Genomic DNA, 56,919 nt, shown 5'->3' with positions numbered 1-56,919 from the left:
GCGCTCGGCCAGCAGGTCGATCAGCGGCAGCTGGCGATTGTCGGCGATCATCTCCGAGAGCACCCGCCCGAGCGGCGGACCCCACAGCGGTTCGGCGATCCGCTTGACGATCGTGTTGTCGATGATCTGCTCGACGTCCTCGTCGCGCAGCACGCCGACCACCGCGGTCAGGATCGTCGCGCTTTCCTGGGCCACCCGCGCCGCGTGGCCCGGATCGGCCATCCAGCGCCCGACCCGCAGCGAGATCTGCGCGGAGTCCAGCCGGGCCGACACCACGTCCGGCGCGAGGAAGTTGGTCCCCACGAAGGCGCCCAGGCTCGACCCGAGCTGGTCCTTCTTCTTGCGGATGATCGCGGTGTGCGGGATCGGCAGGCCCAGCGGGTGCTTGAACAGCGCGGTCACCGCGAACCAGTCGGCCAGCGCGCCGACCATGCCCGCCTCGGAGGCGGCCCGCACGTAGCCGACCCACTCGCCGCCGGAGCCGCGCGATTCGAGCCAACGGCAGAACAGGTACACCGCGCTGGCCACCAGCAGGAATCCGGTGGCCAGCGCTTTCATCTTGAAGAGGTCACGTTTCTTGCCGGCCTCGTCGGTCATGACCGCGAAACCCGCTGGTTGCGCGGCGGGCTCGGTGCGCGGCGTGAGAACCGCCGTGTTGCCGGGAGCTTTCTCCATAGCCCCCATTCTGCTGTGCGCGCGGCGAGCGCGCCGCCGCCAACCCGCGTGGCGCCCGCCCCGACGCCGCAAAACCGCCCGGTTCGTCTTACGCGCGGGTAAGCACCGAGGTGTGGTAATTGCCGCAACGTCGACCAAACGAGCGCCACCCCACACCGGCGCGCCTAAGCTGTAGAACCAGAGACGCCACTATCGATCACAAGGGGGCTGTTCTGTCCACCGAAGACCTTGTCGAGATCGGCGAGCAGACGGGCCGCGCCGCCACCGTGCGCGGCGGCGGTCCTGTCGACGGCCGCAAACGGCGGTGGCGACAGCACAAGATCGACCGGCGTGAAGAGCTGGTCGACGGCACGCTCAACGCCATCCGCGCGCGCGGCAGCCAGGCGGGCATGGACGAGATCGCCACCGAGATCGGCGTGTCCAAGACCGTGCTGTACCGCTACTTCGCCGACAAGAACGACCTCGTGCACGCCACCATGCAGCGGTTCATCGAGACCACGCTGCTGCCGCGCGTGTACGGCGCGATCAACCTCGACGCCGACGAGTACCAGCTGGTGCGCGCCGCGATGACCGAGTACGTCGGCACCGTCGACGACGACCCCGAGGTCTACCGGTTCATCATGAGCAACTCCGCGGGCGACAAGTCCTCGCTGGCGGAGTTCGAACGGCTCTTCGCCGAGGTGGTCACGGCCGTGCTCGTCGACCGGGCCGGCGCCAAGGGCGTGCGCACCGACGGCGCGATGCTGTGGTCGTATGTGCTGGTCGGCGGCATCCAGCTGGCCACGCACTGGTGGACGACCACCGAGAAGGCGATGCCGCGCCAGGACGTCATCGACTACCTGACGATGATGGCGTGGTCGGCGATCGAGGGTGTCGCCAGGGCGGGCGGGTCGCCCGAGTACTTCACCTCGCAGAGCCACCAGCTGCCCGAGATTCCCGTCCAGCCCTCCTGACCGGGCGATCCTCGCGATCGCCGGTGCCGGGCTCGACATCGCCGCCCGGTTCGTTACGCTGAACCGAGCGGGGCGCTGTGGCTTGCGTCACCGCGGGTGGTCGCGTGCGCTTCGTGTCGTCGGCGGCCACCCTGCGCGTCGGCACCAATGGAGGTACCTCGATGGCGAAAAACGTGCCGACATCCCGGCTTGCCCGCGGGACGAAGCTGGGGGCGGTAGCGGCGAGCTCGGTGATCCGCTCGAAGAAGACCAGACTGTCCATGCGCGGCCGCTCGGAAGCCGTGCGCGCCAGAATGGCCGAGGAGTCGATGATCCGCACCACCGAGCAGGTGGTCATGGTGCTGGGCACCATGAAGGGCGTGGCCATGAAGCTCGGCCAGATGATGTCGGTGCTCGACCTGGATCTGGTGCCGCCGGACCATCGCGACCGGTTCCAGCAGCGGCTGGCCGTGCTGCGCAACGCCGCGCCGACCGTCTCGTTCGACGTGATGCGCGCGGTCGTCGAGGAGGACTTCGGCCGTCCGCTGACCGAGGTGTTCGCCGAATTCGACCCCGAGCCGATCGCGGCGGCCTCGATCGGCCAGGTCTACCGGGCCACCCTGCCAGACGGCAGGGCCGTCGCGGTGAAGGTCCAGTACCCCGGCGTCGACGCCGCGGTACGCGCCGACCTGAAGAACCTGACCATGTTCCGCCGGGTGCTGGCCTCGGCCATGCCGTGGATCACCCCGGCGGTGCTCGACGAGCTGAAACTGAACATGGAGGCCGAACTCGACTACGTGGCCGAGGCGGTCACCCAGTCCGAGATCGCGCACCTCTACCGCGACCACCCGTTCATCGTGGTGCCCGACGCGGTGCGGGAGCTCTCGACCACCCGCGTACTGGTCAGCGAGTTCATCGAGGGCACCGGCTTCGACGAGATCCGGAATCTGCCCGCCGCCGAACGCGACCGGGTCGGCGAGATCATCTACCGCTTCTACGTCGGCTCGCTGTTCACCTTCAACGAGTTCTGCGGCGACCCGCATCCGGGCAATGTGCTGCTGGCCCGCGACGGCCGGGTAGCCTTCCTCGACTTCGGCCTGTTCAATCGCATGGACCCCAAACTCGTGCACTTCGAGATCCTCTGCCTGCGCGCCGCCGCCGAGGACCGCGCGGAAGACCTGCGGCAGTTGATGATCGAGCGCGGCGTGATCGATTCGCCGGACGAGATCGGCGCCGAGGAATGTCTCGAGTACGTACTCGCCGCCTCCGAATGGTGTCTGGTCGACGAGGAACTGACCATCACCCCCGAACTCGCCAGCGGCGCGTTCCTGCTGGCCGTTGACCCCAGGGCCAGCGAGTTCACCGGCATGAAGCAGCAGAATCTGCCGCCGGAGCACCTGTTCTCCCGCCGGGCCGACTTCCTCACCTTCGGCATGCTCGGCCAGCTCGACAGCACCAACAACTGGCACCTGATCGCCCGGGAATGGCTCTACGACGAGCCCCCGGTCACCGAACTCGGTCTGGCCCACCGTGATTGGCTCACCACCCACCCGCCGAAACCGACGAAGAAGCCGCGCGCCCGCAAGGCGAGCACTCGATGAAAGGCGCCCCTGTGCCGCAGCACCGCGAGTTCGACCTGATCCTGTTCGGCGCGACGGGATTCGTCGGCAAACTCACCGCCGAATACCTGCTCACCGCCGCCCCCGCCGACGCGCGGATCGCGCTGGCGGGCCGCTCGGCCGACAAGCTCGCCGCCGTGCGCGCCGAACTCGGCCCCGCCGCGGCGAATTGGGAACTGGTCGTCGCCGATTCGACCGATCCGGCCTCGCTCGCCGCGATGGCCGAGCGAACCAAGGTCGTGGTGACCACGGTCGGCCCGTACCTGCGCTACGGCATGCCGCTGCTCGGCGCGTGCGCCGCCGCGGGCACCCACTACGCCGACCTCACCGGTGAGCCGCTGTTCATCCACGACGCCATCGAGCAGTTCGAGCGGGTCGCCGTCGACTCCGGTGCCAAGATCGTGAATTCCTGTGGCTACGACTCGATTCCGTCGGATCTGAGCGTCTACGAGATCTACCGCGCGAGCGTCGCCGACGACACCGGCGAGCTGGAGGACACCACGCTGGTCGCCTACCTCAAGGGCGGAATGAGCGGCGGCACCATCGATTCCGGCCGCGCCATGATGGAGGACATCGCCGCCGATTCCGGCCGCGGCAAGATCCTCGCGCACCCGTACTCGCTGAGCCCCGATCGCTCGATGGAGCCCGACGTCGGCCGCCAGTCCGACCAGGCGCTGGCCCGCGCCGACAGCATCGACCCGAGCCTCAACGGCTGGGTCACCACGTTCATCATGGCCTCGCACAACACCAAGGTCGTGCGCCGCACCAACGGCCTGCTCGGCTGGGCTTACGGCAAGCAGTTCCGCTACCGCGAGGTCATGAACGCGGGCAACTCGGCGGCTGCGCCGCTGGTGGCGGCCGGGATCGCGGGCGGCATCGTGGCGGGCATGGCCTCGGGCGCGGTGCTCTCGCGCGTCTCGTTCGGGCGCAAGCTGCTCGACCGGATCCTGCCCAAGCCGGGCACCGGGCCCAGCGAGAAGGCGCGCCTCAGCGGCTGGTTCACCATGAAGACCTTCGCCCGCACCAGCTCCGGCGCCAAGTACCAGGCCACCTTCTCCGGCACCGGCGACCCCGGCTACCAGGCCACCGCCGTCCTGCTCGGCCAGGCCGGTTTGAGCCTGGCCTTCGACGAACTCCCGCCGCGCGCGGGCATTCTCACCCCCGCCTCGGCCATGGGCGAGGCGCTCACCGAGCGGCTGCGCGGCGCGGGCATGACGATCGAGGTCGCACGGCAGTGAACCTGGCCCGCAGGACCATGAACGCGCCCGCGCTGGCCGCGGTCTACGAGCACGCGTGGCGGCCCACGCTGTTCTACCTGGCCAGCGGCCGCACCACCGGCAGCGATCGCCGCGAGGCCGTGGACACGCTGCGGCTCAGCGGTAGCAAGAAGGTGCTCGATCTGGCTTGCGGCCCCGGCAATTTCACCCGGTACCTGAGCGAGTTCCTCGCCGGTGACGGCTTCGTCACCGGGCTGGACTACTCCGAGCCGATGCTGGCCAAGGCCGCCGTCGACAACGCGGGCCCGCGGGTCGGCTACGTCCGCGGTGACGCGCGGATGCTGCCCTTCGCCGACGGAACCTTCGACGCCGTCTGCTGTTTCGGCGCGCTGTACCTGATCCCCGATCCGATCGCGGCCACCCGCGAGATGATCCGGGTGCTCGCGCCGGGCGGCCGGATCGCGATCACCACCAGCTTTCGCGAGGACAACCTGTTCGGTCGGGCCAGCACCGTGGCCGCGGGTCTGAGCGGGCTGCGGCTGTTCGGTCGCGACACCTTCCCGCGTCTGTTCGCCGAGGCCGGGCTGGTCGAAATCGACCAGCGCGTGCACCGTTTCATGCAGTACGTCGACGCCACCCGGCCCGCCTGACCGGTCAGGACGCGGATCGGGCGACATCGGGCGCGGCCTGACCGGTCGCGCGGTTGCCCGACGGTAGCCTCGCCGCATGGACACGCTGAACTCGGTCGTCGTCGATGGCAACGACGTGTTCTGGAACTGGCTGCTGATCCCCCTGGTGATCGCGGCCGGGCTGTACTTCACCGTGCGCAGCGGAGTGGTGCAGTTGCGGATGCTGCCGGAGATGCTGCGGGTGGTCGCCGAGAAGGGACAGCCCGCCGCCGACGGGAAGAAGTCGGTGTCGGCGTTCGGCGCGTTCAGCATCTCGGCGGCGGCGCGGGTGGGCACCGGCAATATCGCCGGCGTCGCCACCGCGATCAGCGTCGGCGGGCCGGGCGCGGTGTTCTGGATGTGGGCGATGGCGACCCTCGGCGCGGCCTCGGCCTTCGTCGAATCCACCCTCGCCCAGCTGTACAAGCGGCCCGAGCACGAGCCGGGCACCTTCCGCGGCGGCCCCGCCTACTACATGCAGTACGGGCTGCGGCGGCGCTGGCAGGGCATGATCTTCGCGGTCATCATCACGGTGACCTTCGGTTTCGTGTTCAACGCCGTGCAGTCCAACACCATCGTGGCCACCACCAGGGCCTCATTGCCGGACCTCGACGGCGACTGGTTCCCCGTGGCTGTCGGGCTCGTGCTGATCGCCCTGCTCGGGGTGGTGATCTTCGGCGGAGTGCGCCGGATCAGCCACATCACCGAGGTGCTCGTACCGGTCATGGCGATCGTGTATCTGTTGCTCGGCATCGCGGTGGTGGTGCTCAACATCGACGATCTGCCGCGGGTGATCGCCGATATCGTCGGCGGCGCGTTCGGCCTGCGCGAGGTGGTCGGCGGTGGCGTCGGCGTCGCGATCGCGCAGGGCATCCGGCGCGGCATGTTCTCCAACGAAGCCGGTCTCGGTTCCTCGCCGAACGCGGCGGCCGCGGCCGACGTCTCGCATCCGGTGAAGCAAGGGCTCGTGCAGTCGCTGGGCGTCTACTTCGACACCCTGCTGATCTGCTCGATCACCGCGTTCATCATCCTGACCAGCGACCCCGACCTGTCGGAGCGGCGCAGCGCCGACCTCACTCAGAGCGCGCTGCAGACCAGCCTCGGCGGCTGGGCCGGACACGTGCTGACCGCGGTGGTGTTCCTGCTCGCGTTCAGCTCGATGATCGGCAACTTCTACTACGGCCGGGCCAATATCGAGTTCATCACCGACCGGCCGGAGGTGCTCACGGCCTTCCGGGTGGCGGTGCTGGTGGCCGTGTTCGGCGGGGCGCTCGGCTCGGTGAGCCTGATCTGGAACCTGGCCGATGTGTTCATGGGCGTGATGGCGCTGGTCAACCTGGCCGCGATCATCCCGCTCGGCGTCGTCGCGTTCCGGCTGCTGGCCGACTACCGCGCGCAGCAGGCCGCGGGCGCCGATCCGGTATACGTGCACCGGCCCGAGATCGCCGACCCGGCCGGCGTCGCCTGCTGGCAGGCAACGATTGCGTCGAGCTTGCCGGTCGATCGCGCGCAGTAGTGGTAGGCATGGGAAATGGCGAAACACTGGGCCGAACCCGTCACCACCGCGTTGCGGGCCGACGGCCAGCGGATCATCGATCTCGACACCTCGGCGACGCCGGGGTTCATCGGTGACAAGCAGCGCGGCAAGACGCTGCTGACCGAGCGTGGCATCGTGCTGTCGGATCTGCAGGAGAAGCTGTTCGCGCACGGTCGCACGGGCGGTAAGCACAGTGTGTTGCTGGTATTGCAGGGCATGGACACCGCGGGCAAGGGCGGCATCGTGCGCCACGTGATCGGTTCGGTCGATCCGCAGGGGGTCGACCACGCGTCCTTCGGCGTCCCGACCGAGGAGGAGAAGCAGCACGATTTCCTCTGGCGCATCCGCAAGCGCCTGCCCGCGCACGGCCAGATCGGCGTGTTCGACCGCTCGCACTACGAGGACGTGCTGGTCGTGCGAGTGCACGAGCTCGTGCCGCAGTCGGAATGGGAACAGCGCTACGACCTGATCAACGCCTTCGAACGTGAGGTGGCCGACACCGGCACCACGATCGTGAAGGTCGCCATGTTCGTCTCCCTCGACGAACAGAAACGCCGACTGCGCGAGCGGCTCGAGCGCCCCGACAAGTACTGGAAGTTCAACCCCGCCGACATCACCGAGCGCGGCTTCTGGCCCGACTACCAGAAGGCCTATCAGACCATTCTGGAACGCACCAACACCGACTACGCGCCGTGGTACGTGCTGCCCGCGGACCACAAGTGGTACGCGCGCCTGGCGGTGACCGAGTTGTTGATCGACGCGCTGACCGGACTGGACCTGGACTGGCCGCCCGCCGATTTCGATGTCGCCGAGCAGCTGCGCAGGCTCGAGGAGTCCTGACCGGATCGTTGAAGAAACTCTCAGGTTCGGCCCGCATGATGTCCCCGGTGGGGAGACCACGAACGAAAGGCGTGTGACAACGGTGAGCACGGGCAAGCAGAATCCGCTGGCGGCGGCCGAAGCAGCCGACAGGAAGCGCAAGATCGCGATCCAGGTCGGCGTCGCCGCCGTCCTGGTGGCCCTGGTCGCGGCGATCGGCATCGGCATCGCCGTCAAGAAGTCGGGCTCCGATTCCGAGAACACCGCCACGTCCGCGGCCCAGCTGCCCGCGACCGGCGGCTCGGTGACCGAGTCCGGCGCGGTCCGCATCGGCAATCCGGACGCCAAGGTGAAGGTCCGCGTCGTCGCCGACCTGCAGTGCCCGGCCTGCAAGCAGTTCGAGGCCGCCAACGGTGAGGCGCTGGCCGAGGCCGCCGCCAACGGCACCGCCGTGATCGAGTACCAGATCATCTCCTTCCTCGATCGCGCGTCCTCGACCCAGTACTCCTCGCGCGCGGCCAACGCCTCGTTCTGCGTGGCGAAGTCGGACCCGAGCAAATACCAGGGCTGGCTGCAGACCATGTTTGCCAAGCAGCCCGCCGAGGGCACCGCGGGTCTGAGCAACGAGCAGCTGGTCCAGATCGCGACCGAGGCCGGCTACACCGATCCCGCGGTGGCCACCTGCATCAACGACAAGCCGTACAACGACTACATCACCCAGGTCACCCAGCAGACCCTGAGCAGTGGCGTGAAGTCGACGCCGTCGGTGTTCATCAACGGCGAGCTCAACCAGTCCGACGCCATCTTCACCGAGAACGGCCTGGCGTCCGTGATCGCCGACGCGGCCAAGTGATCACCGCCCCCGCCCGCTCGGCGTGGCTGCTGCTGATCGCCGGGCTGGCGGGGTGGCTGGCGTCGTTCACGCTGACCGTCGAACGCTTCAAACTGTTCGTCGACCCGAATTACGTCACCTCGTGCAGCATCAACTCGGTGCTCTCGTGCGGGTCGATCATGAAGACCGATCAGGCCGCGGTCTTCGGTTTCCCGAACCCGCTGTTCGGCATCGTCGGTTTCTCGGTGGTGGTGACCCTCGGCGTCCTCGCCGTCGTCGGCGTCGGCTTCCCCCGCTGGATCTGGGGCGGCCTGTGGCTCGGCACCGTCCTCGGCGTCGCCGCCATCTGCTGGCTCATCTTCCAGAGCCTCTACCGCATCAACGCCCTGTGCCCGTACTGCATGGTCGTCTGGGCGGTCACTCCCCTGCTGTTCGCCGTCACGACCCAGGAGACCTGGGGCCGTTCCCGCGGCATCATGGCCATCCTCGCCGAATGGCGCTGGACCCTGGTCGTTGTCTTCTACGCCGTCGTCCTGCTCCTCGTCTTCCTGAAGTTCCAGGACTACTGGCTGAGCCTGGTGTGAGCCCGACGTCCCGGCGAGATCCCGGAGAGCGGCGGTAACCGCTGGTCTAGTTCGGGGTGCCTTCGGCGAGGACCACGTCGATCGCGCGGGTGGTGCCGTCGGGGGCGGTGAGGTCGAGGCGGATGCGGTCGGCGGGTTTGCGGGTGTTGATGGCGGCGCTGAGGGCGCGGGCGGTGGTGATCGGGCGGCCGTCCACGGCGGTGATGATGTCGCCGGTGGTGATGCCCGCGGCGCGGGCGGGCTGGCCGTAGAAGGCCCAGTTGACCTGGGCGCCCGCCGGTTTCGCGTCGACGACCTGGACGCCGAGGGTGGCGGTGGGGCCGATGTGGACGGTCTCGGTCGGGGTGCCGGAGCGGATCTGGGCGACGACCCCCATGGCGGTATCGATGGGCACCGCGTAGCCGTTGGCCTGCTTGGGCCGATCGGAGCCGGGGCGCTCGCCGGAAGCCGCGGTGATCACCCCGACGATCGCGCCCGAGCTGTCGGCCAGCGCGCCGCCGGACTGCCCGCCCACGACGGGCGCGGCGATCTGCACCATCCCGCGCAGCGACTTGCGGGTCAGGTCGGCGGAGTTCATCGCGACGATGCTCGCGTCCAGGTCGGTGATCGGCCCGGCGACCGAGGTCGGTTCGCCGCCGTCACCGCCCGCATCGCCGATGGCCAGCACGTCCTGACGGATCCGTAGCTCGGCCGAGGACCCGAGCCGGGCCGTCGGCAAACCGGACGCCCCCGCCAGCGACAACAGCGCGATATCGGCGGTCGAGTCGTAACCGAGCACGGTGGCCTCGTAGACCAGCCCGTTGCCGATATCGGTCACCGAGACCGCCTCGGCCCCCTTGATCACGTGGTGGCTGGTCAGGATCTGTCCGTCCGGAGTGAGCACGATCCCCGAACCGGCGGCGCTGGTCCCGAACATCGCGGCGTCGACGGAGATATTCACCAGCACGGGCTGTACCCGGGCCGCGACCACCACCGGATCCAGCGGCGCCTGCGGCGGCGCTTGGGCGACCGCGACGTACTCCTGCGCGTGCGGCTTCCAGGGAAGTACCAGGTCACCGCGATATCCCAGGAAGGCGCACACGCCGATCAGCGCGACGACCACCGTCGCGAACACCCGTCCGACAGCGTGCACGAGCCTGTCCTCTCTCGCGAGCCGACTCCTCCATTGTGACCCGGATACGCGGATGTCCGGTATCGATCCGGCCGCGCCGGTTGGCAAACGACGCATGCGGCGGTAGGCATGTCCTCATGAGCACCGCAGCCGCCTACGCCATCCCCGCCCCCGACGGGTCCTTCGAGAAGGTCACGATCGAGCGCCGGGAACTCGGCCCCGACGACGTCCTGATCGACATCAAGTACGCGGGCATCTGCCACTCCGACATCCACACCGCCCGCGACGAGTGGGGCGGCAGCAAGTACCCGTGCGTGCCCGGCCACGAGATCGCCGGCATCGTCGCGGCCACCGGCTCCGCGGTGCGCAAGTACAAGGTGGGCGACCGGGTGGGCGTCGGCTGCCTGGTGAACTCCTGCGGCAAGTGCGTGCCGTGTCTGGCCGGTGAGGAGCAGTACTGCACCAACGGCGCCACCTGGACCTACAACACCCCCGTCCCGGAGTCCGTGCAGCCCGGCGGCTACACGATGGGCGGCTACGCGACCCAGATCGTGGTCGGCGAGAGCTTCGTGGTCGCCATTCCCGAGGGCATCGGCCTCGACGTCGCCGCGCCGCTGCTGTGCGCGGGCATCACCCTGTACTCGCCGCTGCGGCACTGGAACGCCGGGCCGGGCAAGAAAGTCGCGATCATCGGCATGGGCGGCCTCGGGCACGTCGGCGTGAAGATCGCCGCGGCGCTCGGCGCCGAGGTGACGGTGCTGAGCCAGTCGCTGCGCAAGCGCGACGACGGCCTGCGGATGGGCGCGGACCACTACTACGCCACCAGCGACCGGGAGACCTTCCGCCAGCTGCGCGGCACGTTCGACCTGATCATCAACACCGTCTCGGCGAACCTGCCGATCGACCACTACCTGCGCCTGCTCGCGCTCGACGGCACCCTGGTCATCCTGGGTCTGCCGGATCAGCCGATGAGCGTCACCGGCCGCAACCTGGCCGCGTTCCGCCGCTCGCTGGCGGGTTCGATGATCGGCGGCGTCGCCCAGACCCAGGAGATGCTGAACTTCTGCGCCGCGCACGGCATCGGCGCGGAGATCGAACTGATCTCCGCCGACGAGATCGATTCCGCCTACGAGCGGGTCATCGCCAGCGACGTGCAGTACCGCTTCGTCATCGATACCGCGACCATCTGAGCCCCGCGCGCCAGCGCGCGGAAATCGGCGCGTCCTCGGTACCGTGACCGGGTGGCTGCCGACGACGAATCGACCTCTGGCCCCGCCGCACCGGCGCAGGCGCCGGCGACCGGCCCGGCGCTGCCCGCGTTCTGGACGGTCCGCACGCCGCCGCGCTGGCTGCCCCGGTCCCTGCTGTATGCCATGCTGGCCGTCGCCGGGCTGATCGCGGCGTTCTGGATCCTCGGTAAGTTGCAGGGCCTGCTGACCGTGCTGCTGGTCTCGCTGTTCCTGGCGTTCGCGATCGAGCCCGCGGTGAATTGGCTTGCCGCCCGCGGTGTTCGGCGCGGCGCGGGCACCGGTGCGGTGTTCGGCGTGCTGCTGCTGGTGATCGTCGCGTTCGTGTGGACGCTGGGCGCGCTGCTGATCAGTCAGGTGACGATGCTGGTCGGCAACGCGCCCGACTATGTCCAGGACCTCGTCGACTGGTTCAATTCGACGTTCCACCAGGATCTTTCCGGCGACGACCTGACCAAGTACGCCTCGGAGTGGAGCTCGACGATCGAGGGCTATCTGGTCGGTCTGGCCGGAAACGTCTGGGGCATCGGCACGGTCGCGATCGGCGCGATCTTCCAACTGCTCGGGGTCTTGCTGTTCACCTTCTACTTCGCCGCCGACGGCCCGCGCTTCCGCACCTGGGTGTGCTCGCTGCTGCCGCCCAAGCAGCAGAAGCACGTGCTGCGGGCGTGGGACATCGCGGTCGAGAAGACCGGCGGCTACATCTATTCGCGCGCGCTGCTGGCGCTGTGCTCGGCGGTCGCCCACTACGTCGCGCTGCGGGTGCTCGACGTGCCGTCGGCGTTCGCGCTGGCACTGTGGGTCGGCGTGGTCTCGCAGTTCATCCCGACCGTCGGCACCTACCTGGCCGGCGCGCTGCCGGTGCTGGTCGCGCTGGTGCACGATCCGATCACCGCGCTGTGGATCCTGCTGTTCATCGTCGGCTACCAGCAGTTCGAGAACTACGTGCTGCAGCCGCGGATCACGGCGACCACCCTGGACATGCATCCGGCGGTGGCCTTCGGCGCGGTGATCGCGGGCGCGGCCCTGCTCGGCCCGACGGGCGCGCTGCTGGCCATCCCGGTGACGGCGACGCTACAGGGTTTCGCGGGGGCCTATGTGCGGCGCTACGAGGTCACCGAGGACGCCGACACCCCGCCACCGACGAAGAAGAAGCGCAAGTCCAAGCAGCCGGAACCCGCCGAGCAGAGCGAGGAGTAGGCCGTCATGGCGATACTGCTGTCCCTGGTGTCGATGCTGTCGACGCTGTTCGGTGGCTTCGTCGCCATGCGGATCGGCGACCGCAAGCATCTGGTGCTCGGGCTGGCCGCCGGCGTCATGCTCGGGCTGGTCGCCTTCGATCTGATCCCCGAGGCGCTCGAGCAGTCCTCGGGCGAGGTGTACGGCGTGCCGGTGGTGCTGATCGCGGCGGTGGTGGGGTTCCTCAGCATCCACATCCTCGAGCGCGCGGTCGCGATCCATACCGGTCACGAAGGCGAATTCGGTTCGCACCACCACGGATTCGAGTCGGTCGGGCTGCTCGCCGCGGCGGGCCTGATCTTCCACAGCACCCTGGACGGTTTCGGCATCGGCCTCGGCTACCAGGCGGGCGCCACCGTCGGCATGTCGGTGGCGATCGCGGTGATCTGCCACGACTTCGCCGACGGCTTCAACACTTTCACCATCCCCACGCTGTACGGCAACGCCCGCAAACGGGCGCTGACCCTACTCGGGCTCGACGCCGTCGCCCCCGTGATCGGCGCGATCCTCGGCACCCTCATCCATGTCCCCGAGCAGTGGATCGGCCTGTACCTCGGCTACTTCGCCGGTTTCCTGCTCTACCTGGCCACCGCCGACATCCTGCCCGAGGCGCACGCCGAGCACCCGTCCCGGCTGACCCTGCTGAGCACCGTCACCGGCGTGGCCGCGATGTTCGGCGTCGCCGCGATCAGTCACTGACCGGGCGCACCAGGCGCACGACCGCGTCCACCGACGCATCGACCAGCGCGTCGTCGAGGGGCAGGTGTCCGAAGAGCGCGCGAAAGTAGATCGGCGCGGCTACCGCGTCCAGCACGAAGTCCAGGTCCACGCCCGGATCGACCGCACCGCGCGCCATCGCCGTGCGCAGGGCGGTCGCGGTGCTCGCCCGGCGCGGTTCGAAGACCGTCGCCAGGAAGTGCGCGCGCAGGTCGGGATCGTTGGCGAGGTCGGCGACCAGCGCGGGCAGTACCCGGTCGAGGCAGGTGTCGCGCAGCGCGGCGACCAGCTCACGCAGCGCCACGGTGAGATCCGCGCGCAGGTCGCCGGTATCGGGTGTCGGCCGCACGCCCAGCATCTCGGCGACCACCGCGACGACCAGATGCCGCTTGGACGGCCAGCGCCGGTAGATCGCGGGCCGATGGACCCCCGACCTGGTCGCCACCTCGCCGATGGACATTTCGGCATAACCCCCGTCGGCGAGCACTTCCCGGGTCGCGGCGAGCACCGCGGCGTCGATGCGGTCCTCGCGCGCGCGTCCCGGCATCAGAACACCGGCCGCGGCACGAGCATGACGGTCCATCCGTCCGGATCGGGAAAGGCCATGCCGCCGTTGGCCGCCCAGTACGGGTTCTCGGCGGGGACCGGCTGCGCGCCGAACTCGCCGAGCCTGCGCACCGCGTCGAACATGGCGGACTCGCCGTCGAAGTAGAGCACCAGCAGGTTCTCGGCGCTCGGCGCCGTGCCGGGACTGCCGTCGACGTGGGTGGTGAATTCGAGGTGGTAGTCGGTGCCGGGCAGGCCGAGCATCACTCCGTCGTAGCCGGCGTGGTTGTCGAATCGGTACAGCTCACGCAGGCCCAGCCCGTCGACGTAGAAGCGCACCACCTCGTCGAGACGGTCCGTCGGGCGGGCGATCCGGACCTGCGCGACGCGCAGGGAGTCCGGCCAGGTCGTCGAGTCCATGCCAAAACGGTACAGTACGTACTGTAATGAAGCCAGGTCGTCAGTGCAGGTCGTGCAGCAGCTCGGCGAGGGTGAGGCGCAGCTTGTCCATGCGAGAACGGCTGTAGTGGGCGGTGTCGTATTCGAGCTGGAGGGTGAGTCGGCCGGCGATCGTGAAGACGGTGAGCTTCGGCGGCATGGCCGGGCCCATGGCGAAGACGTCGTCACGCAGGAAGGCGAGGTCGTCGGGGAACGAATGTGGCCGCAGGCGGCCGATATTGGAGATGGCCAGCGTCGGCGGGGACGACAGCAGGCCGGCGGTGAACTCGTCGGCGACCCGCTGGACCGCGAGCGGAAAGCGGGCGGGCTCGCGGCGTTCCAGCCCGGCGCGCAAGCCGGATTCGACCATCCGGGCCAGCTCGAGCGGACCGGCGTCACCGGTGGCACGCACCAGAATTCCGGAGCCCGACGCGTAGTTGACCATCGTCTCGACCGGCACCGGTGGGTGGACCGCACCGCGCACATCAGCCGCGTAGCCGAAGAACAGCGGCAGCGCGCCCGGCTCGGGAAACCGGCTGCGAACGGCGGCCAGCGCCGCGCCGCTGACGACACTGTTGACCGAAATCCCCTGCGCGCGTGCCACTGCCACCAGGTCGGCGGTCGCCTCGGCGGACAATTCGATGCGCTGCATGGCGAACCGGCCGAGCGGGTCGGCACCGGTCCCGTCACCGTCGCGGGGCAGCACGCGCGGGGCGTCGCCGGGGCTCATCGTCATCGCGCCCGCCCGCAAGTCGTCCAGCCACGAGTCCGCTTCGGTCGCCGTCACCACCTCGGCCAGGCGGGTGTCCATCGCCTCGGGCAGCCGCTGATCCGGATCAGGCTGCGGCACAGCGTCTCCGGTCACGTGCGCGGTGTAGTGCCGCCACAGCCGATCCAGCAGCGCGAACCCCGAGCGACCGTCGGAGATGCCGTGATGGACGACGAGCACGATCTGCTGCCGCGCGCCCGCGCGCAGCAGGTAGGCGCGGAACAGCCCGTCGCGCCAGTCCTGCGGCGTGTTGATCAGTGCGAGGTACTCGGCGTCGCCACCCTCGACGACATCGAGGCGCGGGCGGAACTCGTCGTCGCGGACGAAGCGATCGCCCACCACCCGGCTGCGCAGCAGCGGGTGCGCGGCGGCCAGTTCGTCGAGCACCCGTCGGAGGATTGCGAGGTCGAGCGAGCCGTAGACGGTGCTGGCGAGGAACAGCGGCATTCCGGCGGTCGGCACGTTGCCGAGGGTGGTGTCGGTGCCGAAGTAGGTGGATTCGAGCGGGGAAATCGGGCGCTGAGCGGTCATGACGCCAACATACAACTGTTTCAAACACTTGTCACTGACGCTTGTTTGAAACCGATGTCACAAACAGGCGTATGCGGTCCTTGCTATCGTGCGCGGGTGGGAACCCGAGAAGATCTGCTCGACGCCGCCAAGCGCTGCCTCGCCGAACGCGGCTACGCCCGCACCACCGTGCGCGACATCGTCGCCGCCTCCGGCACCAACCTGGCGGCCATCAACTATCACTTCGGCACCCGCGACAAGCTGCTGCAACAGGCGATGCTGGAGTCCAGCGCCACCGCGGTGCAGCACATCCTGGACTCGCTGCCCGCCGCGGACCCGACCGACCCCACCGCCCGCCTCGAGGACTTCTGGCAGCGCCTGATCACCTCGTTCGGCGAGGACCGCGCGCTCTGGCAGGCCAACGCCGAATGCCTCAATCAGGCGCTGCACTCCCCCGAACTCCGCACCGAACTCGGCGCCGCCCAGGAACTGGCCCGCAGCGGTCTGTCCGAGGCCTTCGGCGACGACCGCGATCTCGGCGCCGTCCTACAGACGATGATCGGCGGCCTGCTGCTGCAATGGCTGATCGACCCCGAGCACGCCCCCACCCCCACCCAGCTCACCGCAGGGGTCCGGGCCCTGCTCCCCCGGACATGACAACGGGCGCACCGGATACCGGTGCGCCCGTTGTCCCTTCGAGCTATTCGGCCGCGGTCGCGGCTTCGGCCGCCTCGGCGGCCAGTGCCCGGCGGCGCACGCGGCGCGCGGCGGCGACCATGTTTCGCAGCGAGGGCTCGAGCTGCCAGTAGTGGCGGGTCTTCAGGCCGCCGTCCGGGTTGGCCCAGAGTCGTTGCGGGGTCACCGCTTCGGCGGCCTGGGTGAGCAGTTCATCGAGCTCGTCGATATCGGGGATGCGGGCCGAGCGGCTCTCGTACACACCGGGGCCGACGCCGTGGCTGAGGCCGTGGCCGGTGGCGACATCCTCGGTGAGCGCCTGCATCACCCATTCGATCGAGCGGGTCGCCACGATCGCGGTGACGTCGGCGTCGAGCTGCTCGATCGCGTCGACCACCTCGGTGCGCCCGGAGTAGCCGATGTGGGTGTGGATCTGGGTGTCGGCCCGCACACCGGAGGTGGCCAGCTTGAAGGCGCCGACCGCCCAGCGCAGGTACTCCTCGCGCCCCTGCGGACGCGGCGGCAGCAGCTCACGGATGGCGGGCTCGTCGACCTGGATGATCGCGATGCCCGCCTTCTCCAGGTCCACCACCTCGTCGCGGATGGCCAGCGCCACCTGGTCGGCGGTCTCGTAGAGCGGCTGGTCCTGGCGCACGAACGAGCGGGCCAGCATCGTCACCGGACCGGTGACCATGCCCTTGACCGGCTTGTCGGTCAGCGACTGGGCGTAGGTGGTCCAGTCGACCGACATCGGCGCGGGCCGCGAGACATCGCCGTAGATGATCGGCGGGCGCACACAACGCGAGCCGTACACCTGCACCCACCCGAAGCGGGTGGTGGCGAAGCCGTCCAACTGCTCGGCGAAGAACTGGATCATGTCGTTGCGCTCGTGCTCACCGTGCACGAAGACATCGAGGCCGATGTCCTCCTGCAGCCGGATCGTCGCCTCGATCTCGGCCTCGACCTGCTTGCGGTAGTCCTGCTCGGACAGCCGGCCCTGGGCCACCTCGTGGCGGGCCTGGCGCAGTCTGACGCTCTGCGGGAACGAGCCGAGCGTGGTCGCGGGCACCACCGGCAGGTTCAGCCGCTCCTGCTGGGCGGCGCGACGCTCGATGTACGGCTCGCGCTCGCGCATCTCCGGGGTCACCGCGTACACGCGCTGGCGCACGGCGTGCTTCTGCTTGAAGTGCACCTCGGTCGGGCGCTTGCGCCAGTTGTCCGAGGGACCCTCGGTGAGCGCCTTGGCCAGCGAGACCACCTCGCCCACCTTCTGCTTGGCGAAGGCGAGCCGGTCGGCCACGTTGCCGTCGATGTCGTACTCGGCGAGCACGTCGTAGGGCACGTGCAGCAGCGTGGTGCCGGTGGACACGACCAGGTCGGGGCAGACCTCGGCGATCGAGTTCAGGTAGCTCAACGTGACGAAACGGTCGGCACGCCAGACGTTGGTGCCGCTGATGACACCGGCGTAGAGACGCTTGCGCTTGATCCCCGGGATCGCGGCCAGCTCCTCCGGCGTCATCCGATAGGACGACAGGTCAAGGCCGATCGCCTCGACATTGCTCGCGGCCAGGATGCGCAGCGCCTCACCGAAATCGCCGTACTGGCCGGTGACCAGGATGCGCGGGCGCAGCGGCGCCTTGGCCAGCCGCTGGTAGGCCTTGTCGAAGGCGGCCAGTTCGGCGGCCGATCGCTCGCCGGTGAAGCAGGGCTCGTCGAGCTGCACACAGGTCGAGCCGCGCTTGGCGAGGATCTCGAACAGCTCCTCGTAGAACGGCAGCAGCTTGTCGAGCAGGCTCAGCGTGTCGAACTCGGCCTCGCCGGGCACGTGGCCCGCCTTCGACAGCAGCAGCAGCGACACCGGGCCGAGCACGACCGGGCGCAGTTCGATCCCGCGCGCGATCGCCCGGTCCCACTCGTCGAGCAGGGCCTCCGGATGCAGCGAGAACGTGGTGTCGGCGTCGAGTTCGGGCTGGCGGTAGTGGTAGTTGGTGCCGAAGAAGCGCACCAGCTCCAGCGGCGGCAGGTCCGGGTTGCCGCGCGCCATCAGGAAGTAGAAGTCCAGGGGGTGCATGCCCTCCTGGTGCTCCTTGAACCGCGACGGCACGGCACCGAAGAGCAGCGCGTTGTCCAGGATGTGGTCGTAGAAGGAGAAGGTGTTGCCGGGCACCTGGGTCAGCCCGGTCGCCGCCAGCTCGTTGAACTGGCGCTCCTGGATGTCCCGGCCTACCGCGAGCAGTTCCTCGCGCTCCAGCGATCCGCGCCAATACGACTCGAGCGCACGCTTGAGCTCGCGGTGCGGACCGATCCTCGGATATCCGAGAACGCTCGACCCGAATCCATCGGTGACGTTGACCATGACCGGGATACTCCCTTTCGATCACCTGCGCCGGCACCCGGACGACGCCGGACCCGCGCATTGCTGCGCTCGACATATCGCCGGGCCACGCTGACGCGTCCGGCAACAGCAGCTTAGGCCGCGCGCGCGGGCCTTCGCTGTTCCCCCTGCAAACACCCCCGAAATGACCGAAGGCCACCGTCATCGCGTAGTCGGTGATGACGGTGGCCTCCGGGGAGCAAACCCCTACTTGCCGTACTGGTAGAAGCCGGCGCCGGTCTTCTTGCCCAGCAGGCCCGCCTCGACCATCCGCATCAGCAGCGGCGGAGCCGAGTACAGCGGCTCCTTGAACTCGGCGTACATCGAGTCCGCGATCGACTTCACCGTGTCGAGGCCGACGAGGTCGGTCAGCGCCAGCGGGCCCATCGGGTGGGCACAGCCGAGCACCATCGCCTTGTCGACGTCTTCCTTGGTGGCGAAGCCCGACTCGACCATCCGGATGGCCGAGAGCAGGTACGGCACCAGCAGCGCGTTGACGACGAAGCCGGAGCGGTCGGCCGAGCGGACGACCTGCTTGCCCAGGATGTCGGCGGCGAACTGCTCGGCGCGCTTGGCGACCGGCTCGCTGGTCTTGAGGGTGGTGACCAGCTCGACCAGCGGCAGCACGGGGACCGGGTTGAAGAAGTGCAGGCCGACCACGCGCTCGGGGTTCGCCGTGGCGACCGCGATCTTCATGATCGGGATGGAGGAGGTGTTGGAGGCGAGCACGGCGTCGGGGTCGGTGACGACCTTGTCCAGCTCGCTGAAGATGGCCGTCTTGACCTCTTCGTTCTCGACAACGGCCTCCACGACCAGCTGACGGTCGGCGAAGTCGCCGAGATCGGAGGTGAAGCGCAGCCGCCAGGCCGCCTGCTCCCGCTCCCGCTCGGTGATCTTGCCGCTGCTCACGCCACGGTCCAGCGAGCGCAGGATCCGAGCGCGGCCCGCGGCGGCGAGTTCGCGACTGGTCTCGTAGACGAGGACGTCGACGTGCGCGCGTGCGCACACTTCCGCGATGCCCGCGCCCATCTGTCCGGCGCCGATGATGCCGACGCGCTGAATCTTCTCGCTGCTCACGTCCCGCTCCTGTAATTTTGGCGGCTGGCGCCGCGGGGTTTCGGCCCTAAGCCCCGGCTCTTCCCTCCCTACGGGCACTCCTTCGTCGCGCCCTCCGGTCAGTCCAGAGCCGGGGACGGGCCGAAACCATGGGGGTCTGCGACCCGAAGTACCCAAAGTATAGGGATGCCCTCCCCTGTCGGGGCTGATCGACAGGAGAGGGCGTACACCCCTACCGGAGTAGAGGAAATGCGTTGCTACTCAAAGCCGCCCGGTAGGGCGACCTCGAGGAGCCAGTTCGCCGCCGGGTCGTCGCCGAGCGCTCGAAGCGCAGGTGCCGAAGGCACGAGTCTCGAGTGCTCGGCGGCGGCCCTGGAGGGGCGGCGAACACGTCGCGGCGGAGCCGCGACCATGTCTCAGTGGAACTGACCCTCTTCGGTGGAGCCCTTCAGGGCAGCCGTCGAGGTGTTCGGGTCCACGGTGGTGGCGATGGTGTCGAAGTAGCCGGCACCGACCTCACGCTGGTGCTTCACGGCGGTGAAGCCACGCTCGGCGGCAGCCTTGAACTCGCGCTCCTGCAGGTCGACGAACGAGGTCATGCCGTCGCGGGCGTAGCCGTACGCCAGGTCGAACATGCCGTAGTTCAGCGAGTGGAAGCCGGCCAGGGTGATGAACTGGAACTTGAAGCCCATCGCGCCGAGCTCACGCTGGAACTTCGCGATGGTCGCGTCGTCCAGGTGCGCCTTCCAGTTGAACGAAGGCGAGCAGTTGTAGGCCAGCAGCTGGTCCGGGAACTCGCTGCGGACGGCCTCGGCGAACTTGCGCGCGACCTCCAGGTCCGGCACGCCGGTCTCCATCCAGATGAGGTCGGCGTAGGGGGCGTAGGCCTTGGCACGCGCGATGCAGGGCTCGATGCCGTTCTTCACACCGAAGAAGCCCTCGGCGGTACGGGTGCCGTCCAGGAACTCACGGTCGCGCTCGTCCACGTCGGTGGTGAGCAGGGTGGCGGCCTCGGCGTCGGTGCGGGCGATGATCACCGACGGCACGTCGGCGACGTCGGCGGCCAGACGCGCGGAGGTCAGGGTGCGGATGTGCTGCTGGGTGGGGATCAGCACCTTGCCACCGAGGTGGCCGCACTTCTTCTCCGACGCCAGCTGGTCCTCCCAGTGGACACCGGCGGCACCCGCGGCGATCATCGCCTTCTGCAGCTCGTAGGCGTTCAGCGCGCCACCGAAGCCGGCCTCGGCGTCGGCCACGATCGGGGCCAGCCAGTTGGCGACCGAGTTGTCACCCTCGACCTTGGAGATCTCGTCGGCGCGCAGCAGCGCGTTGTTGATGCGACGGACCACCGACGGGACCGAGTTCGCCGGGTACAGCGACTGGTCGGGGTAGGTGTGGCCGGACAGGTTCGCGTCACCGGCGACCTGCCAACCCGACAGGTAGATGGCCTTCAGGCCGGCGCGAACCTGCTGCACGGCCTGGTTGCCGGTGAGGGCGCCGAGGGAGTTGATGTAGTCCTCGTTGTTCACGAGGTCCCACAGGATCTCCGCACCGCGGCGGGCGAGGGTGTGCTCCTCGACAACGTTGCCCTGCAGGGCGACGACCTGCTCGGCGGTGTAGTTGCGGGTGATGCCCTTCCAGCGCGGGTTGGTGTCCCAATCCTGCTGGATCTCCGCAGCGGTCTTCGGGGTGCCGACAGTCGACATCTCTGACTCCACTTCCTCGGTGTGGTCGGTGCTCCTACGGTCCAGCCGTGAAACAACCGGCGGCTTAACGCTTTCGGTTGCGCGACTCGTACTGCTGAAGCAATTTGCAGGCTTGCTAGGACTAGCTAGGGCCTGAGGGGTGTACTTCCACACGATGGCACACCAGGAAATAGCCGTCTACCTGTTGCTTATGTGAATCTCAGCTAGGTTTGCCGCCGCGTTTGCTAACTTTGCGAAATTTGCGGGCTAATTGCAAGCACCCGCCCTACCGACCGGTAGCGCTGACCAGGAGTTTTAGCATAACGCCCGTACTGTTAGCGCTTCCCGCCCGGGCGCCGCCCGACACGCCCAACCCTCGCACCTTGTGAGCTGTTTCACACACCACGCCGGGCAGGAATGGTGTGCGTGTCGTCACTGCATTCGCCCGAGGTCGACGCGCACCCCGGAAGTGGGGGCGCGGTGGGCAGTCCTGGACACTCGTCCGCGAAGACGAGAGGGTGACCCCATGAGGATTTCGAGGATCGCGGCCACGTCGAAGGTCGCGCTGACGGTGGTCGCGGCGACGGCCGCGGTGAGCCTGGTGCCGATGGCGGCGAGCGCGCAGCCGGCACCGCGGGCCGGGAGTGTCGTCGGCGTCGAGGCACTGTCCCCGGCAGCGACGCTGCCCGGCTCGGCGCGCGCCGAGCGGTTGCTCTACCGGTCGACGACCGCGGGCGACCAGCCGACCACGACCAGTGCCGCCGTGTACTTCCCGACGGGCGAGGCGCCCGCGGGCGGGTGGCCGGTGATCGCGTGGGCGCACGGCACCGTTGGTCTCGGGGACGACTGCGCGTACAGCGTGGCGGGCCCCGCCGCGGTCGAACGCGACTGGGCCTACCTCGGCACCTGGCTGAGCCAGGGGTACGCGGTCGTGGCGGCCGATTACGCGGGCCTCGGCGGCCCGGGTGAGCACCCGTATCTCAACGGCGTGGTGGAGGCGCACAACGTGGTCGACGCGGTGCGCGCGGCCACCACGCAGTACCCGGCGCTGTCGAACAAGTGGGCCGTGGTCGGCCAGTCGCAGGGCGGCGGCGCCGCGGTGTTCACCGCTCGCTACGCCACCGAGTTCGGCGGTTCCGCCCTCGACTATCGCGGCGCGGTCGGCACCGGCGTGCCCGCCTACATCGAGGACGTCATCGGCCTACTCGGCCCCGGCATGCCGCCGATCGCGCTGAGCGCGCACCTGTCGGCCTACGTGCTCTACATCCTCAACGGCCTGCGCACCACCTTCCCCGAGCTCGACATCGACGGCCTGCTCACCGAGTCGGGCCGCGACTGGGTCGTCCGCGCCCAAACCGGTTGCATCGGCCCGCTCGGCGACGAACTCGCCGCCGCCAAGCCCAGCCTGGGCAGCCTGCTCGCCCGCCCGCTGTCGTCGATTCCCGATCTGCGCGGGCTGCTCGCGCGCTACATGGGCCTGCCGGAATCCGGCTACGACCGGCCGGTGTTCCTTGGTCAGGGCCTGCGCGACACCGATGTGGTCACCCCCGAGACCCTGCGCTTCGCCGCGGTGCTGACCGCGAACCGCCAGCCGGTCACCGTCCGCACCTACCCCACCGACCACGACGGCACGGTCAACGCCTCCCTCGTCGACTCGCTGCCGTTCGTCCACGGCCTCTTCGCCTGAGCACCGGACCCGGCCCGGTCAGGGCCGGGTCCGCGCCAGGACCGCGCGCACGACGGCGGCGTACGCGGCGGGATGGGTGAGATTCCCGTTGTGACCGCCGGGGAATTCGACCAGCGGCGCGTCTCGCAGCTCGGCCAGCTCGCGCGCGCACTTGTGGTCGAAGACCTGCGGCCCGGTGGTGCGCCCGGTCGCGGGCACGATGCGCACCGGTGATTCCCGCAGCGCCGTGACATCGACGCAGTCGGCCCGGACGGCGGTGAAGTCGTGGCCGAGGAAGTACTCGAAGTTGCGTGCGCGCTCGGCGGTGATCGGCGCGAGCCGCACCCCGGGCTCGACATCCTGGTTCGCCGGATCTATCCCGAGCGTGCGCACCATCGGTGCCAGCGCCGCCCGCCAGCCTTCGGCGCGGAAGACCTCCTGACACTGCGCGAGTTCCGCCAGGTGATGGGCCCGCTCGGTCGCGGCCAGCAGCCACGGACTCACCGGCTCGTGCGCGATCAAGGTGCTCAGTTGCCCCGGATGCGTCACCGCCAGGTGCAGCCCGATCGAGGCGCCCATACTGCAGCCGAGCATCGCCACCGGCGCGTCGGTGAGCGCGGCGAGCAGCCGGTGCGCATCGTCGGCGTGGGTGGCCATCGACGCGCCCGGCGTGCCGTGGATCCGGCTGCGCGAGAGCCCGCGCCGGTCGTAGGTGATGACGGTGAAGTCCGCCTCCAGTTCCCGCACCAGCGCTTCGCTGCGCCGCGCGCCCCCCTCCCCGCTCTGCGAGATCAGCAGCATCGGCCCGTGGCCGCGCACCTCGTAGTACAGCTCGGCGTCGGGAACCGGCAGCGTGTCGGCGTGAATCGTGCTCATGCCACCCACCGTAATTCATCAGATTTGATACATCAAGAGTGATGTATCTTGAGCGGTATGGATGGAGTCGAACTGTTCCTGCTCGGGCGAACGCTGATGAAGATCGGCGAGGAGGCCCTGCCCACGGCGGGTCTCGGCGGCGGGCACCGCCCGGTGCTGGTGGTCACCAGCGACATCGTCGCCCACCCGGACAGCACCGTCGGCGAGATCGCCCGCCGCACCGGACTGCCGCAGAGCGCGGTGTCGACGGCGGTCGCCCGGCTCGAGGAGGCGGGCTCGATCACCACCGCCACCGACCCGCGCGACCGCCGTCGCACCGTCATCCGCCCGGCGGAACGGATCTCGGCGCGGGTCGCCCAGATCCGCGCGTCCACCATCGACGCGGCCGTCGCCGCGGCTCTGCCCACCGCCGACCCGGCCGCGACGGCCGAGGTACTCCAGGCCTTGGACGTCCTCGCCCGGCACTTGCGCCCGCGGGGCACGGAACCACGGTAGAAGTGCCGCGCCCCTCGAATTCGGGAGCGCGGCCGGACTTCTCACACCATCGGCGGATGCACCTTGCGCCAATGTTCGGCGATGTCGATCCGCCGGGCGATCCACACTCCGTCGTGGGCCTGCACGTGATCGAGGAACCGTTCCAGCGCCGCGGTCCGCGCGGGCCGGCCCGCCAGGCGGCAGTGCAAACCGATCGACAGCATCTTCGGACTGCCCTCGGCGCCTTCGCGATACAGCACGTCGAACGCGTCGCGCAGGTGCGCGAAGAACTCGTCGCCGTTGGCGAAGCCGGCCGGGGAGGCGAAGCGCATGTCGTTGGTGTCGAGGGTGTACGGCACGACCAGGTGGTTCTGACCCCGCACCTCGGTCCAGTACGGCAGATCGTCGGCGTAGGAGTCGGAGTCGTAGACGAATCCGCCGTGCTCGACGACGAGCTCCCTGGTATTCGGCGAATCGCGGCCGGTGTACCAGCCCAGCGGGGCCGCGCCGGTCAGCTCGGTGAGCACGCGCACCGCCTCGGCCATGTCCGCGCGCTCGATATCGCGATCGATGAGCTGATACGACTTCCATTGCAGCCCGTGACAGGCGATCTCGTGGCCGAGCTCCCGAAAGGCCGCCACCGCTTCGGGATTACGCTGCATGGCCCGCGCCACCGCGAAGATGGTGAGCGGCAGCCCGCGCCGCTCGAAGGCGCGCAGCACCCGCCACAGCCCGGCGCGGGAGCCGTACTCGTAGAGCGATTCCATGCTCATGTGCCGGTTCGGGAACGCCTCGGCCGGAGTCATCTCGGACAGGAAGGTCTCCGAGTGCGGCGACCCGTCGAGGACGTTGTTCTCCCCGCCCTCCTCGTAATTCAGCACGAACTGCACGGCGACCCGCGCGCCGCCGGGCCACTGCGGATCCGGCGAATTCGGGCCATAGCCGACGAAGTCACGAATCTCACGCCCACCCGTCACCCGATCGCCGCCCCCCACGGAATCGCCGCGCGATACTGTGCTCATCCCAGCTCCCCGTAGAGCCGCAGGCGGGCGAGGCCGCCGTCGGGATAGATGTCGAGGCGTACCTCCTCCACCGAAGCGGCGGCAGGCGCGAGCGCGAACCGATGCCTGGTGTCGGGCAGCAGATCGGTGCGCGGCAGCAGCTCGACCTGGGTGCCGTCGTTGGTGAAGCCGGTGAGCGAGGCCGCGCCGGGGCTGTTGCCGAGGAAGCAGGAAGTGTCGATCTCGGCGAGCCGGATCGCGCCCGGACCGGCCAATCTGATGCGCACCCAATCGTTTCCGTCGTCGCGGCGTCGGGCGGTCTCCCAGCCGTCGCCCATCACCCTGGCCAGGCCGGGGTAGAGCAGCTGGTTGGGCGAGCTGTAGAAGCGGTTGGAGCAGTCCAGGACGAGTGCGCCGTTCTCCAGCGCGGCCAGGTCGAGCGGGCCGAGGCCCAACAGCGTCGGGTCGGGTCTGCCCTCGCCGTGCACGCGCAGGCGGGCGACGCCGCCGTCGGGGTGCATGGTGAGTTTCACGTGGGTCCAGCGGCTTTCGCTGTCGATGGGGAACGGATTGCGGCTGTCGCCACCCACCTTCACCCGGTCGAGCAGGGCGACCCAGTCGGTGCGCGCGGCGATCTCCTCGGCGGGCGGATACCCCTCGATCGCCAGCGCCGACAGCGACACCTCGGGCGGGTAGTTGCCCTTGAACCAGGCGGTGTCCACCACGACACCGCGGATCACGCCCGGCACGCCGAGCCGCACGATGGCGCTGTCGTCGCCGGGCTCGCCCCGGTGCCGTCGGGTCTCCCAGCCGTCGTAGACCTGTCCCTTGTGCCCGAAGGTGGCCGGTCGATATTCCGACGGACCCGGGTTGACCAGGTTCTCCTTCTCCGCGAAGAACTCGTCGTTCGCCCAGATCACCGACCCGCCGAGGGATCGAACCGCCAGATCGGGGAGCAGCGTGAAATCGTCGCCGCCGAGGTGTGTGGTCACCGTTGCCTCCTATGCCTCAGGTGCTGCGGGCCCAGCCCGCCGTGGAGTACTGCCTGCGCGTCTCGCCGCGCGGCCGCTCGAATCAGCGGCGCGCCGCGGTCGTCCGAGCGCGACATCGCCCGAGCCGCATGGCGTTGGCTTGCCGATGCCCCGGCACTCCCCGGTGGGTCATCGCGCGTCCTGTGGCGCGTACGTGCGCGCGACCAGCGCCTCGAGCACCGCGACGGTGAGTTCCGGTGCCCGCGTGCCGAGTTCGTCGGCGGTGACGGCACCACAGCGCAGGCCGCGCAGCACCGTGGTGGCGAGGGCTTCCGCGGTGGCGGGCTCATCGATTACGCCGCCGGAGCGCCGGTCCAGATAGGCCAGCAGGCGCGGGACGGCGACGTCGATGGCGGTGCGGAAGAAGTCGTAGGTGGCCAGCCAGCGGGTGATCAGGTGCCCGGGATGCATGTCCCAGCCCTGGTAGTAGCCGCGCCGCAGGGCCCGCTCGACCAGACGATGGTGATTGCGCAACGCGCCTTCGGGATCGGCGTCCGGCACGATCTGGGTGGAGCCGTCACAGATCCACACCCCGGTCTGGGCGGCGGCGACCTGCATCACGGCCTTGGCGTGGTCGGCCGCCGGATGGTCGAGGGCCTGATCGGTGGCGGCGATGCCGCAGGCGGCGGTGTAGTCGTAGGTGCCGAAGTGCAGTGCGCTGCACCGCCCGTCGGCCAGGGTGATCATCCGGGAGATCGGCGCCGTGCCATCGGGGGCGATGATCGCCTGCGGGCTCTCGATCTGGAGTTCGAAACGCAGGGTCCGCTCGGGCAGCCCGTGCACCGCCTCGATCCCGGCGCAGAGATCGACGATCGCCGAGACCTGTTCGGCCGCACGGATCTTCGGGACGGTGAACACGAAGCCGGGCGCGACCCCGCCCGCCGCGTCGAGTACGAGTTCGAGGGTCCGCAGGGCGCGCCTGCGCTCGGCGGCGGCCAATCCCTTGGTGCGAACGCCGAACGAGCTGGGAGCGCCGGGAGTACCGGCCCAGCTCGCCAAGGCCTTGCCCGCGGCGGCCGCGGCCGCGTCCTCCTCGTCGTCGGCGCGGAAACCGTAGCCGTCCTCGAAGTCGATCCGCAGATCCTGCACCGGCTGCTCGGTCAGCCTGCGGCGCACGGCCGACAGCGCGTCGGTGGCGTCGAGGCCGACGAGGAGATCGGCGTGCCGGTGCAGCAGCTCCAGCGCGGCCGCGCCCCACTCGGCGGGGGTGTCGGCATCGGCGCGGTCGGCGGCCACATAGGCGGTGTGCACCGGCTGGATCCGGTCACCCGCTCCCGGGTAGCGCGTCCGCAGACCGGCGTCGACGGCGTCGAGGGTGGCGTCGATGCGGGCGCGGATGTGCTCGGGTAGCTGGGAGTTCACCCGGCGGCTCCTTCCTGGATGAGCCGCCACACACGGTCGGCGGTCATCGGCAATCGGTCCGGTCGGGCGCCGACGGCGTCGCGGATCGCGTTCGCCAGGGCCGGCGCCACCGGGTTGTACGGGGACTCACTCATCGATTTGGCACCCAGCGGGCCCAACTCGTCACTGGTTTCGGCGAAATACACCTCCGTGCGGGGCAGGTCGGCGAACTGGGGAAGGTGATAGTGCCGCAGTGTCCGGGTGGTCACCACGCCCCGCTCGGTGCGCATGTCCTCGTAGAGCGCGGTACCCAGCGCCTGCGCCACCCCGCCCTCCACCTGACCGCGCAGCTGCACCGGATTGACCACGGTGCCCGCGTCGGCCACCTGGATCGATTGCAGGACGCGCACCTCGCCGGTGCCCGGCCGGACCGCCACCCGGAAGGCGTGCACATTGAAACTCACCGAGCGCGGGGTCCCCGCGTGGGTGCCGTGCGCGATCAGCTCCCCGTCGGCGAGCAGTTCCTCGGCGGTCATCAGCTCGGCGCCGCATCGCACCCCGGCCGCCGACAGCACGCAGTCGCGTTCCGGGTGCCCGCTGACCTTCGCGGCCCTGGCCAGCAGCATCGCGTGCAATTCCAGCGCCGCCGCGTAGGCGGCCTTGCCCGCGACCATGGTACCGGTGGAACCGAACGCGCCGGTGTCGTGTCCGACGACGTCGGTGTCGGACTGCCGGATCCGGATCCGGTCGGCGGTCGTGGCCAGCGCGGTCGCGGCCAGCTGCGCGTGCACCGTGGTGGTGCCGTTGCCGAATTCCGCCGTGCCGACACCGATCTCGTAGGTGCCGTCGGGGAGCAGGCGGGCGGTGGCGTCGGCGTGGTGGCCGCGTGGGGGCACGGTGGCGATCATCGCCACGGCCATCCCCTCGCCGATGCGCCAATCCGGGTCCGGCGCGGTGACGCCGTTGCCCCGGCGCAGTGCCCGCTGGGCGGTGTCGAGGCACTGGTCGAGGCCGTAGCTGCCGAAGGTGAGGTCGCCCTCGTCGACGTCGGCGCCGGTGAACCGGTCGCCGGGAACGACGACATTGCGGCGCCGGAATTCGAACGGATCGATGCCGAGCTCCCTGGCCAGTTCGTCGATGGCCGACTCGACGCCGAAGATCACCTGGCCGAGCCCGTAGCCGCGGAACGCGCCGGAGGGAACGTTGTTGGTGTACACCGCCTGTGCGTCGACCCGCTTGTTCGGGCAGCGGTACACCGCCACCGATTCGCCGACGGCGTGGAACATCACGCCCGCGCTGTGGTTGCCGTAGGCGCCCGCGTCGGTGAGCACGTCGACCGAGAGCGCGGTCAGCAGGCCCGCAGCGTCGGCCGCCGCGGTGACCGCGACCCGCATCGGGTGCCGGCAGGTGGCGGAGGTGAATTCGTCGGTCCTGGTGAACTCGTACTGCACGGGATGCCCCGTCCGCAGCACCGCCAGCGCGATCAGATCCTCGGCCAGCATCTCCTGCTTGGCCCCGAAGCCGCCGCCGACCCTGGCCGCGAACACCCGCACCCGATCCCGATCGAGCCCGAACACGTGGCACAACTCGTCGCGCACCAGGAACGGCACCTGGGTGCTCGACCGGACGACGAGCCTGCCGGTCTCGTCCAGCCAGCCGACGCCGCCGTGGGTTTCCAGGTGCACGTGCTGCACCCGGGGCGAATGCCACACCCCGCGCACCACTTTCGCCGCGCCATCGATTCCGGCCTCGAAATCACCGACCCCGCCATGGATCTCGGCAACGAGATTGCGCTCCGGATCGGCGATCCGCGCCGACTCCGGCTTGTCGCCGTGCAGCTTCGGAGCGTCGGCCGCCAGCGCGGACTCGGGCTCGAAAACAGCTGGCAGCAGGTCGTATTCGACCCGCAGCGCGCGCACTCCGGCCTTGGCCGCGTCCAGGGTCTGCCCCACCACCGCGGCCACCCGCTGGCCCGCGAACCGCACCGTGCGATCGAGGACGAAGGTGTCGTCGGGATCGTCCTCCCGGAATTCGTGCCGTGCCGTCGAGAAGGCCGTGGCGGGCGCGTCCGCGTGGGTCAGGACCAGCCGCACCCCCGGAATCGCCTCCGCCGCGGCGGTATCGATGGACACGATCCGCGCGTGCGGATGCGGGCTGGTGAGCACGGCCAGATGCCACGGCGCGACGGGCGGCATCCGCTCGCCCGCCCCGGGCACCAGATCGAGGGTGAACGGTTCTGCGCCGCGCACGATCCGCGTGCTCGCCGGCGCCCGCACCCCGTCACCCATCTGGCCGGGACCGTGCTCGCGCCGCATCGTCGCATCGACCCGAGCCTCGACCGCCCCCACCGCGGCACCGCCCACCTCGGGCCCCACCACCGCGGACACGACGGTGACCTCGTCCTCCCCTGACTCACCGGCGACATAGGAATCCACCGACGGGCCCCTCGCGATCAGCGGTGCACCCGAACCCACCTGGTCGTCACTCGCGCCGACCATCTGGCCCTCCCCCGAGCCGGCCACCTGACCCGCGCCAAAGCCGGCCACGTGATCGGCTCCGGTCCGCGCGTCGACCTGCGAAGCGTCCGCCTTGTCGGCCGGAGATCCCTCCCTGCGATCGGCCGACCGCACCTCCTCGACGCCCGCACCGGCCGACCTCGCTGCTGCCACGGCACCGCCCGGCCGATCCTCCCGATCATCGGCGGCCGTCTCCACAGAATGGGCGCTGCGGGATTCGCCGACATGGTCGCCCGCGCCGGGTGCGGGGGTGGACGTAGTTGTGCACAGTGATGCACAGGAGGCCGAGAGGGCGTCGGCGATGGCGCGATAGCCCGTGCAGCGGCACAGATTCCCCTTGAGCAGCTCGGCTCGCTCGGCGTCGATGACCGCGGACCGGTCGGCCTGCGCGGCGACCTGTGCGGTGGCGTCACCCCGACCGGCGGCCAGACCGGTCGCCGTGACCACCATTCCCGCAGTGCAGTAACCGCATTGGAACCCGGCGTGCTCGACGAAGCCACGCTGCACCGCGTTCGGTCCGTCGGTATCGGCCAGACCGGCGGCGGTGGTGACGCTGCGCCCGTCGGCGCGGTGCGCGGGAATCAGGCAGGAGTGGACCGGTTCGCCGTCGAGCAGGACCGAGCACGCGCCGCAATCGCCGGAGTCGCAGCCCCGCTTGACCGCGAGCTCGCCCTGTTCGCGCAGCAGGGTGCGCAAGCATTGCCCGGGACGCGCGGTCACCTCGACCGCGCGTCCGTCGATGTCCAGTCTCATGAACCACCTCCTGGTGCCGTGGTCAGCACGAGCCGGCCGCGCAGGCCGCCCTCGGCGAGCCGGGTGTGGGCCCGTACCGCCTGCTCCAGCGGCAGCGTGTCGGCCACCCGCAGGGTGAGGTCGTAGCCGGCGAGGGTGGCCAGGGCGGCACCGTCGGCGCTGATCCAGGCGTGGTGAACGCGGATGCCGCGCAACGGGATCGGGTCCGCACCAGCGACCACGGTGACGAACGAACCCCGGTTGCGCACCGCGGCCAGTGCCCTGGTGCTCAGCCCCGCGGTGTCCAGTACGGCGTCGACGCCGCCGGGCACCACCGCGCGCACCGCCTCGGCCAGATCGGCGGCCTCGCGCGACACCACCCACTCGGCGCCCAGTTCCCGCACCAGATCGGCATCGGCGTCGCCCACCTGCGCGACCACCCGCAGTCCGCGCCACCGCGCGGCGATCTCGACCGCGAACCCGCCCACCGCGCCGGCCGCACCGGTCACCAGCAGGGTGTCGCCCTCGGCGAGGTCGAGCAGATCCAGCGCCTGGACCGCGGTCAGCCCGCTCAACGGCAGGGTGGCCGCCTCGATCGCGGACCGTCCGGCGGGCGCGGGCGCCACCGCCGAGGCATCGAGCACCAGATAGTCGGCGTAGCTGCCCAGCGACCGGTCGAGCAGATCCCGCAGCCCGATCACCCGCTGACCGGCAACGAACCCCGTCACCCCGGCACCGACCTCGTCGATCTCGCCCGCCACGTCCCAGCCGATCCCCGTCACCGGGCGCGGCGCCATCAGCCCGGCCTCGACCAGGGCGCCCGCCCTGGTCACCGCGTCGACGGGATTCACCGCCGCCGCCGAGACCCGGATCCGGACCTGGCCCGGTCCGGGCGCGGGGACGGGAACGTCGACGAGTTCGAGTGCTTCCGGTCCGCCGAAACTGTGGACGACCACTGCGCGCATGATGATTTCTCTCTCTTCCGTAGGTACATGTCGAACCTAGGGAGAGCTACTCTCTATCGGGAAGTACGCACTGCGAAGTGCGTACCGCACGCGAGGGAGAGCCATGACCACACGCACCGCCGCCGAGCGCCGCGCCGAGGCGGGCGCGGCCTACAACGCCTACGTGGCCGAGTGCCCGGCCAGGCAGCTGCTGGACCGGATCGGCGACAAATGGGTCAGCCTGGCGATCAACGCGCTGGCCGAGGGCCCGCTGCGCTACAGCGAGGTCAACCAGCGACTGGCCGGTGTGAGCCAGAAGATGCTCACCCAGACCCTGCGCAATCTGGAACGCGACGGCCTGCTCGCGCGCACCGTGCTGCCCGAGGTGCCGGTCCGGGTGGAGTACCGGCTGACCCCGCTCGGCGAGGAACTGCTGCCGGTCATGCGGACCATCAAGGGCTGGGCCGAGCAGCACATGGATCAGGTGCTGCGCGCCCGCGCCGCCTACGACGCGCGGTCCTGAGCTCACGAGGACCCCCTGAGTTCGGCGGCCACCTCGGCGGCCAGCAACCCGGTGACGTGCGCGCGCCAGTCCGGCGCACCGTGCGGATCGTCGAACCACACCTGCGGCTCCAGCTCGGCCAGCGCGGCCGCGAGATCGAATTCGGTGGGCACCGTGTCGAAGTCGAGCACCACCGGCCGCACCGTCGCGGCGGTGACGGTGATCGCGCACCGTCCATCGGCCTCGCGCCTGCCCATCACCACCGCCCCGGAACGTCCGAGCGGGGCCAGCGCGATCTTGCGGAAACCGGTGCGCGCCAACAGACTCGCCGTCGGCACCAGGAACGAGCGGACGACGGCACCGGCGGCGAGAATGTTCTCGCCGGGGCCGGTGACGAAGTCCCGCAATGGAATTCGACGTTCCCCACCACCACGCGGCCAGATGACGGCCGTCGCGTCCAGCGCCACCAGCGCGCCGAGGACCGCACCGGCGGGCAGCGACAGGCAGACGTTCCCGCCGACGGTCGCGGTGCGCCAGATCTTGTGCGAGGCCAGCAGGGCCCGACAGGACTGCGCGAACAGCGCCGTCCCGGGCCACTCGGGCCGCAGGACGGCCGACCCCAGTTCCCGGCCGGGACGCGCGCCCGCGAAGTCGGCCAGCGTGCAGGTCGCGGCGATCTCGAGCCCGTCGCCGCGCTCCAGCATCGGCGCCCAGCCGAGGGTGGTGATGTCGACGAGCCGATCGAGCCGATCGTGCGGTTCGGAGAACAGGAACGTGCCACCGGCCAGGACCGCGCTCCCGGCGCCGACCTGGGCCAGGTCGGCGCGATCACGGGCGAGAACCACCTCTCGAACAGTGTCCAGATCCACGTTCACCTCGCTTACCTCACCGGCCACAGTAGGGGCCGGGAGTTGCCACGATGTTGCGCGACGCCCGCCGCAGATTGCGCGGCGGTTAACCCGGTGTACGCCCTCCAGTGTGCGCCGAAAGGGCAGCTCAGCGCACCTGGACGCGCTCACGCGCCGGCCAGCAGGGTGGCCTGGGCCTGGGCGACGTCGGCCCCGGCGGACGCCTCGTCCACGGTGGTGACGACCCCGTCGCGCACCACTTCGCGCCCGTCGACGAGCAACGCGGCCAGCGGCGGCGCCGACCCGAGCACCAGCGCCACGACCGGGTCCTCGATCCCCGCGTGCGCCGGAGTGTCGAGCCGCCACAGCGCCAGATCGGCCAGCTTGCCCGGCTCGATCGACCCGATCTCGGCGGCCCGGCCCAGCACCCGCGCCCCGCCCATCGTCGCCAGCTCCAGCGCGGCGCGCACGGTCATCGCGCGTGGCCCGCCGACGGCCCGCGCGTACAGCAGCGCGTTGCGCGGTTCCTCGATCATCGAACTCGACTCGTTGCTGGCCGCGCCGTCGACACCCAGCCCGACCGGCACCCCGGCGGCCACCAGATCCGCGGTCCGTGCGATGCCAGCGCCCAGCCTGCCGTTGGAGGTGGGGCAGTGCGCGACGCCGGTCCCGGTGCGCGCCATCGCGGCGATCGCCGGATCGTCGAGGTGCACGGCATGGGCGAACCAGACGTCGTCACCGAGCCAGCCCAGCTGTTCCATGTACTGCGCGGGGGTACACCCGAAGCTCGACCGGCAGAAGTCCTGCTCGTCGACGGTCTCGGCCAGGTGGGTGTGCAGCCGCACGCCCGCCGACCTGGCCAGCGCGGCCGATTCCCGCATCAGGTCCGCGGTCACCGAGAACGGCGAGCACGGCGCGAGCGCGATTCGCACCATCGCGTCGAAGGACGGATCGTGCCACTGCTCGATCGCCGCGCTGCTCGCGGCCAGGATGTCGTCGATCGACTCGACCACGTCGTCGGGCGGCAACCCGCCCTTGCTCTGCCCCAGATCCATCGACCCACGCGCCGGATGGAACCGCAGCCCGACCGCCGAGGCCGCACCGATCTCGGCGGCCAGCAGATCGCCGCCTGAGCGCGGGAAGACGTAGTGATGGTCCGAGGACGTGGTGCAGCCGCTGCGCGCCAGCGAGATCAGCGCGCCGGTCGCCGCCACCCGCACCGACTTCTCGTCGATCCGCGCCCACACCGGATACAGCGTGGTCAGCCATTCGAACAGGGTGTTGTCGGCGGCCAGCCCACGGGTGATCCACTGATACAGGTGGTGGTGGGTGTTGACCAGCCCCGGCGTGAGCACGCAGCCGCGCCCGTCGATCCGCGCCACCGACGGCCCGAATTCCGGCGGCGTGCCCGCGCCGATCGCGTCGATCCGGTTGCCCCGCACCGTGACCCAGCCGTCGCGGTATTCGGTGCCGACCGCGTCGACGGTCACCACCGCGCAACCGGCGATCAGCAGATCGGGCGCGCTCACGGCTGCCATGCGATGCCCGCCTCCGGTGCGTCCGCGCGCTGCAAGGTCGCGTGGATGGAGCCGTACGGGCGGTCCGCCGCCCAGAAGACCTCACCGTTGTTCTCGATCCCGAATCGGGCGAGGTCGTAGTCGAAATGGTGCTTGTTCGGCGCCGACAACCGGATCTCGGCGAGCACCGGGAATCGTTGCAGCGCGGCGGTACCCATCGCGTGCAGGGTCTGCTGCAAGGCCTTGGAGTAGGTCGTCGCGAACAGCTCGAGCAGCGTGGCCCTGATGCCGTCGTACACCTCGTCCCAGTCGAATCCGCTGATCTCGGCGAAGCGCCACTGCACGATCAGCGAGGTGGCCAGCACCCGGTCGTGGGTGGGCGCCAGGGTCGTGTACTCGTCGGTGAGGAAGTCGGCGAACTCCGACCCGGTGGACTTGAGCACCACCAGGTCCTTGATCCCGCCGATCACCCAGGTGCGCTGATCAGCGCCGGTGCCCGCGACGGTCACCGCGGCGGTGCGCACCTCCGGCCCTTGCCGCACCCAGGTGTGATCGTGCTCCTCGCCCCCGATCGAGACCCGCTGCCACCCATAGGAATCCACATCGATGCGCGCGCTCGTCACCGGCTCCACGGTGTCGGTGAAATGCTTGGCCAGCGCGATCGCGTACTCCTCGACGGTGTCGAGTCCGGGTCGCTTCGCGAAGACGTAGGCCATGTTCTTCTGGGTGTCGGTGGGCAGGACGTGACGCTGGTCACCCTCGGTGTAGGCCGCCGCGAAATCACCACGGAGCGTGGTCGAGACGTTCACGTCACGGATCTCGTGGCGCGCGTTCTGCTTGTGGAAACGCACAACCCGGTTCTCGGCCTTGCCGTAGCGGTTGTCGGTCAGCTCGATCGGACCACTCAATGCCATCTGTTCGCTCAGCTCCCTCGGTAGGTGGAATAGGAGAACGGCGACAACAGCAGCGGCACATGCAGATGCGGCTGCTCACCCACCGTGAACGCGACGCAGACCTCGGGATAGAAGGTCTCGACTCCCTGCGCCGCGAAATAGCTACCGGTATCGAAGAACAGGCGGTAATCGCCCGGATTCAACCCGGCGGCAAGTTCTTTCACCCGGCCGTCGGCATCGGTCAGCGCCTCGGTGAGGCGCTGCTCGCCACGCGTCAGCCACACGGCGACGCCCGCCGCGGGCACACCGCGCACGGCGTCGAGCACGTGCGTGCTCAGCCCGGTCACGACGCCGCCACCAATCGGGCCAGGCGGAGCCGGTTGATCTTCCCCAGTTCGGTGCGCATGACCTGCCTCTCGGTCGACGGATCGTTGTCCAGCCGCGCCCGCAGGACGGCGAGCAACTCCTCGCCGCCGCGTCCCGCCGCGCAAACCAGATAGATATGGCCGAACTTGGCCTCGTAGTCGCGGTTGCCCGCGGCCAGCGCGGCCTTGACGGCGTCGCCGGCGCCGCCGGCCTGCTCGCGGGCCGAAGCCGCCGAGGTCGGGCGATCCCCGATCCGCGGGTGACCGGCCAGCGCCGCGTCGATCTCGGCGTCATCGAGCGCGGCCGAGGCGGCATCGGCCGCCGCCAGCAGCGCGTCCGTGCTGGGGTAGGGCCGCGCCGCGGCGATCGCCCGCGCCCAGCCCGGTGCGGAGCAACAGGCAAGCAATGCCGTCTCGGCGGCCGCGGCGGGGAGTTCGTTGAATCCCGCGAGGCCGATCGCTTCGCTCGTCATCGATCCAGCATCTCCCCATCCCCGGCCACGGGCCACCGATGTGCGGTCGGTCACGTCGGCGTGTCGTCGTCCTCGCGCTGCCCTGCCGTAATCGAGCGGCAACATTGCGCCATTACCTTCACCGCTATGCCCCCGATCGACCCGCCCGTGCCGTCGGCGTGCACGGGCGTCGTCCTCGCGGCGGGCGCGGGCACCCGCTACGGCAAACCCAAGGCACTCGCCGAGGACGGCGCCTGGCTGCGCGCGGCGATCACCGCCCTGCGCGACGGCGGCTGCGATCCGGTGATCGTTCTGCTCGGTGCCACCGGCCCCGATCCGGCCGTCGTCGGGCTGCCGCCAGGCACCGAGTGGCGCTGGGTCGCGGACTGGGCCACCGGGCTGTCGGCGACGGTGCGCGCCGGCTTGCGCGCGGCCACCGCGGCGGGCACCCGGTATGTGGCGTTCCTGCCCGTCGACACTCCCGATATCGGGGCCGATGTGGTCGCACGGGTACTCGCCGCGGCCCGGGCGAGCGAGAGCGGGCTGGCACGCGCTGTGTTCTCCGACACACCCGGTCACCCCGCTGTGATCGAGAACAAGCACTGGGACGCCATTTCGGCAGCGACCGTAGGCGATGTGGGAGCCGGTTCCTATTTGGGCACCAGTCAGGATATGGTGTGCGTCACGTGCGACGACTTGGCGACAGGGAACGATCGCGATTTCCCGGTAGTCGGCGCACGGTGATCGGAGTTTTGAGATATGCGCGATATCCTCGATGACCTTCTGCGAGTGTGGCATTCGGGCCGTACCGGCGGCCTCGCCACCGTGGTCCGTACCATCGGCACGAACGCGCTGCCGATCGGGTCGGGAATGCTCGTCACACCCAATGGCGGAGTCTTCGGATCCATTGCTTCCGGGCGCCTGGAGGAGACGGTCTACGAGGCGGCACTGGAAGCCGCGCAGACCGGGATCCGGCAACTCCGTCGCTACAGCCTGATCACCGGAATGGAATCGGGATCCGACGACGGCGAACTCGTCGACATCTTCATCGAGCCGTTCTCCTGCCGCGATTTCCCGGAATTCCCCGCTATCGCCGCCGATATCCAGGCCCATCGCCGGGTCACCGTGTTCACCGTGGTGTGGAACCAGGATCCCGACGTCATCGGCCAGCATCTGGTCACCGACCGCAAGCACGCCACCGAGCTCGTCGCGCTGCCCGAGTCCGACCTGTTCGTCGCCTCCTACTGCCCGCCGCCGCGCCTGATCATCTTCGGCGCCAACGCCTATGCCGCCACCCTGGCCGCGCAGGCCCGGATGATCGGCTACCGGGTCAGCATCTGCGATTCGCGTCCCGAGTTCGCCGACCCGGCCTCGTTCCCCGGGGCCGAGGTCGTCGTGGACTGGCCGCACCGCTACCTCAACACCCTCTCCGCCGCGGGCGAGATCGACAGCAGCACCGGCATCGTGGTGCTGGCCAACGAGCCGCGCTTCGAGATCCCACTGCTCACCGTCGCCTTACGACTACCCGAGCTGGGCTACCTCGCCGCGCTCGGCACCCCCGCCGACCAGGCCCGTCGCCTCGACGACCTGCGCGCGGGCGGCTTCGACGAGCCCACCCTGGCCCGCCTGCACGTGCCCGCCGGCCTCGAATCGGGCCCGCGCACCCCGGCCGAGACCGCCGTCTTCGTCACCGCCGACTTCCTCGCCTCCCGCGCGGGCCTGCGCCTGGCCGCCCGCCGCGACTTCGGATCGGCGACGGTCGGCCTGGCGATCTAGGACTACTTCAACCCGGGGTTCTCGGCGTAGACCTCGCGCAGGATCGACAGGTCGAACAGCTGCTCGGCCTTGATGTCGATCTTCGCGGTGCGCAGCGCGGCGATGTTCTGCTCGATCAGCGCGTCGGTCATCGACAGCAGGCCGTCGGTCTTGGTCGAGGCCGAGACGACCAAGTCGTTCTGCGCGATGGCCTCCTTGGTCTGCTCGCCGAGCTCGAGCTTCTGGTCCTTGCCGTAGACCTCGACGGCCAGCCGGGCCGACTCGGCGGGATCGGCGACGGCGTCCTTCCAGCCCTTGATCTCCGCGATCAGGAACGCCTTGAGCTTGTCGCGCTCGGAGTCGATCGTGTTCTGGGTGACCGTCAGCGTCTCCGCGACCAGCGGCAGGCCGAAATCGGCGAACAGGAAGTGGCTGTTGGCGAAGCCCTTGGCGGCCAGGGTGATCGGCTCGTTGGTCACGTAGCTGACCCAGCCGTCGACCTCGCCGTTGGCCAGCGGTGTCGGGTCGAACTGCGCGGGCACCACCGTCACCTCGCCCGGCTTGATCCCGTTGGCGGCCAGCAGGGCGCTGAAGATCAGCTGGTTGGTGTCCTGCACGCCGATCTTGCGGCCCTTCATGTCCGCGGGCGAGGTGATGGGTTTGCCCGCCGAGCTGACGATCGCGAACGGATTCTTCTGATAGGTCGCGCCGACGATCTTGGCGGGTAGTCCTTCCAGGATCGCGGGCGCGGTGGTCTGCGGCGCGGACAGCCCGATCCACACCTTCCCGGTATCGAGCCCGGCTTCCACCGAGGTACTCGCCGCACCACCCGCGATGAGGTCTACCGCACCGAATCCCGCATCCTTGAAATATCCCTTCGAATCGGCGAAATACTCGCCCGCGAATTCGATGTTCTTCAGCCACGACAACTGCACCGCGACCTTGCCGTATTTCGAACCGTCATCGGTCGAGCCGTTCGAGGAACTGCCCGAACTGCCACCGCACGCGGCGAGCAGACCCGCCCCACCGAGCGCGGCGCCGGTCAGCGCGGAATAGCGGAGAAAGGAACGACGGTCGATACTGTTCATGCGCCGAATGTAGTTTCGCCGCGTTTCGTACTCTTTGCGTCCGCGTTCCGCCGCTATTCCCTCCCGGATCAGGCCTTTCCGGCGCTCGGCCCGAATCGCGCGAGCACCAGATTCTCGATCACCCCGACGATCGCGTAGAGCAGGACCGACACCACGGTCACCACCACGATCGAGGCCCACAGCCGGTTGTACTGGAACATCGGAATGGCGCGCACCAGACTGGCGCCCAATCCCGTTCCGCTGCCGAGCCATTCACCCAGCAGCGCACCGATCAGCGCGCCCGGCACCGAGACCCGCGCCGCGGCGAACACCGAGGGCAGCGCGGCGGGCACCGCGACCATCCGCAGCCGGGTCCACCGCGTGCCGCCGTAGGCGGTCACCAATTCCATGGCCTGCCTGGGCGCTTCGCGCAGTCCGGTCATGATCATCACCAGGGCCGGGAAGAACACCACGATCGCGGTCAGCACCGCCACCCCCGCGGTGCCGCGACCGAACACCAGCACCACGATCGGGCTCAACGCCACCAGCGGCACCGACCGCAGCAGCATCGCCACCGGCATGAACGTCTGCTGCACCGCCGAGAACAGCACGAACAGCGCGGCCACCACCAGCGCGCCGAGCATCCCGACGGTGAAGCCGATCGTGGCGTCGCGCAGGGTGATCGCGAGGTCGTCGAGAATCGCCTGCCGGGCGGTCGCGGCGCCCGGCGCGGTCACCAGGTAGCGCCAGATGTCCGAGGGCGTCTTGCCGACCCTGGGCCCGATCTGCGGGAACGCCCGCAAGAACAGCGACCAGATGGCCAGCAGCAGGATCAGCGAGGTCGCCAGCGGCAGCAGGAACCGGCCGATCCGGCGCAGCACGGTGGTCGTCATCGCCGCTCCTCCGTCGTCGCCGTCCACGGGGTGATCAGTCGCGCTGCCACGGCCACCAGCAGGTAGCCCAGCCCGGCCAGCGCGGCGGCGGCCAGCGCCATCCCCCACGTGCGCGGCACGTTGTAGGCGGTCTGCGCGGCCGTCAGCGCGACCCCGATCCCGCTGTCGACCCCGCCCAGGTACTCGCCGATGATCGCGCCGAGCACCGCCGACGGCGCGGCGATCTTCAAGGCGGCGAACGTATTCGGCAGCGCCGCGATCGCCCGCACCCGGTACAGCTGCTGCCAGCGGCCGCCGCCGTAGGCGCGCACCAGGTCCAGGCTCGCCGGATCGGCCGAGCGCAGGCCGGTGACCGCGCCGACCATGGTGGTGAAGAAGCAGTACATGGCGGCCAGGAACACCGTCGGGGTGCGCCCGCCGAAGACCACCAGGATGATCGGGCCGAGGGCGACCAGCGGTGTGCAGTAACTCAGGATGGCCAGCTGGGTAGCCAGCGGCTCGATGCGCGGAATCAGCATGATCAGCGCGGCGAGCCCGATCGCGAGCGCGTTGCCCCACAGGAAGCCCTGGAGCGCGCCCGCCGCGGTCACCCGGAAATTCGGGCCGTACAGACCCCAACCGTCCGCCCACATGGTCGACAGCACCCGCCACGGCGTCGGCACCGTGCCACCGGCCACGCCCGCGGCCGCCAGCACCCACCACAGCGCGATCAGCGCGGCCACGCCCAGCGCACCCGCCAGCCGGTGGCCACCGATTCCCCGCCGCGCGCGGACCGCGCTCACCGGTGGCCGCGCGCCCGTCGCCTCGACCGGCGGCCCTGGCTCCGCCAGTGCCGCGCTCATGCCACACCACCGCGGCCGAACAGCAGCTCGGACAGGTAATCGCAGAGCTTGTGGAATTCCGGCGTCCGCATCATTTCGGGCGTGCGCGGGCGCGGCAGATCGATGTCGACGAGTTCCAGTACCCGGCCGGGGCGCGGGCTCATCACCGCGACCACATCGGAAAGGAATACCGCCTCGCCGATGCCGTGGGTGACCATCAGCGTCGTGGCGGGCTTCTCGGTCCAGATCCGCAGCAGCTCCAGGTTCAGCCGCTGCCGGGTCATATCGTCGAGAGCGCCGAACGGTTCGTCGAGCAACAGCACCGACGGCTGCACCACCAGTGCCCGCGCGATCGAAACCCGTTGGCGCATACCGCCGGACAGTTGTGCCGGCTTGGCCTTCTCGAAGCCCTCCAGGCCGACCAGCGCGATCAGTTCGGCGATCCGCTCCGGTTCGGCGGGTAACCCGGCGACCTGCAACGGCAGCCGGACGTTCGACTCCACGCTGCGCCAGGGCAGCAGCGCCGAATCCTGGAAGGCGATCCCGAGCTGATGACCGCCGCGCAAGCGCTCCGGCGTCAGCCCGTTGATGGTGGCGGTGCCCGCGGTGGGTTCGTCCAAACCGGCCAGAATTCGCAAAACGGTCGATTTACCGCAACCCGATGGGCCGAGCAGGGAGAGGAATGCGCCGTTCGACGTCCGCAGATCGACCGAGTCGAGCGCGCGCACGGTGTCGCGACCCACCCGGAACGACTTGCTCAACCCGCTGATCTCGATCCCGGCCGACGCGCCGCCGGGGATTTCCTTACCCATAGCCGTCACCATAAGAGCGGCTGGTTGCGGCGGTATTTCCGATTCGCGGGCAGTATTGCGCGGTCGTTAACCGTGCTCGAGGTCACTGCCAATTGTGAACCAGTAACGATTCTGTCCCGCCGGAGGACATAGAGTGTCGGAGGATCTGACAGCCCCGCAGCCGTCGAGCGCGCATCGTTCGGCCAAGGGGGGAAGCACTGCGATGACGGCGCCGACACGGCCCGTGGACTGGAACCGACTGTTCGATGAAGCTCTCTGCTGTACGTACCGTGGCCGCACTGCGCACCACCGCCGTGGCTCTGACCGCCGCGCTGTCGGTGGCCGTGATCGCAGGCGGCGCCGCATCGGCCGAACCCGAGAAGCCCTCGGCCGTGTCGTCGATCGTCAAGGACGGGCGCACCTGGCACCTGAAGGTGTACTCGGCGGCGATGAAGAAGGACATCACCGTCGACGTGCAGCGCCCGGTCGACGAGTCCAAGCCCGCCCCCAACCTCTACCTGCTCAACGGCCTCGACGCCGGTGAGGGCACCGCCAGCTGGGCCGCGCAGACCAACGCGCTCGGCTTCCTGGCCGACAAGCAGGTCAATGTCATCCAGCCGATCGGCGGCCGCGGCAGCTACTACGCCGACTGGCAGAAGGAAGACGCGCGCCTGGGCCTGAACAAGTGGAACACCTTCTTCACCCAGGAGCTGCCCCCGCTGCTCGACAGCACCCTCAACTCGACCGGCCTCAACTCGCTGGCCGGCCTGTCCACCTCCGGCACCTCGGTGCTGCAGCTGGCCGAGGCCAAGCCGGGCCTGTTCAAGTCCGTCGCCGCCTACTCCGGCTGCGCGCAGATCGCCGACCCCATGGGCAGGCAGTTCGTCAAGTTCTCCGTGGAGACCTGGGCGGGCGGTGACACCGAGAACATGTACGGCGCCGACAACGACCCGGCCTGGGTCGCCAACGACCCGGTCCTCAACGCCGAGAAGCTGCGCGGCACCAACCTCTACATCTCCAGCGGCAGCGGCCTGCCGGTGATGGAGGACGTGCGGTACTACACCGAGGGCAACGGCCCGATGGGCGTGGTCAACCTCGGCCTCGGCGTCGCGATCGAAGCCGCGACCAACGCGTGCACACAGAACCTGAAGACCAAGCTGGACTCGCTGAACATCCCGGCGACCTACATGTTCAACCCGGTCGGCACCCACTACTGGCCGTACTGGGAGCAGGCGCTGCACGAGTCGTGGCCGATGCTCGCCCAGGGCATGGGTATCTGATTCTCCGCACACCCGAAAAGGGAGGCATCCGATCGGACGCCTCCCTTTTTCGTGCGTTCAGGTCGGCAGCGCCGAGGTACGGACCGACAGCCCGGACCGGATGAAATAGGCGATCTCGTCGCAGATCTCGTCGACCGAGATCGCGTCACCGGGAACGGTCGCGTGCACCATCTCCTGGGCCAGGGAATTCACCGCGCCGATCAACGCCAGCGTGAACAGGTGCACGCTGCGCGATTCCGCTTCACCGCGCGCGGCGGCGCGCTGGGCTTCCCTGGTGAGCAGGCCGGAGACCGATCGCCGCTGCGCGCGTCGCCACTCCTCCACCGCCGGGCTCACACCGACCACCTCGACGTAGAACACCCTGGCCGCGCGGCGATCCCGGCAGGTCACGGCGAGAAAGGCGCGGAAGCTCTCCACCACCCGCACCACCAGCGGCTGCTCGCTGGTGCGGGCCAGCGCCTCGTCGACACGGTGCAGCGCGGCGGTGTTGAGCCGGTCGACCAGCGCGATCAGCAGCGCCTCGCGACTGCCGATGTCCTCGTAGAAACTGCGGGTCGACACATTCGCGGTCGCGCACAGACGTTCGATCGAGGTCGACGAATAACCCTGGGTGCCGAATAGTTCCAGTGCGGCATCGGTCAACCGGTTACGCCGCATGGCCACTCGCTGCTGGCGCGACAATCCACCGTAACTACGACCACTATCGGTTTCATCCACACGCCGAACCACCCGTGCATGCTAGCGCGCACCCGCCGGGCATCCGGGCGAATCGGAAATCGGTGCTGCCACGAATTCCCCTGGCCCAGCGTAATTGTCGCGCGGGTAACGTCAGTTCTGTTCGGGCGCCGGTTCACCTTCGTCGAGCGGCTCGGCCAATGGCCAGCCACCCGCGGCCAGATGCGAGGCCACCCGTGAGACGTCGTCGGGGGCCGGTTGCTGCTTGGCGAAATCGGCGATGGCCGCTTCGATCTCCGCCTCGCTGATCGATTCCCGGTTCGGGTTGGCTTCGATCAGTTTCTCCCCGATGACCACCACCTCGTAGTCGGTGAGGTGCCGGTGCAGGACCGCGAACAGCGCGACATAGTCCGATTGCGGGATGCCCTGTGGATACCCGGCGCGCAGCCAGCCGAGCACGCGGGAGAGCAGGTTGCCCCGAACGGCGGGAGTGGGAATCGGATCTGTCATCGCGTCCTCGCTCATGCTTGACCGAACAGATGGATGCCGAACTGATGGGCGATGAACGCCTTGGCGGTGAACAGGATTCCGGTGATCACCACCATGACGATGACGACCACACAGATCAGCGCACCGGCCAGCGCCGGGTAGTTCCGGCGGACGCGACCCTCGGCGTCGACCGTCTCCGCCTGGGCCCACCACCGCACCGCGAAGGCGAAGACCGCGGGCACCCCGGCGCCGAAGACCAGCGCGGCCAGCACCACTTCCCACAGTGAACTCAGATTCGTGATCACGGTATGCACGTTCGCTCCCTTCTACCCGGCGTGGTTCTGTTCGACCGACGACGGCGTCGCCGCGGGCGGCACACCCTCGGGCCACTCGTTCACATTGTGGGTGCCGACCGGGTCACGCCGCGACCGGAGGTAGATGCCGAGCGCGCCGGCGATCAGGATCGCGAACACCACCAGGACGCCGGCCAGGCCACCGATGAGGTGCGCGATGGCCCAGCAGATCGCGCCGACGATGCCTGCCATCGGCAGCGTCAGCAGCCAGGCCACGGCCATCCGGCCCATCACCCGCCACCGCACCTCGGCGCGCTTGCCGATGCCGGTGCCCAGGATCGCGCCGGTCGCGGTCTGGGTGGTCGACAGCGGCAGCCCGAAGTGCGCGGAGGTGAGGATGATCGCCGCCGAGGTGGACTCGGCGGACAGACCCTGCGGCGACTCGATCTCGACCAGACCCTTGCCCAGGGTCCGGATGATCCGCCAGCCGCCGAGATAGGTGCCCAGCGCGATGGCCACCGCACACGCCGCCATCACCCACAGCGGCATGTGGTCGTCCTTGTCGAGCGTGCCGTAGGCCACCAGCGCCAGGAAGATGATGCCCATCGTCTTCTGCGCGTCGTTGGTGCCGTGGGCCAGCGAGACCAGCGACGCGGACCCGATCTGGCCCCAGCGGAAGCCCTCGTTCGCCTTGTCCTCGTCGACGCCGTGCGTGATCCGGTACACCAGGAAGGTGGCGATGGCACCGACCATCGCGGCGATCACCGGGGCCAGGATCGCGGGCAGCACGATCTTGATCAGCACGCCCTCCGAGCCCGACGCCCAGATCACGCCGTTCCAGCCCAGCGCGGCGATCGTCGAGCCGATCAGGCCGCCGAACAGCGCGTGCGAGGAACTCGACGGCAGTCCGAGCAGCCAGGTCAGCAGGTTCCACAGGATGCCGCCGACCAGCCCGGCGAAGACGATGACGAGGAGGTCCTGACCGCCCACGTCGTTCAGTTGAACGATGCCCTTGGCCACAGTCGCCGCCACCGATACCGACAGAAAGGCGCCGATCAGATTCAGCACGCCGGAGAGCGCCACCGCCACGCGCGGCTTGAGCGCGCCGGTGGCGATCGAGGTCGCCATGGCGTTGGCCGTGTCGTGGAATCCGTTGGTGAAGTCGAATGCGAGAGCTGTGACGATGACGATCAACAGGACCATTAGTTCGGCGCTCACCCGAACAGTGTGTCGTATGCCGATACCGGATTGCCAAACTGTTGCAGGTAAGTCTCGAACAGGTCAGCTCGCGACGCTCAGCGCGCGCACCGCGTCGATGGTGTCGGCCTGCTCCGGCTCCTTGTCCGGCCGGTAGCGCAGCACCCTGGCGAAGCGCAGCGCGACACCGCCCGGATACCTGGTGCTGGTCTGGACGCCGTCGAGCGCGATCTCGACGACCAGCCGCGGGCGCAGGAACACGGCGTGACCGTCGGTGTGGGTCTGGTGACGCGGGAACTCCGCGGTCTGCCAGCGCAGCAGCTCGTCGGTGAGGCCCTTGAACGTCTTGCCGACCATCACCGGCTCGCCCGTCTCCGGGTCGCGCGCGGCCAGATGCAGGTTCGACAGGAATCCCGTGCGCCTGCCGTAGCCCCACTCCGCGCCGATCACCAGCAGGTCGAGGGTGTGCGCCGGTTTGATCTTCTGCCACGCCTTGCCGCGCCGGCCCGCCGCGTACGGCGCGTCCAGGGCCTTGACCATCACGCCCTCGTTGCCGACGGCCAGCGCGTCGTCGTAGTACTCGGCGGCGGCCTCGGCATCGGGGGCGATCACCGCCGGGATCATGTGCGCGCCCGCCACCCGGGCCAGCGCCGCGCGGCGGACCCGCAACGGTTCGTCGATCAGGTCGACGCCGTCCAGGTGCAGGCAGTCGAAGAAATACGGGTGCAGCAGCAGTTCCCTGGCGTCCTCACCGACGGTCGCGAACCGGCTCATCGTCTCCTGGAACGGGCGCGGCCTGCCCGCGTCGGTCAGCGCGAGGGTTTCCCCGTCCAGCACCACGCCGGCGCAGTCGAGACCGGCGACCAGCTCGACCAGCTCGGGCACGCTCGCGGTGATGTCGCGCAGCGTGCGGGTGAAGACCCACACGCGCTCGCCGTCGCGGTGCACCTGGATCCGGGCGCCGTCGAGCTTGTGTTCGACGCTCACCTGCGGGCCGAGTTCGGCCAGCGCCTCGTCCAGCGAGCCGCCCGGCGACGCGAGCATCGGCGCGACCGGCCTGCCGACCTCGAGCCGGAACGCGCTCAACGCGGCCGCGCCGCCGGTGAGCGCGGCGACGGCCGTCGCGGGCAGCTGACCGGAGAGCATGTGCGCGCGCCGCACGACCTCGACCGGGATACCGGTAGCCTGCGCCAGCGCCTCGACGACGACCGCGGTGAGCGCGCCCTGGCGCAGTTCTCCGGTGAGCAGCCGGATCAGGAAGGACTGTTCGTCCTCGGTCGCGGCGGTGAACAGCGCCGTCAGCAGTTCGCGTCTGCGCAGCGTCGACCCGGTGCCGCTGAGCCCGGTGAGCGCGGTGAAGACGCCGTCCACTTCGTGGACGGTCAGGCGCGGCTCGGCGCTCGGCGGGGTTTCCAGACCGGCGACGGTGCGCCACCCCGCGCCGATCCGGCCCTGCACCAGCTCACCGGACAACCAGGCGACAACGGTCCCGATCTCTTCCTGGCTCGCGGCGGCGAAGAGCTCGGCCAGCGCGGCGATCTTCGCCTTGCGCGACCGGGTCGCTCGCACGGCCGCCGAGGCCGCGACGACATCGCTGAACAGCACTCGACGACCGTAGCGCGACGGTGTGACACATCGCTCAGCCCACGCTGTTAAGAATCCATTGGCAAGGTTGCGAAACCGCCCATAAACTGGACATATGGCCAAGACCTATGTCGGTGCGCGGCTGCGCCAGCTGCGTACCGAGCGCGGTCTGAGCCAGGTCGCACTGGCCCAGAAGCTGGAGATCTCGGCCAGCTATCTCAACCAGATCGAGCACGACGTGCGGCCGTTGACGGTGCCCGTGCTCAAGCGGATCAACGAGGTCTTCGGCGTCGACCCGGCCTTCTTCTCCGCCCACGACGACACCCGGCTCATCGCCGAGTTGCAGGAAGTCGTGATGGACGCCGAACTCGGCATCGAGGCCGACACCCAAGAGATCGCCGACATGGTCTCGGCGCATCCGAGCATGGCGCGAGCCCTGGTCGCCATGCACAACCGATACCGCAACACCAGCGCGCAGCTGGCCGCCGCGACCGAGGACCGCTTCTCCGACGGTTCCGGCAGCGCCGCGATCAGCAAGCCGCACGAGGAAGTGCGCGACTACTTCTATCAGCGCCAGAACTACATCGACGAGCTCGACACCGCGGCCGAGGACCTCACCGCGCGCATCCGGTTCCACGGCGGTGAGGTGAGCACCGAGATCGTCCGGCTGCTGCGCTCGCACGGGGTGCGGATTGTCGAGCGGATCGACCTGGGCGAGGGCGTGCTGCACCATTTCGATCCCGAGACCAAGCAGCTCGAGATCTCCCCGCACCTGTCCGGCGGACAGCGCACCTTCAAGCTGGCCGCCGAACTGGCCTATCTCGAATGCGGGCCGCTGCTCGACAAGCTGGTCGAGGAGGGCAATTTCGCCTCCGAGGCGTCGCACAAGCTGGCCATGCTCGGCCTGGCGAACTACTTCGCGGCGGCGACGGTGTTGCCCTACACCCACTTCCACGAGGTGGCCGAGGACTTCCGCTACGACATCGAGCGGCTGTCGGCCTTCTTCTCCCAGAGTTACGAGACCATCTGTCACCGGCTCTCGACCCTGCAACGACCGAGCCTGCGCGGCGTACCGTTCTCCTTCGTCCGCGTCGACCGCGCGGGCAACATGTCGAAACGCCAGTCCGCCACCGGTTTCCACTTCTCCGCCAGTGGCGGCACCTGCCCGCTGTGGAACGTCTACGAGACCTTCGCCTACCCCGGCAAGATCATGACCCAGATCGCGCAGATGCCCGACGGCCGCAAATACCTCTGGGTCGCCCGCACCGTCGAACGCCGCGCCACCCGCTACGGCCAGCCCAGCAAGACCTTCGCCATCGGCCTGGGCTGCGAACTGCGCCACGCCGGCCGGGTGGTCTACGCCGACGGCATCGACCTCGGCGAAGCCACGGCCACCCCCATCGGCGCGGGCTGCCGGGTCTGCGTCCGCTCCAACTGCCCCCAACGCGCCTTCCCCCCGCTCGGCAAGGCCCTCGACATCAGCGAACACCGCAGCTCGGTCTCGCCCTACCTGATCAAGTAGGGCGAGTCCTCAGAAGGCGTCCTCCGGGATGGACATGATGTCGTTGTCGATGGCGGCGAGGATGTTCTTGGTGGCCGCGAGTTCGGGCAGGACGTTCTTGGCGAAGAAGCAGGCCGCGGCCACCTTGCCCTGGTAGAAGGGGCGGTCCTTGGGGGCGGCGTCGGCGGCCAGGGCCGCGGCGGCGATGTCGGCCTGGACCAGCAGACGCCAGGCGATGAGCAGGTCGCCGACCGCCATCAGGAAGCGCACCGAGCCGAGGCCGACCTTGTAGAGCTCGGTGGGGTCGGTCTGGCCCGCCATGGCGTAGCCGGTGAGGGTGGCGGCCATGGCGCCGACATCGGCCTGGGCGGTGCGCAGCAGCGCGCGTTCGGTGGCGAAGCGGCCGGTATCGCTGTCCAGGTAGGCGGTGATCTGCCCGTTGAGGTGCGCCAGCGCGACGCCGCGATCGCGAATGATCTTGCGGAAGAAGAAGTCCTGCGCCTGGATGGCGGTGGTGCCCTCGTAGAGCGAGTCGATCTTGGCGTCGCGGATGTACTGCTCGATCGGGTAGTCCTGCAGATAGCCGGAGCCGCCGAAGGTCTGCAGCGATTCGGTGAGCAACTGGTAGGCCCGCTCCGAGCCGACGCCCTTCACGATCGGCAGCAGCAGGTCGTCCACCCGGTGCGCCAGCTCCGCGTCGGCGCCGGAGACGAGCTGTGCCACGTTCTCGTTCTGATGCGCGGCGGTATACAGATACACCGCGCGCAGTCCCTCCGCGTAGGCCTTCTGCATGGCCAGCGACCGACGCACATCGGGGTGATGGGTGATGGTGACGCGCGGCGCCGCCTTGTCCGACATCTGCGTCAGATCCGCGCCCTGCACCCGCGTCTTGGCGTACTCCAGCGCGTTCAGATACCCCGTCGACAGCGTCCCGGACGACTTCACGCCCACCGTCATCCGCGCGTTCTCGATCACTTTGAACATCTGCGCGATGCCGTTGTGCACGTCGCCGACCAGCCAGCCCTTGGCTGGCACCGCGGTGCCGCCGAAGGTGACCTCACAGGTCGGCGAGGACTTGAGCCCCATCTTGTGCTCGACCCCGGTCACGTACACGCCGTTGCGATCGCCGAGCTCCAGCGTCTCGGGATCGAAGAGGAACTTCGGCACGTAGAACAGCGACAACCCCTTGGTGCCGGGACCGGCGCCCTCCGGCCGGGCGAGCACCAGGTGGAAGACGTTCTCCGCCACCTCGCCCACGTCACCACCGGAGATGAACCGCTTCACGCCCTCGATGTGCCAGGATCCGTCGGGCTGCGGCACGGCCTTGGTGCGGCCCGCGCCGACATCGGACCCCGCGTCGGGCTCGGTGAGCACCATGGTGCCCTGCCATCCGCGTTCGAATCCGCCACGCGCCCAGCGTTTCTGCTCGTCGGTACCGATCTCGTAGAGCACCGAGCCCATCAGCGGGCCCATGTTGAAGAAGCTGGCCGCCGGGTTGGCGCAGATGACGAGCTCGTTGATCGCCCACATCAGCACGTTCGGGGCGGCGGTGCCGTCCATGCCCTCCGGCATGCCGAGGCGGAACCAGCCCGCCTCGTGCACCGCGTCGACCGTCTTGCGTAACGGTTCGGGCACGGAGATGTCGAAGGTGTCGGGATGGAAGACCACGGGGTGCCGGTCGGCCTCGGCGAACGAGTCCGCGATCGGCCCCTCGGCCAGGCGCCTGACCTCGTCGAGGATCTGCCGCACCGTCTCGGAGTCCAGGTCGCCGTAGGCGCCGGTATCCAGGAGCTTGTCGAGGTTGAGCACCTCGAACAGATTGAACTCGATGTCACGCACGTTCGCCTTGTAGTGCCCCACTGGGCTCCTCCTCGACTGACCACACCCGGCCCGAGCGCCGCGTGTTCCGGCTGTTCGACGTCGTACGAATTCGAAGCGTGCCGCACCGTGGCGTCCCTACGCAACCGTAGGCGCGCAGCCCCCCGCACCAGGCGCCGAGCATTTGTTCACACGGATGAAACAGACGAAACGGACACGTGACCGAGAGATATTCCGGTGCAACAAGTTCCCTCTACTGTTCCGCTCACGAATACAGCCGCTGTATACAACTCGGTGTACATCCAGTCACCGGGGCAGACCGCGGCGGTGTTCGTTGCGGCGCGCATGGCGCCGCCGTAACACCTGATGAGGAGAACCGCCCCATGTCTGAATCCCGTTTGGTCAAGGCACTCACGGTGCCTGCCGCGGTGGCCATCGCAGGCCTGTTGCTCACCGGTTGCGGTGCCCGCGACGACGCGTCGTCCGGCACGACCGCAGCATCCTGCGTCGACACCACCAAGGACACCATCAAGGTGGGCTCGCTGCACTCGCTGTCGGGCACCATGGCCATTTCCGAAGTCACCGTGGCCAATTCGACCAAGCTGGCGATCGATCAGATCAACGCCGCGGGCGGTGTGCTGGGCAAGAAGATCGAGATCGTCCTCGAAGACGGCGCCTCCGACCCGAAGACCTTCGCCGAGAAGGCGGAGAAGCTGATCAGCTCCGACTGTGTCGCCGCGGTGTTCGGCGGCTGGACCTCCTCGAGCCGCAAGGCCATGAAGCCCAAGTTCGAGAGCCTGAACTCGCTGCTGTACTACCCCGTGCAGTACGAGGGCCTGGAAGACAGCAAGAACATCTTCTACACCGGCGCCACCACCAACCAGCAGATCATCCCCGCGCTGGACTACCTCAAGCAGAAGGGCATCAAGTCCCTCTACCTGGTCGGCTCGGACTACGTCTTCCCGCAGACCGCCAACCGCGAGATCAAGGCCTACGCCGCGGCCAACGGCATCGAGATCAAGGGCGAGGACTACACCCCGCTCGGCTCGACCGACTTCTCCACCATCGTCAACAAGGTCCGCAACGCCAAGGCGGGCGCGGTCTTCAACACCCTCAACGGCGACTCCAACGTCGCGTTCTTCCGCGAGTACACCAACGCGGGCCTGAAAGCCGCTGAGATGCCGGTGGTCTCGGTGTCGATCGCCGAGGAGGAGGTCGCCGGCATCGGCGCGCAGAACATCGCGGGCCAGCTGACCGCCTGGAACTACTACCAGACCGTCGACTCCCCGGTGAACAAGAAGTTCGTCGCCGACTACAAGGCCGCCTTCGGCGCCGACAAGCCCACCTCGGACCCGATGGAAGCCGCCTACGCCTCGGTCTTCCTGTGGAAGAACACCGTCGAGAAGGCCAAGTCCTTCGCCGTGGCCGACGTGCAGGCCGCCGCTGACGGCGTCAGCTTCGAAGCCCCCGAGGGCACCGTCACCATCGACGGCTCCAACCACCACATCACCAAGACCGCCCGCATCGGCGAGATCCGGCCGGACGGCCTGATCTACACGGTGTGGGACTCGGGCAAGGCGATCACCCCGGACCCGTACCTGAAGTCCTACGACTGGGCCAAGGGCTTGAAGTAGCTGTCGCGTGGCCGCGACGTGTTCGCGGCCCCCAAGGCTCACCACCGACCGGCCGATACCCGCGCCGAGGCGCAGCGTCTCGGCCGGTCGGCGGCGAGCCGGCCGCGAACGGGCCTCCTCGAGGTCGGCCGCTCGTGGTCACCGATCGCAGGGAACTCACATGGATGTACTCATCGGCCAACTCTTCACCGGGTTGAGCCTCGGTTCAATTCTTCTGCTCGCCGCCCTCGGCCTAGCGCTGACCTTCGGTCAGATGGGCGTCATCAACATGGCCCACGGCGAATTCATCATGGCCGGCTGCTACACCACCTACGTTGTGCAGCAAGTCTTCTCGTCGGCGGGCGTCTCACTGGTCGTCTCGTTGTTCATGGGCTTCCTGATCGGCGGCCTGCTCGGCGCCGCCCTGGAAATGGGCCTGATCCGCTACATGTACGACCGCCCGCTGGACACGCTGCTGGTCACCTTCGGTGTCGGCCTGGTGTTGCAGCAGGCCGCGCGTGACATCTTCGGCGCGCCCGCCAAGAACGTGCTGGTGCCCGAATGGCTCAGCGGCGGCATCACCATCGCGGGCGCGGTGGTGCCCAAGACCCGCATCTTCATCCTGGTGCTGGCGATCGTCGCGGTGACCGCGCTGGCCGCGGTCCTCAAGACCACCCCGATGGGCCGTCGTATCCGCGCCGTCGTGCAGAACCGCGGCCTGGCCGAAACCTCCGGCATCTCTTCGCGGTTCACCGATATCAGCACGTTCTTCATCGGTTCCGGCCTGGCCGGCGTGGCCGGTGTGGCCTTGACCCTGATCGGCTCGACCAGCCCCACCATCGGCCAGAGCTATCTGATCGACGCGTTCCTGGTGGTCGTGATCGGCGGCCTCGGCCAGATCAAGGGCACGGTCATCGCGGCGTTCGCGCTCGGCCTGCTCAACTCCTTCATCGAATACTCGACCACCGCGTCCATCGCGAAGGTCATCGTGTTCGTGCTGATCGTCATCTTCCTGCAGGTTCGCCCGCAGGGTCTGTTCACCGTGCGGACAAGGAGTCTGGCATGACCGCACTCACGGAACGTCTCCGCGCCTACCCCCGGCTGACCCCGCTCGCCGGGTTCGCGATCGCCGCCTTCCTCTTGTTCGCGGTGGCCCCGGCGGTGCTGAGCGACTTCCGCCTGAACCTGCTCGCCAAGTTCCTCTGCTTCGCCATCGTGGCGGCGGGGATCGGGCTGGCGTGGGGCCGCGGCGGCATGCTCACCCTGGGCCAGGGCGTGTTCTTCGGCATCGGCGCCTACATCATGGCCATGCACATGCAGCTCGCCGACGCCGCCCGCCTCGGCAACGACGTCCCGGAGTTCATGGAGATCTCCGGCATCAGCGAACTGCCCGGGTTCTGGCAGCCCTTCGCCTCGGCGCCGATGGCGATTCTCGCCATCCTGGTGCTGCCCGCGCTGGTGGCCGCCGTGCTCGGCTACGGCGTGTTCAAGCGCCGGGTGCGGGGCGCGTACTTCGCCATCCTGAGCCAGGCGCTGGCCGCGGCGCTGGCCATCCTGCTCACCGGGCAGCAGGCCATCGGCGGCTTCACCGGCCTGTCGGACTTCCGGTCCTTCTTCGGGTTCCGGCTCTCCGACCCGGCCAACCGCCAGATGCTGTTCTTCATCGCCGCGGGCACGCTGCTGCTGGTCGTCGCGCTGATCCGGCAGCTCAACCGCAGCCGCTACGGCGAACTGCTGGTCGCGGTGCGCGACGCGGAAGAGCGGGTGCGCTTCCTCGGCTACGACCCGGCCAATATCAAGATCGTCGCCTACGTGGTGGCGGCGTTCCTGGCCGGCATCGCCGGTGCGCTGTTCACCCCGATCGTCGGCATCATCTCCCCCGCCGACATCGGTGTCGTCCCGTCCATCGCGTTCCTCATCGGCGTCGCGATCGGCGGCCGCACCACCCTGCTCGGCCCGGTTCTCGGCGCGATCGGCGTCGCCTGGGCGCAGACCTCGCTGTCGGAGTCGTTCCCCTCGGGCTGGACCTACCTGCAGGGCGTGCTGTTCATCGTGGTCGTCGGCTTCATCCCCGCCGGGCTGGCCGGGCTGTGGCCGCTGTTCAAGGGCTGGTGGCACAGCCGCACCCCCGAACCGGCCCCGGCGACGCCCGCCGCACCCGCACCCGTCGTCACCGAGGAGAAGGTGGAAGCGCGATGACCACACACGAGCCCAAAGCGGGCGGCAACGCGGGCATGGACAGCGACTACCTCGAAATCCGCGGTCTCTCGGTGAGTTTCGACGGGTTCAAGGCGGTCACCGATGTCGACCTGACGGTGCTCCAGGGCGACCTGCGGTTCCTGATCGGCCCCAACGGCGCGGGCAAGACCACGCTCATCGACGCCATCACCGGCCTGGTGCCGGCCACCGGCTCGGCCCAGAAATCCGGCACCGAGCTGCTCGGCAAGAAGGTGCACCAGATCGCCCGCCTCGGCGTCGGCCGCACCTTCCAGACCGCGAGCGTGTTCGAGCAGCTCAGCGTGCTGCAGAACCTGGACATCGCGGCGGGGGCGGGCCGCTCGGCGCTGTCGCTGTTGCGGGCGCGCAAGTCGGTGCTGCCGAGCATCGAAGAGGCCTTGGAGACAACGGGTCTGACCGCGCTGCGGGACAAGCCCGCCGGGGTGCTGGCGCACGGACAGAAGCAGTGGCTCGAGATCGGCATGCTGCTGGTGCAGAACGCCTCGGTACTGCTGCTCGACGAACCGGTCGCGGGCATGAGCGCCGAGGAACGCGAGGAGACCGGAAACCTGTTGCGCCGCATCGGCGGTGACCGCGTGGTCGTCGTCGTCGAGCACGACATGGACTTCATGCGCTCCTTCGCCACCTCGGTCACCGTCCTCGCGGGCGGCAAGGTGCTCAGCGAGGGCAGCGTCGAAGAGGTGCAGGCCGATCCGAAGGTGCAGGAGGTCTACCTCGGCACCGCGGCACTGGCCGGGGACGCGACGAACAAGGAGTCCGCCGATGCTTGAACTACACGACATCCACTCCGGCTACGGGCGCACCGAGGTCATCCACGGTGTCAGCCTGACCGTGCCCGACGACAGCGTGGTCGCCATCATGGGCCACAACGGCGCGGGCAAGACCACGCTGCTGCGCACCGCGGTCGGCCTGCTGCCGACCAAGTCGGGCACGATCACCTTCGACGGCGACAAGATCACCAAGCTGTCCCCGTCGCAGCGGGTCAAGCGCGGTATCGCCTACGTGCCGCAGGGGCAGCAGAGTTTCCCCCAGCTGACCACCGCCGAGAACCTGCAGGTCGTGGCGGACGGGCGCAAGCGCGGCAAGGCGCTGATCGAGGAATCACTCGAGCTGTTCCCCGCGCTGCGTGAGCTGTTGACCCGCAAGGCCGGCCTGCTCTCGGGCGGTCAGCGGCAGCAGCTGGCCATCGCGCGCGCGCTGATCACCGAACCCAAGCTGCTCATCCTCGACGAGCCGACCGAGGGCATCCAGCCCTCGGTGGTGGCCGAGATCGAGCGCACCATCATCGATCTCACCCAGCGCGGCGGACTCAGCGTGCTGCTGGTGGAGCAGCACATCGGCTTCGCGCTGCAAGCCGCTCAGCACTACTACGTGCTGCACTCGGGGCATCTGGGGTCCTCGGGCGAGGGCGGTGCCGGTGCCGAATCCGCGGTCCGCGCGGCGATGGCGATCTGACCGAAGGCCATGAACCGCAGGGGGCGGGTGTCCCTGGCCGAGCGCGTCTACCTGGCGCTGCGTGACGACCTGGCCACCGGGACCCTCCCGCCGACCGAACGACTGCGCGCCGAACGGCTGGCCCAGCGCTACGGCGTCTCGCGCACTCCGGTGCGCGAGGCGCTGGCCCGGCTCCAGGCCGACGGCTTGGTCCAGCGCCACCCGGACGGGCTCTACCTCTATCGCCCGCGCCTGGCCGAGCTCGACGAGCTCTACGAACTACGAATAGTGCTGGAAGCCCGGGGTTTCCAGCGCATCGATGCCGCGGACTCGGTCCAGCCGCACAGCCCCGCCGCCCACGATCTGCCCGCCGTGCGCGCCGAACTGGAGCGCTGGCGCGAATACCGGGACACGCCACCGGAACCCGGGCCGGAGCTGGTGGCCGCCGACGAGCGGTTCCACACCGAGCTGCTGCGGGCGGCGGGCAATTCGGCCCTCGCCGAGGCGCTCACCGCGGTCTACGTGCGGGTGCGCCCGGTGCGCACCATGGACGTGCCGACCGCCGAGCGGGTCGCGGCGATGACAGCCGAGCACATCACCATCGCCGAGCAGGTGCTGGCCGGGGCGGGCGACCAGGCGCTGCACACCCTCACCGCGCATATCGATTCCTCCCGCGCGCACGTCCGGGTGCGGGCCGAGCAGGCGATCGCCTTCACCAAACTCGGCCGTGCCGTGCGAGATTGAGGGCTCAGCAGCCTTCCTGGAACGGCCAGCACTGGACCGGACGCTGACCGGCCGGGGTCGAGGCGGGCGCCCTGGTCGTGCTCTGCGAGATCTCGGAGCTGGGACGCGGGTGCGGCGAGTCCCGCAGCAGGGCCTGCCCGACCACCAGGAACACCACGAACACACCGAGCACGGCCGCGACGAACAGGATCAGCCCGACCAGCTTCCCGCGCTCGGACGGCTCGGCGGGCGGCGGCGCCTGGATCGGTTCGGTGAACTTGCGCGGCTGCGGCGGGCGCGGCGCCGGCGCGGGGCGGCTGCCCTCGAAGCCGTCGGCGG

General features: G+C 69.4%; 54 protein-coding genes and 1 pseudogene (1 of these 55 only partly in view). 25 read left to right on the top strand and 30 right to left on the bottom strand.

Translation table 11 applies throughout. From position 1 onward, the window contains the following. Positions 1–675 carry the 5' portion of a DUF445 family protein gene (locus V8688_RS02535; RefSeq protein WP_218722018.1) on the bottom strand. 657 nt of this gene lie to the left of the window's left edge, so only the first 675 of its 1,332 coding nucleotides appear in the window; it begins with the start codon at positions 673–675; the stop codon falls past the left edge of the window. Between the two features lie 266 nt (positions 676–941). On the opposite strand from V8688_RS02535, the gene V8688_RS02530 reads away from it, so the two are divergent. The 8 genes from V8688_RS02530 (at position 942) to V8688_RS02495 (ending at position 8,883) form a co-directional block, all read left to right on the top strand. Then, the gene (locus tag V8688_RS02530) at positions 942–1,628 is read left to right on the top strand and encodes a TetR/AcrR family transcriptional regulator (RefSeq protein WP_308248706.1); all 687 of its coding nucleotides are present in this window, start codon (positions 942–944) and stop codon (positions 1,626–1,628) included. A 161-nt stretch (positions 1,629–1,789) separates the two neighbouring features. Beyond that, complete coding sequence (locus tag V8688_RS02525) at positions 1,790–3,208, top strand: AarF/UbiB family protein (RefSeq protein WP_342800078.1); 1,419 nt, start codon at positions 1,790–1,792, stop codon at positions 3,206–3,208. Beyond that, entirely contained in the window at positions 3,205–4,464 is a 1,260-nt protein-coding gene (locus V8688_RS02520) for a saccharopine dehydrogenase NADP-binding domain-containing protein (protein WP_218722021.1), read from the top strand. Before V8688_RS02525 ends, V8688_RS02520 begins: the two co-directional genes overlap by 4 nt. Beyond that, entirely contained in the window at positions 4,461–5,093 is a 633-nt protein-coding gene (locus V8688_RS02515) for a class I SAM-dependent methyltransferase (RefSeq protein ID WP_316576224.1), read from the top strand. Before V8688_RS02520 ends, V8688_RS02515 begins: the two co-directional genes overlap by 4 nt. A 76-nt stretch (positions 5,094–5,169) precedes the next feature. After that, positions 5,170–6,627, top strand: coding sequence for an alanine/glycine:cation symporter family protein (locus tag V8688_RS02510; protein WP_342800077.1), 1,458 nt, complete (start codon positions 5,170–5,172; stop codon positions 6,625–6,627). Positions 6,628–6,642: 15 nt separating this feature from the next. Further along, positions 6,643–7,488 carry a PPK2 family polyphosphate kinase gene (locus V8688_RS02505; RefSeq protein WP_218722024.1) on the top strand — a complete coding sequence of 282 codons (846 nt, stop codon included), beginning with the start codon at positions 6,643–6,645 and terminating at the stop codon, positions 7,486–7,488. A gap of 73 nt (positions 7,489–7,561) precedes the next feature. Next, positions 7,562–8,320 (top strand): thioredoxin domain-containing protein, encoded by a 759-nt coding sequence (locus tag V8688_RS02500; protein WP_218722025.1) that lies wholly within the window; start codon positions 7,562–7,564, stop codon positions 8,318–8,320. Continuing rightward, a complete protein-coding gene (locus tag V8688_RS02495; RefSeq protein WP_218722026.1) occupies positions 8,317–8,883 on the top strand; it encodes a vitamin K epoxide reductase family protein in 567 nt (188 codons plus the stop codon). Before V8688_RS02500 ends, V8688_RS02495 begins: the two co-directional genes overlap by 4 nt. 46 nt (positions 8,884–8,929) lie before the next feature. Here V8688_RS02495 and V8688_RS02490 read toward each other — a convergent pair whose 3' ends face one another. Continuing rightward, positions 8,930–10,015: a trypsin-like peptidase domain-containing protein gene (locus V8688_RS02490; protein ID WP_308248707.1), complete on the bottom strand. Its 1,086-nt coding sequence runs from the start codon at positions 10,013–10,015 to the stop codon at positions 8,930–8,932. A 116-nt stretch (positions 10,016–10,131) separates the two neighbouring features. On the opposite strand from V8688_RS02490, the gene V8688_RS02485 reads away from it, so the two are divergent. Genes V8688_RS02485 through V8688_RS02475 form a run of 3 tightly spaced genes read left to right on the top strand, consistent with a single transcriptional unit; the run spans position 10,132 to position 13,179 of the window. Further along, a complete protein-coding gene (locus tag V8688_RS02485; RefSeq protein WP_342800076.1) occupies positions 10,132–11,184 on the top strand; it encodes an NAD(P)-dependent alcohol dehydrogenase in 1,053 nt (350 codons plus the stop codon). A 51-nt stretch (positions 11,185–11,235) separates the two neighbouring features. Next, the gene (locus V8688_RS02480) at positions 11,236–12,441 is read left to right on the top strand and encodes an AI-2E family transporter (protein ID WP_218722028.1); all 1,206 of its coding nucleotides are present in this window, start codon (positions 11,236–11,238) and stop codon (positions 12,439–12,441) included. Between the two features lie 6 nt (positions 12,442–12,447). Then, complete coding sequence (locus tag V8688_RS02475; RefSeq protein ID WP_218722029.1) at positions 12,448–13,179, top strand: ZIP family metal transporter; 732 nt, start codon at positions 12,448–12,450, stop codon at positions 13,177–13,179. On the opposite strand, the gene V8688_RS02470 is transcribed toward V8688_RS02475, so the two are convergent. The 3 genes from V8688_RS02470 to V8688_RS02460 are packed head-to-tail and all read right to left on the bottom strand — an operon-like array spanning position 13,169 to position 15,481. Next, positions 13,169–13,744, bottom strand: a complete 576-nt coding sequence (locus V8688_RS02470; RefSeq protein ID WP_342800075.1) for a TetR/AcrR family transcriptional regulator — start codon at positions 13,742–13,744, stop codon at positions 13,169–13,171. The genes V8688_RS02475 and V8688_RS02470 overlap by 11 nt on opposite strands. After that, the gene (locus V8688_RS02465) at positions 13,744–14,163 is read right to left on the bottom strand and encodes a VOC family protein (RefSeq protein ID WP_342800074.1); all 420 of its coding nucleotides are present in this window, start codon (positions 14,161–14,163) and stop codon (positions 13,744–13,746) included. The genes V8688_RS02470 and V8688_RS02465 overlap by 1 nt, the downstream gene beginning before the upstream one ends. A 40-nt stretch (positions 14,164–14,203) precedes the next feature. Next, positions 14,204–15,481, bottom strand: coding sequence for a hypothetical protein (locus tag V8688_RS02460; RefSeq protein WP_342800073.1), 1,278 nt, complete (start codon positions 15,479–15,481; stop codon positions 14,204–14,206). Between the two features lie 96 nt (positions 15,482–15,577). Between V8688_RS02460 and V8688_RS02455 the strand changes: the two genes are divergently transcribed. After that, positions 15,578–16,117, top strand: coding sequence for a TetR/AcrR family transcriptional regulator (locus V8688_RS02455; RefSeq protein WP_342800072.1), 540 nt, complete (start codon positions 15,578–15,580; stop codon positions 16,115–16,117). Positions 16,118–16,160: 43 nt separating this feature from the next. Here the strand turns inward: V8688_RS02455 and metE are convergent, their stop codons facing one another. The 3 genes from metE to aceA all read right to left on the bottom strand — a co-directional run bounded on the left by metE (position 16,161) and on the right by aceA (position 21,271). Beyond that, the gene (gene metE / locus V8688_RS02450) at positions 16,161–18,491 is read right to left on the bottom strand and encodes a 5-methyltetrahydropteroyltriglutamate--homocysteine S-methyltransferase (RefSeq protein ID WP_218722034.1); all 2,331 of its coding nucleotides are present in this window, start codon (positions 18,489–18,491) and stop codon (positions 16,161–16,163) included. Positions 18,492–18,716: 225 nt separating this feature from the next. Beyond that, a complete protein-coding gene (locus V8688_RS02445; protein WP_218722035.1) occupies positions 18,717–19,586 on the bottom strand; it encodes a 3-hydroxybutyryl-CoA dehydrogenase in 870 nt (289 codons plus the stop codon). A 395-nt stretch (positions 19,587–19,981) separates the two neighbouring features. Next, on the bottom strand, positions 19,982–21,271 hold the full coding sequence (aceA, locus tag V8688_RS02440) for an isocitrate lyase (RefSeq protein WP_218722036.1): 1,290 nt from the start codon (positions 21,269–21,271) through the stop codon (positions 19,982–19,984). A 505-nt stretch (positions 21,272–21,776) separates the two neighbouring features. On the opposite strand from aceA, the gene V8688_RS02435 reads away from it, so the two are divergent. Further along, a complete protein-coding gene (locus V8688_RS02435) occupies positions 21,777–22,937 on the top strand; it encodes a lipase family protein (RefSeq protein WP_342800071.1) in 1,161 nt (386 codons plus the stop codon). Between the two features lie 18 nt (positions 22,938–22,955). On the opposite strand, the gene V8688_RS02430 is transcribed toward V8688_RS02435, so the two are convergent. Continuing rightward, positions 22,956–23,792, bottom strand: coding sequence for an alpha/beta hydrolase (locus V8688_RS02430; protein WP_218722038.1), 837 nt, complete (start codon positions 23,790–23,792; stop codon positions 22,956–22,958). Between the two features lie 57 nt (positions 23,793–23,849). On the opposite strand from V8688_RS02430, the gene V8688_RS02425 reads away from it, so the two are divergent. Further along, positions 23,850–24,287 carry a helix-turn-helix domain-containing protein gene (locus tag V8688_RS02425; RefSeq protein WP_218722039.1) on the top strand — a complete coding sequence of 146 codons (438 nt, stop codon included), beginning with the start codon at positions 23,850–23,852 and terminating at the stop codon, positions 24,285–24,287. Between the two features lie 41 nt (positions 24,288–24,328). Here the strand turns inward: V8688_RS02425 and puuE are convergent, their stop codons facing one another. The 5 genes from puuE to V8688_RS02400 form a co-directional block, all read right to left on the bottom strand. Further along, positions 24,329–25,288, bottom strand: a complete 960-nt coding sequence (gene puuE, locus V8688_RS02420) for an allantoinase PuuE (RefSeq protein ID WP_342800070.1) — start codon at positions 25,286–25,288, stop codon at positions 24,329–24,331. Continuing rightward, positions 25,285–26,259 carry an allantoicase gene (alc, locus tag V8688_RS02415; protein WP_342800069.1) on the bottom strand — a complete coding sequence of 325 codons (975 nt, stop codon included), beginning with the start codon at positions 26,257–26,259 and terminating at the stop codon, positions 25,285–25,287. Before alc ends, puuE begins: the two co-directional genes overlap by 4 nt. 168 nt (positions 26,260–26,427) lie before the next feature. Further along, the gene (locus V8688_RS02410; RefSeq protein ID WP_316576235.1) at positions 26,428–27,660 is read right to left on the bottom strand and encodes an aldolase/citrate lyase family protein; all 1,233 of its coding nucleotides are present in this window, start codon (positions 27,658–27,660) and stop codon (positions 26,428–26,430) included. Beyond that, a complete protein-coding gene (locus tag V8688_RS02405; RefSeq protein ID WP_342800068.1) occupies positions 27,657–30,908 on the bottom strand; it encodes a molybdopterin-dependent oxidoreductase in 3,252 nt (1,083 codons plus the stop codon). The genes V8688_RS02410 and V8688_RS02405 overlap by 4 nt, the downstream gene beginning before the upstream one ends. Continuing rightward, a complete protein-coding gene (locus V8688_RS02400) occupies positions 30,905–31,852 on the bottom strand; it encodes an NADP-dependent oxidoreductase (protein WP_342800067.1) in 948 nt (315 codons plus the stop codon). Before V8688_RS02400 ends, V8688_RS02405 begins: the two co-directional genes overlap by 4 nt. A 103-nt stretch (positions 31,853–31,955) precedes the next feature. Between V8688_RS02400 and V8688_RS02395 the strand changes: the two genes are divergently transcribed. Then, entirely contained in the window at positions 31,956–32,354 is a 399-nt protein-coding gene (locus V8688_RS02395; RefSeq protein ID WP_218722045.1) for a helix-turn-helix domain-containing protein, read from the top strand. Between the two features lie 2 nt (positions 32,355–32,356). On the opposite strand, the gene V8688_RS02390 is transcribed toward V8688_RS02395, so the two are convergent. The 5 genes from V8688_RS02390 to uraD form a co-directional block, all read right to left on the bottom strand. Next, complete coding sequence (locus V8688_RS02390; RefSeq protein ID WP_316576374.1) at positions 32,357–33,202, bottom strand: FAD binding domain-containing protein; 846 nt, start codon at positions 33,200–33,202, stop codon at positions 32,357–32,359. 146 nt (positions 33,203–33,348) lie between these two features. Next, positions 33,349–34,719: an 8-oxoguanine deaminase gene (locus tag V8688_RS02385; protein WP_316576238.1), complete on the bottom strand. Its 1,371-nt coding sequence runs from the start codon at positions 34,717–34,719 to the stop codon at positions 33,349–33,351. After that, positions 34,707–35,612, bottom strand: coding sequence for a factor-independent urate hydroxylase (pucL, locus tag V8688_RS02380; protein WP_342800066.1), 906 nt, complete (start codon positions 35,610–35,612; stop codon positions 34,707–34,709). Before pucL ends, V8688_RS02385 begins: the two co-directional genes overlap by 13 nt. A gap of 8 nt (positions 35,613–35,620) precedes the next feature. Next, positions 35,621–35,938, bottom strand: coding sequence for a hydroxyisourate hydrolase (uraH, locus tag V8688_RS02375; RefSeq protein WP_218722048.1), 318 nt, complete (start codon positions 35,936–35,938; stop codon positions 35,621–35,623). Beyond that, positions 35,935–36,429 carry a 2-oxo-4-hydroxy-4-carboxy-5-ureidoimidazoline decarboxylase gene (gene uraD, locus V8688_RS02370; protein WP_342800065.1) on the bottom strand — a complete coding sequence of 165 codons (495 nt, stop codon included), beginning with the start codon at positions 36,427–36,429 and terminating at the stop codon, positions 35,935–35,937. The genes uraH and uraD overlap by 4 nt, the downstream gene beginning before the upstream one ends. A 126-nt stretch (positions 36,430–36,555) precedes the next feature. On the opposite strand from uraD, the gene V8688_RS02365 reads away from it, so the two are divergent. Further along, a complete protein-coding gene (locus V8688_RS02365; RefSeq protein WP_218722050.1) occupies positions 36,556–37,152 on the top strand; it encodes an NTP transferase domain-containing protein in 597 nt (198 codons plus the stop codon). A 15-nt stretch (positions 37,153–37,167) separates the two neighbouring features. Next, entirely contained in the window at positions 37,168–38,184 is a 1,017-nt protein-coding gene (locus V8688_RS02360) for an XdhC/CoxI family protein (protein WP_218722051.1), read from the top strand. Positions 38,185–38,186: 2 nt separating this feature from the next. Here the strand turns inward: V8688_RS02360 and V8688_RS02355 are convergent, their stop codons facing one another. From V8688_RS02355 to V8688_RS02340, 4 genes are all read right to left on the bottom strand, one after another. Beyond that, positions 38,187–39,251 (bottom strand): ABC transporter substrate-binding protein, encoded by a 1,065-nt coding sequence (locus V8688_RS02355; RefSeq protein ID WP_316576242.1) that lies wholly within the window; start codon positions 39,249–39,251, stop codon positions 38,187–38,189. 68 nt (positions 39,252–39,319) lie between these two features. Continuing rightward, on the bottom strand, positions 39,320–40,123 hold the full coding sequence (locus V8688_RS02350) for an ABC transporter permease subunit (protein ID WP_218722056.1): 804 nt from the start codon (positions 40,121–40,123) through the stop codon (positions 39,320–39,322). Continuing rightward, positions 40,120–40,965, bottom strand: coding sequence for an ABC transporter permease subunit (locus tag V8688_RS02345; protein ID WP_342800064.1), 846 nt, complete (start codon positions 40,963–40,965; stop codon positions 40,120–40,122). The genes V8688_RS02350 and V8688_RS02345 overlap by 4 nt, the downstream gene beginning before the upstream one ends. Then, the gene (locus V8688_RS02340) at positions 40,962–41,756 is read right to left on the bottom strand and encodes an ABC transporter ATP-binding protein (protein ID WP_342800063.1); all 795 of its coding nucleotides are present in this window, start codon (positions 41,754–41,756) and stop codon (positions 40,962–40,964) included. The genes V8688_RS02345 and V8688_RS02340 overlap by 4 nt, the downstream gene beginning before the upstream one ends. 245 nt (positions 41,757–42,001) lie before the next feature. Here V8688_RS02340 and V8688_RS02335 point away from each other — a divergent pair, with 245 nt between their 5' ends. Continuing rightward, positions 42,002–43,015, top strand: a complete 1,014-nt coding sequence (locus V8688_RS02335; RefSeq protein ID WP_218722059.1) for an alpha/beta hydrolase family protein — start codon at positions 42,002–42,004, stop codon at positions 43,013–43,015. Between the two features lie 57 nt (positions 43,016–43,072). On the opposite strand, the gene V8688_RS02330 is transcribed toward V8688_RS02335, so the two are convergent. The 5 genes from V8688_RS02330 to V8688_RS02310 form a co-directional block, all read right to left on the bottom strand. Further along, positions 43,073–43,732, bottom strand: coding sequence for a TetR/AcrR family transcriptional regulator (locus V8688_RS02330; protein WP_342800062.1), 660 nt, complete (start codon positions 43,730–43,732; stop codon positions 43,073–43,075). 111 nt (positions 43,733–43,843) lie between these two features. Continuing rightward, positions 43,844–44,200 (bottom strand): DUF3349 domain-containing protein, encoded by a 357-nt coding sequence (locus V8688_RS02325; RefSeq protein WP_255588740.1) that lies wholly within the window; start codon positions 44,198–44,200, stop codon positions 43,844–43,846. A gap of 11 nt (positions 44,201–44,211) precedes the next feature. Continuing rightward, positions 44,212–44,493 (bottom strand): hypothetical protein, encoded by a 282-nt coding sequence (locus tag V8688_RS02320; protein WP_218722062.1) that lies wholly within the window; start codon positions 44,491–44,493, stop codon positions 44,212–44,214. Positions 44,494–44,505: 12 nt separating this feature from the next. Beyond that, a complete protein-coding gene (locus V8688_RS02315; RefSeq protein ID WP_218722063.1) occupies positions 44,506–45,690 on the bottom strand; it encodes an inorganic phosphate transporter in 1,185 nt (394 codons plus the stop codon). Between the two features lie 63 nt (positions 45,691–45,753). Next, positions 45,754–47,274 carry an ATP-dependent DNA ligase gene (locus V8688_RS02310; protein ID WP_342800061.1) on the bottom strand — a complete coding sequence of 507 codons (1,521 nt, stop codon included), beginning with the start codon at positions 47,272–47,274 and terminating at the stop codon, positions 45,754–45,756. 94 nt (positions 47,275–47,368) lie between these two features. Between V8688_RS02310 and ramB the strand changes: the two genes are divergently transcribed. Next, on the top strand, positions 47,369–48,775 hold the full coding sequence (ramB, locus tag V8688_RS02305) for an acetate metabolism transcriptional regulator RamB (protein ID WP_218722065.1): 1,407 nt from the start codon (positions 47,369–47,371) through the stop codon (positions 48,773–48,775). Between the two features lie 9 nt (positions 48,776–48,784). On the opposite strand, the gene V8688_RS02300 is transcribed toward ramB, so the two are convergent. Then, positions 48,785–50,614 carry an acyl-CoA dehydrogenase gene (locus V8688_RS02300; protein ID WP_342800060.1) on the bottom strand — a complete coding sequence of 610 codons (1,830 nt, stop codon included), beginning with the start codon at positions 50,612–50,614 and terminating at the stop codon, positions 48,785–48,787. A gap of 341 nt (positions 50,615–50,955) precedes the next feature. Here V8688_RS02300 and urtA point away from each other — a divergent pair, with 341 nt between their 5' ends. The 6 genes from urtA (at position 50,956) to V8688_RS02270 (ending at position 56,601) form a co-directional block, all read left to right on the top strand. Beyond that, entirely contained in the window at positions 50,956–52,206 is a 1,251-nt protein-coding gene (urtA, locus tag V8688_RS02295; RefSeq protein WP_218722067.1) for an urea ABC transporter substrate-binding protein, read from the top strand. A 160-nt stretch (positions 52,207–52,366) separates the two neighbouring features. Next, the gene (gene urtB / locus V8688_RS02290; protein ID WP_218722068.1) at positions 52,367–53,251 is read left to right on the top strand and encodes an urea ABC transporter permease subunit UrtB; all 885 of its coding nucleotides are present in this window, start codon (positions 52,367–52,369) and stop codon (positions 53,249–53,251) included. Beyond that, positions 53,248–54,384, top strand: a complete 1,137-nt coding sequence (gene urtC / locus V8688_RS02285) for an urea ABC transporter permease subunit UrtC (RefSeq protein ID WP_316576247.1) — start codon at positions 53,248–53,250, stop codon at positions 54,382–54,384. The genes urtB and urtC overlap by 4 nt, the downstream gene beginning before the upstream one ends. After that, positions 54,381–55,193 carry an urea ABC transporter ATP-binding protein UrtD gene (gene urtD / locus V8688_RS02280; protein WP_218722070.1) on the top strand — a complete coding sequence of 271 codons (813 nt, stop codon included), beginning with the start codon at positions 54,381–54,383 and terminating at the stop codon, positions 55,191–55,193. Before urtC ends, urtD begins: the two co-directional genes overlap by 4 nt. Further along, complete coding sequence (urtE, locus tag V8688_RS02275) at positions 55,186–55,878, top strand: urea ABC transporter ATP-binding subunit UrtE (RefSeq protein ID WP_189025293.1); 693 nt, start codon at positions 55,186–55,188, stop codon at positions 55,876–55,878. The genes urtD and urtE overlap by 8 nt, the downstream gene beginning before the upstream one ends. A 9-nt stretch (positions 55,879–55,887) precedes the next feature. Then, positions 55,888–56,601 (top strand): GntR family transcriptional regulator, encoded by a 714-nt coding sequence (locus tag V8688_RS02270; protein WP_218722071.1) that lies wholly within the window; start codon positions 55,888–55,890, stop codon positions 56,599–56,601. A gap of 4 nt (positions 56,602–56,605) precedes the next feature. On the opposite strand, the pseudogene V8688_RS02265 reads toward V8688_RS02270, so the two are convergent. Further along, positions 56,606–56,919, bottom strand: a pseudogene (locus V8688_RS02265) (NERD domain-containing protein); the annotation flags it as partial.

It is taken from the genome of Nocardia sp. No.11, assembly GCF_038752175.1.
Classification (GTDB): Bacteria; Actinomycetota; Actinomycetes; order Mycobacteriales; family Mycobacteriaceae; genus Nocardia; species Nocardia canadensis.
The sequence above is the reverse complement of the archived record's forward strand: the minus strand, read 5'-3'. Positions and strand labels throughout refer to the sequence as shown.

Bases quoted from the DNA above. Each gene is read 5' to 3' on its own strand.
- V8688_RS02525 (WP_342800078.1), top strand. From the start codon at position 1,790: ATGGCGAAAAACGTGCCGACATCCCGGCTTGCCCGCGGGACGAAGCTG.
- V8688_RS02520 (WP_218722021.1), top strand. From the start codon at position 3,205: ATGAAAGGCGCCCCTGTGCCGCAGCACCGCGAGTTCGACCTGATCCTG.
- V8688_RS02510 (WP_342800077.1), top strand. From the start codon at position 5,170: ATGGACACGCTGAACTCGGTCGTCGTCGATGGCAACGACGTGTTCTGG.
- V8688_RS02505 (WP_218722024.1), top strand. From the start codon at position 6,643: ATGGCGAAACACTGGGCCGAACCCGTCACCACCGCGTTGCGGGCCGAC.
- V8688_RS02485 (WP_342800076.1), top strand. From the start codon at position 10,132: ATGAGCACCGCAGCCGCCTACGCCATCCCCGCCCCCGACGGGTCCTTC.
- V8688_RS02475 (WP_218722029.1), top strand. From the start codon at position 12,448: ATGGCGATACTGCTGTCCCTGGTGTCGATGCTGTCGACGCTGTTCGGT.
- V8688_RS02470 (WP_342800075.1), bottom strand. From the start codon at position 13,744: ATGCCGGGACGCGCGCGCGAGGACCGCATCGACGCCGCGGTGCTCGCC.
- V8688_RS02465 (WP_342800074.1), bottom strand. From the start codon at position 14,163: ATGGACTCGACGACCTGGCCGGACTCCCTGCGCGTCGCGCAGGTCCGG.
- V8688_RS02460 (WP_342800073.1), bottom strand. From the start codon at position 15,481: ATGACCGCTCAGCGCCCGATTTCCCCGCTCGAATCCACCTACTTCGGC.
- metE (WP_218722034.1), bottom strand. From the start codon at position 18,491: ATGGTCAACGTCACCGATGGATTCGGGTCGAGCGTTCTCGGATATCCG.
- aceA (WP_218722036.1), bottom strand. From the start codon at position 21,271: ATGTCGACTGTCGGCACCCCGAAGACCGCTGCGGAGATCCAGCAGGAT.
- V8688_RS02435 (WP_342800071.1), top strand. From the start codon at position 21,777: ATGAGGATTTCGAGGATCGCGGCCACGTCGAAGGTCGCGCTGACGGTG.
- V8688_RS02430 (WP_218722038.1), bottom strand. From the start codon at position 23,792: ATGAGCACGATTCACGCCGACACGCTGCCGGTTCCCGACGCCGAGCTG.
- V8688_RS02425 (WP_218722039.1), top strand. From the start codon at position 23,850: ATGGATGGAGTCGAACTGTTCCTGCTCGGGCGAACGCTGATGAAGATC.
- puuE (WP_342800070.1), bottom strand. From the start codon at position 25,288: ATGAGCACAGTATCGCGCGGCGATTCCGTGGGGGGCGGCGATCGGGTG.
- V8688_RS02405 (WP_342800068.1), bottom strand. From the start codon at position 30,908: ATGAGACTGGACATCGACGGACGCGCGGTCGAGGTGACCGCGCGTCCC.
- V8688_RS02400 (WP_342800067.1), bottom strand. From the start codon at position 31,852: ATGCGCGCAGTGGTCGTCCACAGTTTCGGCGGACCGGAAGCACTCGAA.
- V8688_RS02395 (WP_218722045.1), top strand. From the start codon at position 31,956: ATGACCACACGCACCGCCGCCGAGCGCCGCGCCGAGGCGGGCGCGGCC.
- V8688_RS02385 (WP_316576238.1), bottom strand. From the start codon at position 34,719: ATGGCAGCCGTGAGCGCGCCCGATCTGCTGATCGCCGGTTGCGCGGTG.
- pucL (WP_342800066.1), bottom strand. From the start codon at position 35,612: ATGGCATTGAGTGGTCCGATCGAGCTGACCGACAACCGCTACGGCAAG.
- uraD (WP_342800065.1), bottom strand. From the start codon at position 36,429: ATGACGAGCGAAGCGATCGGCCTCGCGGGATTCAACGAACTCCCCGCC.
- V8688_RS02365 (WP_218722050.1), top strand. From the start codon at position 36,556: ATGCCCCCGATCGACCCGCCCGTGCCGTCGGCGTGCACGGGCGTCGTC.
- V8688_RS02360 (WP_218722051.1), top strand. From the start codon at position 37,168: ATGCGCGATATCCTCGATGACCTTCTGCGAGTGTGGCATTCGGGCCGT.
- V8688_RS02355 (WP_316576242.1), bottom strand. From the start codon at position 39,251: ATGAACAGTATCGACCGTCGTTCCTTTCTCCGCTATTCCGCGCTGACC.
- V8688_RS02350 (WP_218722056.1), bottom strand. From the start codon at position 40,123: ATGACGACCACCGTGCTGCGCCGGATCGGCCGGTTCCTGCTGCCGCTG.
- V8688_RS02345 (WP_342800064.1), bottom strand. From the start codon at position 40,965: ATGAGCGCGGCACTGGCGGAGCCAGGGCCGCCGGTCGAGGCGACGGGC.
- V8688_RS02340 (WP_342800063.1), bottom strand. From the start codon at position 41,756: ATGGGTAAGGAAATCCCCGGCGGCGCGTCGGCCGGGATCGAGATCAGC.
- V8688_RS02335 (WP_218722059.1), top strand. From the start codon at position 42,002: ATGAAGCTCTCTGCTGTACGTACCGTGGCCGCACTGCGCACCACCGCC.
- V8688_RS02325 (WP_255588740.1), bottom strand. From the start codon at position 44,200: ATGACAGATCCGATTCCCACTCCCGCCGTTCGGGGCAACCTGCTCTCC.
- ramB (WP_218722065.1), top strand. From the start codon at position 47,369: ATGGCCAAGACCTATGTCGGTGCGCGGCTGCGCCAGCTGCGTACCGAG.
- urtA (WP_218722067.1), top strand. From the start codon at position 50,956: ATGTCTGAATCCCGTTTGGTCAAGGCACTCACGGTGCCTGCCGCGGTG.
- urtB (WP_218722068.1), top strand. From the start codon at position 52,367: ATGGATGTACTCATCGGCCAACTCTTCACCGGGTTGAGCCTCGGTTCA.
- urtC (WP_316576247.1), top strand. From the start codon at position 53,248: ATGACCGCACTCACGGAACGTCTCCGCGCCTACCCCCGGCTGACCCCG.
- urtD (WP_218722070.1), top strand. From the start codon at position 54,381: ATGACCACACACGAGCCCAAAGCGGGCGGCAACGCGGGCATGGACAGC.
- urtE (WP_189025293.1), top strand. From the start codon at position 55,186: ATGCTTGAACTACACGACATCCACTCCGGCTACGGGCGCACCGAGGTC.
- V8688_RS02270 (WP_218722071.1), top strand. From the start codon at position 55,888: ATGAACCGCAGGGGGCGGGTGTCCCTGGCCGAGCGCGTCTACCTGGCG.